This is a genomic window from Methanosarcina spelaei, assembly GCF_002287235.1.
Classification (GTDB): Archaea; Halobacteriota; Methanosarcinia; order Methanosarcinales; family Methanosarcinaceae; genus Methanosarcina; species Methanosarcina spelaei.
This window is the reverse complement of sequence record NZ_LMVP01000179.1, coordinates 1-41,589: the sequence shown is the minus strand read 5'-3', so window position 1 is coordinate 41,589 and position 41,589 is coordinate 1. Positions and strand designations below refer to the sequence as shown.

Sequence of the window (41,589 nt, the reverse complement as noted above, 5' to 3'; positions counted from 1 at the left end):
ATATTATTATATTATATCTAATATATAAATATCAACTATATAATAGTGGAGCACCCACTAATAACCTGACCAAGAATTCCACTAATGATTTTATTAACAAGTGCAGGAAAAATAGGCAAAAATTAACAAGTGAAAAAACCCTGGATTATCCAGTGTAATCAAGGCAGCTCACTCTTTGGGACCCCACTATCCAGATAGTGAAGTGTAATGTCATCTCCATTAAGGTCAACCTGGATAAGTTCGTATACTTCTGCAAACACTACAATATCCCATTCAAAATCGTTATCGCTTATAGGGATATCTTCAGGAACGACTATTCCAGCTTTAGAGAGTTCTTCTACATTATCATATAATTTTATCGTTAAAGTTTTCATTTTTCTCAACATATACATACAAGTAGCTTTCTTCCCTGCAGCTTGTATACTGCAATAATTTATAGGCACCGTTTGTATATAAATCATTGAATTTATTAATTCTCAAAAAATTCAAATAATAATTTACTTGGAAGGTTATGTGTCCGATCTTTCTGATAGGATTCAGTTACTTCAGATTCCTTGTAGATTGGAAGAAACCAGGGTTTTCTAAAGCACATTGCACTATACAAAGCAGGATACAGAATCAGAAAACTGTTATTGTAAAAGAGTGATGAAATTTAATTAAATTTTATATAACAGTAAATTGAACGTGAAGTTATTACCTGTGAACATCTCCTAACAGCCTGGTTTTTCTTCTAAAAGCCTGGATTTAGTTCTCTAAAGACAAATTTCTTACCTTGAAAAACTCATGTTTTGCACGATACACGAAATTAGTCACTTTCGTTTCATCTTTGAAACCATTAGAGCCTTTAAGCCCGGAACTGGCGTCTACACCATATGGCTTTACAAACCGTATAGCCTCTCCAACGTTTTCCGGAGTCAGACCTCCTGCTAAGATAACTGGTCGTGATATCTCTTTAACGATGTTTCTACTAATGTTCCAGTCATGGACTAAACCTGTTGAACCTACTTTACCATTGGCTAAATCAAGAGTATCCAGAATGAAAGCATCCACCACGGATTCGAAGGGTTTCATAGCGTGAATAATTCCTAACCCGGTAACATGAAAGTTTTTGATTATTTTTATATGAGGGAAGATTTTACGCAGCAATATGATACAATCAACTGTACAGTCGGAATGCAACTGGATAGAAGTAACACCTATTTTATGCACCAGATTGGAGATTTCTTTAGCATTATCCAGTTCTGTAACCAGAACTGGCGAAATATAAGGCGGGCATTCTTTCACGATCTTTTGGGCTAAGTGTTTGTCAATAAAATCGTCTGAGTTATGCTTTTGTCCCACTACCAATCCAATTGCATCAGCTCCACAGTATGCAGCCATAATAGCATCTTCGACCCTTTTAATACCACAAACTTTTATTCTCATAATTTTCTCCTGAAAAGTCTTTGATAGTGCTCTGACAAGTCAAGTGCAAATCTATTGATTACTGTGAAAAAGAAAGACTTATTATATGAATCATCTGTGTTCAATACTTTCACCCAGCTCGGTTACTCCTTTTAGCCTATTACTCATAATTCATTTTAAGGTTGGTTGAAATGGATACATCAGAGAAATATATCAGAATGTGCTCACTCGCGAAGGAAATTCAGCAGAAATGGGTGTTCCAATCCGGTGATTTTGTTTATAATCCTGTTTTTGAAAAAGTTGAGGTTTTACTCCACCTCGGAAATAACTCTATTAATTATATATGGCTACCGAGACAGGATCAACTGCAAGAAATCTGTACTGCATTCTTTATGCAGAAGCTGAGAATATCGAAATCCGAAGCATTCTTACGATTTTTGGAATGGTACTCTGGACGCCTTAGATATACTTTTGAACATGGACTTAAGAATGGAAATGGTTTTATTGACTCGGGAGAAGAACTTTTGTTAAACCGTGCAATGATAATGATGCACTGGAAAAAATGGGATGGGGAAAACTGGATAAAAGCTTTAGAAGTGCCTGCCCCGAAGCCGCAGCAGTCTTCACCTGGGAATTATGGAATAAAGGTATAAGGTGTTTTTATGATAGACAAGTATAAGTCGAAAATCGAATCTAGTGTCATGAAAATTTAGTTATTGGTAATCTGATGAACTCAAAATCATTGTATGCTGATGAGAAGCTACCAAAATTATGCACAACAACTAAATTGTCAAGACACTAGTTTATTCATGAACCTGGAGGAGTACCAGGGGCTTTCTGTGGAGATCCATCCAGAAGACGAGGTGTTCTCCTGCCAGATAAGTTCAATTTGTGCTCCCTCTTCCTTAGGGATTGGAAACGCTCGAAAGGATGTTACCATTATATAAATGGATTAAAAACAGTAAATAGAATATTTACTGAGTTTTATAGTTATCGAGCCTATCCCAAAACCTTGAATTTTGAATAATCTTCTAATTTTTAATATGAAAATAGTATGATAGATTTGGGAATGAAATTGGTTTTGGGATGAGTTCATCAAGTATCTTTTTTGTCAATGTCTTTACTATCTCTGCATAATGCTCAAAAGAGTCAACTTCTCCATAGTACCCTTCTGCATTAATAATATTATAATCTCTATTCATATCGATTTCCGAAACTTCTATGGGAACCGGTACACCATCGAAATTTGGCGTTGCTAGTACTGAGCCTATCCCGAAACTCAAAATCTGATTTTTGAATCGTGTTTTGAATAGTCAATCGAATATTCGATCGTGGAAAATGGTCGTGAAAACTTAATGATTTGGAATAGAATATGTTTTGGGATAGGCTCTATTACAATTTAGTTTGATTTAAAGAAGTTTAAATAGTATAAAAGAGACTAATTCTTATGAATTGGCGGCCCATTCCTTTTATAAATTATACAATTAATCATCCTCAGGGCAGTGAAAATTACGAAGTATTTAAAAAAGTACTTTGGTCGATAAACTTTTCTTTACTAAAAACATTTAAAGGACAAATGTACAAAAAATTTGCTATTTTTTTCTCCTTCGTCTACGGAAAAAATGAATCTATGTTTGAAATAATGTGTCACGAAGTAGAATTTGTTGCTAACTTTGCGAATTTTATAGATGGAATTTATTCAGAAGAAGAAATTGTGCCAGTTTTTGAAGGCACAAAGGGTAAATTCTCAAAACTTATTGATGCAATGCCTTTGGGTAAACACATGGCTGCGACTATTGTCTATGATGAACAGGTGGGAGAAATAACATTTGATCTAAAACCTTTAAATCTGGATACTGCAACAACTAGTTGGCTACTATTTTTCTTAGAAGATATGATTAGTCGCAAGTGGATCTTCGACCCTAGTGGAATAATTGTTGATAACTATAACTTGAGAAAATTGGTCTTTTATAATATGGATACAGGAAAACTTGATTTTTCGAAGATACAAATAAATGTTGACAACTATGAAGAATGGGATTATTATTATCCAGAATATGATCGAGAAGTAGAAATATATAAACAAGAGTATAAAGCTAAAATAGAGAAGGAGCTCTCTGAGAATTTACCTGTAATCGAAGAGTTAAAGTTCAATGATACTGAAGAAGAATTTTTAAAAATAATTGACAAAATAATTGCTGATTTTAAAAACCTGGTTGAAAACAGTGCGTATAGGCTTTTATGGGATGAGAATGGAAATCCAAGGGATGAGGAGTTGTGCCAAATACTTTTTGATAGTTATGCCAAAAAATACTGTCAAACTGTGGGCATAGATCTGACAAGAGAAGTAGAAACTGGGAGGGGTCCAGTTGATTTTAGATTTTCTTCCAACGCCCATTTTACTGCACATGTTGAATTTAAGAAAGAGAATAATTCCAAATTGTCTCATGGACTAACTGAACAACTGCCAACATATATGAGAACAGAAGACGTAAAAATTGGATTCTTTGTAATTTTTGACTTTGGTACTAGAGATATATCTAAATTAAAAGTTGATCTGGAGTCACAACGGATAAAATTAGAACAAGATAAGGGGCTAACACTCCGAGTAATTTATATTGATGCAAGACTGAAACTATCAGCTTCAAAGCTATAATCCCCTGTCTACAATGTTCTTGAGTTCAAGATTGAAATTTCTATAAATTCAGCTTTGTAGAAGACCTCTCAAATCATCCCCAATTTAAAGAATGGGTATTCGTGACCCTATGTGCCCCCGTTGTAAAAAAAGTCAGATATTTGTACAAAATTGAAAAATCAATTATAAGTGAGATAGGTGCGATTTAAACGTGCGAATTCCTACAAAACCAGACCCATCTTTTTGCCCTAAAACCTGGTATCTGACTCTTATGTTTTCCTCTCCAAGGCTTTTGATATGTGCAGTATAACTATATTTTTTAACCTCTTCTCTAATATCTGGAAAACCATATCCTCTATCCATACAGATATTCTGAATAACATCATCTTGAGACAGTCTTTTAAAAATAATGGCATCTAAAGTCTCTTGCCTTGGCTGTTCTTACAGCTGCTTAGAAAAAATAAAAATATTGAATAAAAATAAGAGTTGAGGTTTTGCCATTTTTCACATAATCCCTTTATTTCCGCTAATATTTAATAACATAGCTTATTTCTTGAAAAATTTATATAATAATTACTTAAAACTTATTTAATTCCTTATTGTTAGTTAGAGTTGAAATTGGAGTAATAAATAGCTTATTAATTAGGAAATAAACTTCATTTAAGCTTTCAAAACATAATAAATATTTATGTTTTTATGCAAGTTATGGAAATAAATTACAATAAATTCTAATTTTGAAAGTAAATGTAATATTATATCGATTTTTGAACTTAACTCGTATTCAAAGGCATTTTGAAGTATTATTTTAAAGGCTTAAAAAGTAATTTTATGCCAAAATACGTGATTTTAACCGATTTTTTAAATTTTAGAGTATTTTTATCAATTTTGGCAGAGCCTCAGTTATTAAAAATTAGTGCGAGACGTGCGATTCAAACACACGAATTCCTACGAGACCAGGCTCTCTAACTAGCGCTTTTGACCTAATTTTTTGTCTCAACTAGAGTTTAATGCCGGATATATTGTTCTCATGTTGAAAAAGTGAAAAAAGAATCAATTTTCTTCAGGAATATGCACAACAACCGTAAGTTCCTGCCCTTCTAAATCTTTTCCCACGGAAGACAGACGCCCATTATTCCCAAAAACGCCAGTAAACACGCGGTCATCAGGCGTAACCATAAGGTTATTTCGCTCCTTGTGTCCAACTATAATAGTTACTTCTTTATTTGCATATGCTGTTTTTTTAGGCACAGGGTATCCCTTAGAATCCACTTTGAAATATTCTACTTCATCATGTCTATTCGGAATTATCACCATACTACATAATATCTTCATGGGTACTGTATTAGATGGTCTCTTAGGTTCTCCAGTCATATTCTTTAGATAGTAGACTTAAACTTTATAAACTTTATGACACCAAAAGGGGTTAATCAATTTCCTTTCCTCATTTGTCAGGTTGAAGGACTCAAGAATTAAGTAAGCTTCGGATATTGTTGTTGCTCTTTCGAGGTTTTCTGAATCTTCTACCATTTTGTTGCTCTTCCTTTTCTCTGAATCATTCTACTACTCATTTTATCTTATCTGGTCTTTCTTATTCAATACTAAAATTGGGCTTAAAATATATGTAGTTTATAATTTAAAAATGGGTTTAATTCACCATAAATCATATTCTAAATGCTTTATTTGTCTCATATCTATGTTTTAGACCTATGCTCCACTACAAAGAATAAAGTTTATAAAATTTATATACTTTAAGCCCGATTACTTTATTGTAGTAACATAAAAGGAGCGCAACAAATGAGAATTCAAGACCTTAAAATTGGAATGGCTGTTAGATACGAAAACCAGAGGTGGAAAAGGCATAGTAACAGGCATTAGAGCTTCATACAATGAAGCAGTTGTAGTCTTTGAAGGAGACGGAGCAGACGAGTTTATAGAAATCGATTATCTGAGGCCTTTCTAATCAAGTCTTTTGATCCTTTTTATGTTATGCTCGGGAGAAGGTGAGTGAGTGGGAATCTTTGGTTTCAAGTCAAAAATAAAAATGTGTATACTTTTACTGTCAAATGTAAAAACGTAAAATTTTACAGTAAAACAGTAAAACAGTCGTCTTGAATGCAATTACTTACACTTAAAATCTCATCATGAACTCGAAACACAATACCTAAGGATGGAAAATGGGCTAGTTCAATTTTAAGTGTAATTCTTTGCGTAAATAACTAAACTTAAGAAAAAGGCTGTAAAATAATTGTAAAGTATAATTATGTCTACGTCTTTATTGTCTATGTTCGAAAAAAAACTGAATCTCAGTCATAAAAAGATAAGCATAAAAGAACTTCTTTTGAATTAAAACAATAAATTAAAACATGTTATTGTTTATAACTGTTGTTGAGTAGTTTTTTTCTCTAAAAAGATGTCGAAAGCGGCTTCATTTAAATATATATCAGGTTTATTCAGAAGTTCCAATAAACTATCTTCTTCAAGGCTTTTTTCATAAATATCGAGAAGTCCATATTCACGAATTTTCTTGCTCAAATCCTTTTTATATAAGAAGCTGTCTATTTCGTCACTTAATTCATAAAATTCAGATCTTTTACCTATTGTGCTAGTATTACTTTGATTTAGATTTTCGAAATATTTGTTCAACAAATTTAATTCTTCTTCATCTAAACCAACTTCCCCTCGTCCTACTAATATCTGAGTGATAAGTTTTTGTTTACGTCTCAAATTTGAAATTGGTTTTCTATGATGTTCCAAATAGATTAAGATATCCTTAAACTTATCATCTTTTATATTTAAATTATTAAGTGAGGATAATACTGCTGTTCTGACTTTACTATGTGGTGCATTGAGTTTATCCAATATTGATTGAATAACGAAAACATCAGAAGTATAGAATTTAGAGAGAGCTTTTACTGCAAAAACTTGCTGGCGTATATCCCCTTTCGAAAGTGCTTCCAATAATTGGGACCTGTAGCTCTCATTTAATTCGCTATCTATCAGTATTAAATTTTCTAACACACACTCAAAGCAATGATAATATCTCTCTACACTGAAGTATGATTTTATGTTAAAAAGATTAATCAAAATTTTTTCCAAGTCCTTTTGAAAAATAACCAAAATTTCATTAGATGATGCTTCTATAAGTCGTTTTAAAATTTTGCAACTCTCTGCTATTAATTCTAAGTGTCCTTCTTCGTCTATATAATAATGGTAAATATATTCATTCCTTTTTTCAATATCTTTGGGAAAATCTAGAGAAAAATAATTATTTGGAATAAACTCTTGTTTAATTATATCAAATATCTTCTTTGAAACAGTATCATCTAAGGGTTTTGGGTATATACTCAAAATAAGTTTTGCAGTAGCTTTCTTAACATCTAAATCTGAGTCAGTCAATAAATTATTTAAGATTTTTTGATCTACACTTTGATACACATCGAATTTAAAAAACAAAAGATTCAGAGATTCGACTGCAATTAGCCTATCATGTCGATTTGCTGACTGTAGCAATTTAAAAATTTTTGAAGTTAAAAAAATAACTTCGTCACCTTTAACTTGGATTATTTTGTCTGCAATAACGTGCCTGTAAAAGAAGGGACTTTGAGCAAACTTAAATAGATATGGCACAATTCTTGGGTCTAATGATTTAAGTCTTAATTCTGAATTGCTGTGAATCCTAATCAAAAACACTTGTTCAATAATTTCGCTTTTTATTTTCTGATTTGTAACTTTTACTGATTCATCAAGACACTGAACAGCAAGCTGTAGGTTCTGCTGAAGGATATCATTTTCTGAATAGTTATAAAGTGTCTCAATTATTTTAGATGGGTCTCTTATTAAAAGACAATAGAGCAAAACTACCTCACGCCACCATCCATTTAATGCATCTGTTGAGTTCTCTGTTTCCTCTAATACTACTCGAAAAACGTCCAATTTATTTACAAATATATATTTTGCTGAAAAAAATTCTTGAAACGTTAGATGACTAAACGAGTATCTTTTTGCATACTCATCAGTTATGATGATTACTCCACTTCTTTCAATTAATTTCTGAAATAAAGACTCTGCTTGTTTTGGATCCATCTCAAATTCTTTTAGTTTTCTTTCTACTATTGGTATTATTTCATCGCTATTTGCCTCTTTTCTGCCAAAAGCTTCCCCAATCTTTCCGGTATGAAAAGAAAACGCAATTTCTTGTATAATCTCTTCTTTACGTGCTGATGTTAATTTAGTGTCATCAACCACTAAGCCTTTCTCTTGATCCCATTGAACAAGAAGTAAATTGCTACAATCTTCATAAAGTCTGAGCCTTTCTTTTGGTAACGTTTTATTATAATGTACAAAGCAGACTATTGATAGTAGTAAAGGATTTTCTGCAATTTGTCTTATACTTTTAGTGTCAGACAAAGCTTGCTTAAGTTTACTGGCTTTTTCAGATGCCTCGTCTTTCCAGAATTTCTTCTCTCCCTCACTCTTATTCCCTAGAAATCCTGCCCTATTTTCTTCGATAGCATTATACCATTTATCAATAAACCTAAATATTTCTTTATCATTTAAATCTTCGATTTCAAAAACACTGAAATGTGAACCAATTCCGCCTCTCCAACCTGAATGTCGTGAAGTTACTATAACCTTATTTTCAGGAAAACGTGATATTAGTCCATTAATTTCTTCAATAATCGTACTAAACTCTTTGCCATCTTGTACTTCATCTAAACCGTCTAACAAAAAAAGACATTCTTTATTTTTTAACATATAATAGATATATGAATCCGTTAGAACATTTTGTATATATGAGGGCAGAACATTTCGACGAAAAGCTTCAATAATTAAGTTGTCATATTTTTTACTATCAGTTTCTACAAGGAATTTAGAAATGTCCTTTAGTGGTATGAAAATCGGAAGGTACCACTTATTTATACCTAAACGATCTTTTGAGCATCCCTTTCGTTTAATTTTTGGATCCCCAGCTTTTTCTTTTGCAAAAGTTAGAGCCAAAAACTGTGATAATGTGCTTTTTCCAGATCCAGGCTTCCCCAAAATAGCAATATAATTATTTGATGATAATATATCTCCAATCCCTTTTGCATAAATTTTTTCAGACTCGTGACGATTAAATAATTTACTGATTTTAGAATGAATTATCGAGATAACTAACAATATAGCTGACAATGAAATTCCATCTACTATTCCTTGCTTTAATGAGGATAGTGATTGTAAATTGCTATTTGTGTTATTTTGAGTGATGACAATAAATATTGGGATAATTGGGACTATGATAATGACTAAAAGTAGTAAGATAAGAACAATAGTTTGCCGCTGAAATTTTGATTCTTCTTCATAGTATATAAGGCATAAAAAAATGATCGAAACTATTGTGAAAAAAGACCATAAAAATGATCCAATATGAACTGCGACTTGAGGTATTATTAAATTTAAAAATTTAAAATTTGTAAAAATAAAAAAAGGAAAAAGATATAGAAGTCCAAGAAAAATTAAAAGAATGATAATAACATCAAATCCTTCTCGATGATAGATGCTATTTATCTTCCATAAAAAATTAGGTTTGAATAACTTGTTTTTTATTATTATATTTTCCTTATATTGAGAATATGATTGATAAGTTTTCTTTGAAGTGCTAAAAAAAAATAGGTCAAAATACTCATTAAATATCGCAGACAATGTTTTAACAAATGATTTTTTTTCCACCGTATCTATATTATTTTCATTCTTAGAAAGCTTATCACGCTCTCTAACAACCCTCAATGATATAAAAATCTGCTCTAATTTTGGTTTTTCTTCTGTTCCAATGACTCCTGTAAGATTTAAATCCTGCTTTTTATATACTAGCCAGTTAAGATATGTTTCTCTTATATTCTTGTGAGCAAGTCTACCTCCTATCTTTTTGCCGATTAGTGAAAAAAGGAGTGAAAAGCGAGAGCATATAGTAGGCAGTAATTTCTCAAGAGACAATGTCGCTAAACCCGTGAAAAGTATTAGCATTACCTCTTTATAATTGGTATACAAGTCTTTAAGCAGTTGAATTAGGCTTTCCAAGATTATAATCCCTTATTTTGCTATCTTTTATGAAAGTAGAAGGGTTCTATTTAATTCTTATTAATTAAAGCCAATTTATCGAGGCAAAGGACTTTTTATCACATAGGGTGGATAAATAAAGGGACACTGGTAAATAAGTGTATAAAAACGAACTCATTTTTTAATTTATGAATTACTTTCTTTTCGAAAACTATAACCAATCTAAAAATATTTATGCTTAAAAAAATATAAAAAAGGAAAAACTAGATTTTTTTAGATCTTTGAGTAAAAATGGCTTTACTCAACTTTTATATGGAGTATAAAATCAATTTTTTATTTATTTGGCACTATAAAATAAGGTAATTTTTACTTAGGGCAACTTTATATAAAAACTGTTGTGCATAAACCTCACAAAACAGCGTACAAAAAATTTGAGATAACTATATCCCAAAGAACTAGTGCGAGAGGTGCGATTCGAACGCACGAATTCCTACGAAACTGGACTCTGAATCCAGCGCCTTTGACCTGGCTGGGCAACTCTCGCACGATGTAGCTTATGTTGCAGGAGCAATAGTAGTGCTCTTTGTTCTTATACTTTTTCCTTGAAAGCCTGCTCGGAGGGCGAAATTTGCCTGAACTTTTTTAATAATTTCTTCTTTAGGGAAAGAGTTCAAACAGATTTAACTGAAATTCCGAATACAGGACTCAAAAGAAGTTCTGGCACTTATAAAGTATATAAAGTAGGTTGGAATTGATGAAATTTTCATCTCATCAATTTCAGGATAAGGGCTTTTTGTGCATGCAGACGGTTTTCAGCCTCTTCAAAAATTACGGAATTCGGGCCGTCCATAACTTCATCCGTAATCTCAAGGCCTCTACGGGCTGGCAGGCAATGCATAACTATTACATCCGGTTTTGCAACTCCAAGGAGTTCGGTATTGACCTGGAAAATAGCAAAGTCCTTCAGGCGTTTCTCCTGTTCGGCTTCGTCGCCCATAGAGACCCAGACATCAGTATAAATGATATCCGCATCTTTTACGGCAGCTTTCGGGTCACCCGTAACTGTAAACTTGCCTCCGAGGGCTTTTGCTTTTTCAAGGAATTCGGCTTTCGGCTCGTATCCTTTAGGACAGGCAACAGCAAACTCCATTCCCATAATTGCCGAGCCTAGCAGGGCTGAATTACAGACGTTGTTTCCGTCTCCTACCCAGGCGAATTTCAGGCCTTCGAATTTGTCCTTGTACTCCAGTATGGTCATGAAATCGCCAAGGATCTGGCAGGGGTGCTCCCTGTCCGAAAGCGCATTGATCACGGGTATGGTTGAATATTCGGCCAGTTTTTTCACAGTCTCGTGGCTCATAACTCTGGCCATGATTCCGTGAAGGTAGCCTGAAAGAGTTCGCGCAGTATCCTCAATGGTCTCGCCTCTTCCTACCTGGATATCTCTGGAATTCAGGTAAAGGGCATGTCCTCCGAAATCAGTCATTGCAACTTCAAAAGACACCCTGGTTCTTGTAGAAGATTTCTCAAAAATCATTCCCAGGCTTTTGTTTTTCAGGTACTCGGTAGGTTCTCCAGCTTTGCGTTTTTCTTTAAGATCCATGGCAGATTCGAGAAGTTCATAAATCTCTTCTCTGGATAGGTCAGTTATCGAAAGTACATCCTTCTTCATCACTTCAACCCCGACTTACTCTAGCTGAATTTACTCAGTTCAGGCTGAATTTGATCTATTCAAGCCGAACTTACTTCATTCAAGCTGAATTTGATCTATTCAAACTGAATTTGATCTATTCAAGCCGAACTTACTTCATTCAAGCTGAGTTTCTCTTTTTTAACTGAACTTACTTCTTTCTGGTTGAACTTTAATTTATATTACTGCATAGTACTTATTTGCACGCCGTACTTTTGCAATGACAGATCAGGCAATAGCCTTATTTTCAGCAGTTAACCTTTCATCAATTAGCCTCTAAGTTCCTTCATATGGTCAATTCTCTTCTGGATAAGAGCAGCAGTCCCAATGTCTTTCCGGAAAAATAGCTTGCCGTGGAGATTTTCAAGGGCATTCTGGGCAATTTTTTCGGCTGCAGCTATGGTTTCAGCAATCCCGACAACTGCAATGGCGCGGGAGCTGGTTGTGTAAACTTTTCCTTCTTTTTCGTAGACACTGGCATAATAAATGGAAGCTTTCCCTATATCTCCTACTGTTACCTCGCTGTCTTTTTCAGGATTTTCAGGGTAGCCGGCAGGAACAGCATACTTACAGACAGTTGCTTTTTTACTGAAGCTTACAGGCAAATTTCCCAGTGTCCCTTTAACTACAGCAGACATAATTTCCACGAAGTCGGTTTCAAGGAGGGGGATCACATTCATGGCTTCGGGGTCACCGAACCGAGCATTGAATTCCACTACTTTGGGGCCGCTGGCTGTAAGGATAAACTGTCCGTAAAGAATACCCTGATACCCGGTACCGGTTTCCTCGGAAAGTGCATTTACGGTATCCTGCATGATCTTCTTTGCCTTCTCAAGATCTTCAGGGAGCATAAAAGGCAGGATTTCCCCTGCATCAGTATATGAACCCATACCGCCTGTATTCGGTCCGAGATCTCCTTCATAGGCTCTTTTGTGATCCTGCACTGCAGGGAAGAAAACAAGGCTTTTTCCATCTACAAAGGCTTGAAGTGTAAACTCCTCTCCGATAAAACGTTCCTCTATGACCACAGCTCCTTTCTCAAGCAGCTCACTTGTGTAGGCTTTGGCAGCCTCAAGGTCAGGGAGCTGGTCTCCCATAACTTTTACGCCTTTGCCTCCTGTCAGACCTGAGGGTTTAACTGCTACGTCGCCCAGTTTTTCTATGAAAGCATGTGCAGGTTTTACCTCTGTGAAAACTTCATAGGCAGGGCAGCCTTCTATTCCGTATTTCTTCATGAAATTTCTTGCCCAGGCCTTGTCAAACTCTATAATTGCACAGGCTTTTTTAGGCCCTACGACCGGAATTCCAGCTTCCCAGAGGGCGTCTGCTACTCCTGCTGCAAGAGGGGCTTCAGGGCCTACAAAAGCTATTTCGACATTTCTGGCTTTTGCATACTCAACTACTTTTTCAACTTCGGTTTCCTTCTCAAGGAGAAAATCCTCACAGAGAGCAGCAATTCCGGGATTTTTTTTCGCCATTAATGCATAAAGAGAGGGATTATACTTGCTTTTCTTAATTCCTTCGGCGACTGCATGTTCCCTTCCGCCTCCGCCGATAAGCAAAATTTTCATTTTTATTCTCCTGTTTTAAAAAGATTCCTTTTACATTCAAGTATAAGTATGGTTTCAATATATACTGATATAAGGTGAAATAGATGAGATAAGAAAAAGGTAATGAATTTCAGTCCTCAAAACCTTTCAATGCTGCTTTACACAGCTGTCTCTTTTTATTGATAATTTGTTGGCAATTTAACCAAATACATTTAATAGGAATATACTGAAGGACTTCCTAATTCTCTATTTCTTCTAATAAATATCTTGTCATTGTCAGGCTTTAAATCCAACTAATAATTTTCCTTTTTGAGATCGATTTCATATTTTTACTTCAGTTTTTCCAATAATAGAAATTCATTTTCTCCGAACCGAATACCCGGTTTTTCTTAGCAAGATGAAAACACGTACTTTCAGATAAAAAACCTAATTTTTATAAAGTAATAATGATTAGATTCTTTCAGGAGATGAAAGTACGAACCAAAATCCATATGAAGTCTTCCAAAAAGAATGTCCGGAAGTAGCAGCACGTTTTAATGGCCTTATTGAAGCCCAGAAAGCATTAAAGGGCCTTGATACCAAAACAAAGCAGTTGATCAACATAGCTATCCAGACTGCGAATCGAAATCCAAGAGGCGTACAGATGCATGCAATGATGGCAAAAAGCGAGGGTGCAGCTCGTGAAGAAGTTATTGCTGCAGTGGTACTGAACCTTCATCACTCGGGTTTTGCTAACGTTCTTGAGTGCCTTCCTGCAGCAATTGATGGATTTGATGGTAAAATCTGAAATTTCCATGCAGGAATGTGCTCTTGCACTTTCCTTACTTTAAAAGATCGCTTGCACTCACAAGAGGAACAAGTTCCACATCTACCTCTTTTAAGTTTTCGGCTGCTCCTTCTTCTCTGTCCACGACACTAATTACGTATTTGACACTTGCTCCGGTTTCCCTGACAACCTCAATTGCGTTCCTGACCGAACCTCCGCTTGTAGTTACGTCTTCTAGCATTACAAGTCTGTCTTCCGGTTCAATGTCACCTACAAACCTGCTCTTAGTACCGTAGTCCTTTATAGCTTTCCTGACTATAAGCAGGGGAAGTTCGGTTTCTATGGAAGCTGCAGTCGCAAGAGGCACACCTCCAAGTTCTACCCCTGCTACTATATTCACATCCATCTGTTTTATCCTGAATGCTGCCTGTCGTGCTATAAGTTTCAGGGTTTTAGGGTCAGTACTTGCTTTTTTGATATCTATGTAATACTTACTCTTTTTTCCCGAAGCAAGCGTGAAATCTCCGTAGCGGATAGCTCCGCAAGCCTTGAGGGCTGCGATCAATTCCTGTTTTTGTGTCTCTAACTCATTTATGGTTTCCGATTTATTCATGGTCTCACCGGTTTGCAGCCTTATTAGCTATTCTCGATTAAATGTTACCTGATAAAATATTAAATATATTATTAAGTGTACAAATTCAATAAGACTGTATAAGTTTTATATGTTCGCAAGTTTACCACGGTTCTTTCTTTATACCTGTAACGTATCCGATTATGTTTGTTGTAAGATGCAGCAGAGGTGTCGCTATAAGGATGATTATCATTATCGAGGGCGTAAAATTGCTCACAAACCATTCCGGCGCTGTAAGGTATACAAAAACCCAGGCTCCGATTACGAAGTCCAGCTGATCTACAAGTGGAAGCGGAGCTCCCCTTTTCATACCCATCCTGCGCTTGAAGAAGCTCTTGAACATGTCCCCGAAAAGCGAGCCGCAGGCAAGGGCAAGAACAACTTTGAAAGCCTCAGTATAATTTGGGCCGAAGGCTGGCATCTTGACTCCCAGAATCTCGAAGCCTTTTGAACTCAGCCAGATCTGGATACTACCTGCAAGCACTCCGAAAAAAATGCCTGAAAAAAGTCCTCTGTAGGTTTTTCCATCTCCTATAATCCTTCTTCCGTCCTTTAAAGTCCTGCCTCCGTCAATTGGTTTTCCGCCGCCGAAAACAGCTGCAAAAGGATTGGGAAGGTATGCCGGAAGCATCAGCCAGAAGGCTTTAATTATCAGCTCGATCGTGGTATCAACTCTTTATATAAGTTTTGTTTTTTATTGAGGCGAGCTCAACTTTCTGGACATCACTGTACTCTATTTCTATATTAATTACTCGCGGAGCATACCAGTAACTTGTACTCGCTGTCTTACCTGCTTGTTAACCATTCAGTTACAGTTTAAGATATTGACTTAAAAATGGAATAATCAATTGACTTAAGTAATGGATCTTAAACAAGGACTTAACGTACTCAATTGATGAGGTTATGTAACTATTGACTCTATTTAATTTTATTTCATTTTAAGTTTTAGTCTTAATTAGCGCTTCCCAACGCCTTTATAATATGTTATATTGAATAGTTTTTTGAAAAATAATCAAAACTGTGAAATGATGAGAAAAGTCCATGAAACAAAGAAAAACAAGTGACAATAAAATCTCGTAATAAGTAAAGATTTTGAGATGTAAAGATTTTTGGATGTAAAAATTTTGGGATGTAACGATTTTGAGATGTAACGATTTTAAGATGTAACGATTTTAAGATAAGTAACGTAATTTCATAGCACTTTTTGTACAATCTTGAAAAAAATTGGTGTTGATCGGGGTGAATAGTCCCCGGATCTTCTCACACGCTATATAGAAAAGAAACACTTCATAATGAATTATAGAAAAAATTATTTTTTCTTCTTTTCTTTTGCAAGCTTCTTCTTGGCGTCCTTGCTGCCTGCAGAAGCCTGTTTTTCGAGCTCCTCAAGCTTTTCTCTCTTAGCGCTTCTCTTCTTATCCAGATCTTTTTTAGACATTGCCATAATAAGTACCTTCATAGATTTTGATGAAGTTGCGATATCTGTAAAAGCATTATTTCTATAAGATGCCTCAATAGATGTCGCATAATCTACCTTTTTCAATTTTAAAAGTATTTATCAGTTTCCCACCGGATAAATTTTGTTGGCAGAGTGTCAGGTTAGATTAAAGGTTTGAAATTCTCCTATACGGTTTAATCTTCATGAAAAAGGGAGTTAAAAAGGAGTTAAAAGTGATGAATCTCCCTAGAATAACCTCTGCCTGCTTTATCATCCTTCTCTTTTCCTGTACTTTACCGTCCTTCTCTTTCCTTTCTGTATTTGCACATTGCCGCGACGAGACCATTGAACGGAGGAGACGGTCTTCCAGGCCTTGACCTGAATTCAGGATGGAACTGGGAACCAAAGAAGAAACGCTTGCCAGGAATTTCGGCAATTTCCATCCTGTTCTTATTTTTACCGGAAAAAACAATGCCATAAGACTCGAGTCTGTCAACAAACTCCGGGTTAACCTCATACCTGTGGCGATGGCGCTCGATAATGTAATTAGTCCTGTAGATTTTAGCGGCAATAGAGCCCTCTTTAAGGATGGCTTCATAGTCCCCAAGACGCATGGTTCCGCCCATGTCTGCAACACTGGTTTGCTCAGGCAGGAGATCAATTACAGGGTAAGGGGTATCTTCGTCAAATTCCGTACTGTTTGCCCCTTTGAGTTTAGCCACATTTCTGGCAAACTCAATGACTGCAAGCTGCATACCCAGGCAGATCCCAAGGAAAGGAATATCGTTTTCCCTGGCAAACTTAATTGCCATCATTTTGCCTTCTGTACCGCGCCCGCCAAAGCCTCCCGGAATAAGAATTCCATCATACTGTATCAGCTTCTCAATCTCGGCTGAATTTTCTTCCAGAATTTCGGCTTCGACCATATTGACTTCAACACGGCATCCGTTATCAATTCCTCCGTGTTTCACAGCCTCAAGGATGCTGAGGTAAGAGTCCTCAAGATTAGTATATTTTCCGACAATTGCCAGTTTGACCGTGTCAGTTGTAGATTTCATCCTTGCAACCATATCTTTCCACGCACCGTTTTCGACACTGGATTCCAGTTGCAGGTGTTTCATGAGCTGGGTGGTCAATCCTTGCTCTTCTATCTCGAGAGGTACTTCATAAATATCATTGGCGTCGTGAGCGCTGATAACCAGATCCTGTGGCACGTCACAAAAGAGGGCAATTTTTTCTTTGGCACTTTCCTGAAGAGGAGACTTTGATCTTACAACGATTACTTCAGGACTGAGCCCAAGGGCACGAAGTTCCTTTACGGAATGCTGTGAAGGCTTGGTTTTTTGCTCTCCCTGAAGGTCTTCCATAGCCAGGGTCACGTGTATAAATACAATATTTTCGGAGGGCTCTTCTCTATGCATCTGGCGTACAGCCTCAAGGAAAGGCATGCTCTCAATGTCCCCAACAGTCCCTCCGATTTCAATAAGACAGACATCAGCGCCACTCCGGGCTGCAACCTTTCTGATCCTGCTTTTTATCTCGTTTGTGACATGGGGAATAATCTGAACGGTCTTTCCAAGGTAGTCTCCTCTCCTCTCTTTGGAAATTACTTCTAAGTAAATCTTGCCTGTGGTAAGGTTATGGTCCCTTGTAAGCTCAGTATCAAGGAACCGCTCGTAATTCCCAAGATCCAGGTCAACTTCACCTCCGTCCTTGAGCACAAAAACTTCCCCATGCTGGTAAGGGCTCATGGTGCCTGCATCAATATTGATGTAAGGGTCGATCTTGATAGCCGTAACTTTATAACCTTTGTTTTTAAGGTTTCTGCCAATGGATGCGATGGTAATGCCTTTTCCAAGCCCGCTCATCACCCCACCGGTAACTATGATATACTTCATGGATAAGCTTCCTCACTAGTTTTTCCTAATAGTGATTTCAGACTACTAAAGAATATTACGTGGAGTTAGACAGGAAATAATCAAATTAGCAATGTATAAGAAATCTGTCATTAATCCTCTTGTACGAACACAATACCAATATCTTCATGATATAAAAATTACTCCCAACTTCTAAAAATGAACAGGCTCAAATAAGAAGTGAAAGTAAAAGAATAGACCTGAATGAGTAGATTTCATAAATAAATTCGTAAAGTGGACGTAGACTTAAAAATCTGGAGTGAGGGAGAATCAGATGCAGAAAAGCACATTTTTCCTACTCTTCAGATGATTCCGTAATTACGAATATTCGGTATGTACTTTTCCGTGCACTTCTCAGCTCCAAACCAGATGAAACCTTACTTACGCACCTGAAGCCAATTCTCATAGGGTTCAGAAGTTAATTCTAAGATCTGAATCTGCTGAATTGAGGATTATCAGATCCAAAATAAATCTCAGGTTCAAAGTGAATCTAAAACGTCAGGTCCAAAATAAATCTAAATATCAGGTGACTCAGTACCAAAATCTAGTGATGGATGTAAAATTCAAAATCACTAGATTTTGTAAATGGTCACCATCCGTGTAATACAACTTAATGATTCAAGTCTTTAGATAGCGAATATTGATTTTGATAAAAACTGGATTCTTCTTGCTAATTCAGATTTTCTATCAAAAATGCAAAAATCACTGGATTTTGGAACAGAGTCTATCAGGTCCAAAATAAATATAAATATCAGGTTCAAAATGAATCTAAACTAAATCTCAGGTTTAAAAGTGTAGTTCTCGTGACTACTCTCCGCACCGAATTGAGAGGTATTTTCCGATTTTATGGTCACACTGTAGCCTTAACTGAGTATTATTAATAGAAGCGTTAAGATCAATGATCAATAGATAAGCCACAGAAAGGACAATTATGTGTTCTTTCTGATAGTCTTCACCTACCAGAATACAATAATTTGAACACATTTTTGAAGAGTATTAATTGACAGAGATTAGCCCTTAATTGCTGCTAAAAGATTTAGCTCTCTTCTGCAATTTTTAGCAGAATATATATCATACAGGTCACAAATATTATTGAAAACAAAAGCGACTGGGCAAAGCTGACTTTGAACTGAAGGCTCGATGGCAGTATAAAGTAGAGGAAGAATAAACATACAAGTAGCAAAAAGCCTCCAAAAACAATATTCAGAGGAAATTTTTCGTTTTCACTTAGATTTTTGGGAATCCTTCTTTCTGTAGCTGAAAAACTTCCTGTAAAGCTTCTACGGATAAAAGATGAAAATTCGCCAAATCCTCTTTCTGATCTCGAGTGAGAAAGCTTCTTTACAGGTAGTAAAACTGAGGATCTTTGAGAAATCAATTTTTCTTCCTGATTCCCTATATGAGACTCATCTTCGGAGTGCTCCTGCGGCTTTGAATCAATTTTTCCAAGCTGGACAGGAAAACCTTTCTTTCTTGAGCCGTAACCTGCTGTGATATAGATCTGCCCTTTTGTAAGCACCCTGCCTTCTTGCGGGATTCTTGCAACTACAGAAATATATTCTTTCTGAAGCACATATGGATTGTCCCTCAGAAAAACGATCTGACCTTTTAGTTCATCACTTACCGAGAAATGAATATGCGTAGGTGACCCGTAGTTTGTAATCAGAATTTCAAAGGTTTCTTCTCCGCCTGGAGAAAGAGAAATCTCAACGCTTTCTTTTTCAAACTCAATTGAGTTTATTTCCTGTCTGTTGATAATAACATTCTGGAATGTCTGCTGCAAGTTTAACCCTCATATCAGTTTCTAAGGTCAGGAGGAAGCAAGTTTGGGATTCCCTCATCGATGGGATAGTGCTCTTTGCATACAGGGCAGTAGAGAGTTCCGGATATGACCTCTTCTTCATTTTCTTCTACGACGTTCAAAATCAGATCGCCCTTACATATAGGGCAGGCCAGAATATCCATAAGATTTTTTTTCATTAGAATTCACCATTAAAGTCTCTTTTCCGATGGGAGAAGACAGAGTTTCACACCAGTAAAGATAGCTGATTGTTTCCAATCCTTACTTTTTCATTCTGCAGATGTAAACTTTATTCCGTTATTTAACCGTATTCAATTCATCTTCTATTTTAATGTAATCTATATATTTACAGGCACTTACGGTTTGAAGCTTATCCGTTCTGTCGAGTGTTGTTCTTTATATAAGCTAATATCAAAACTAATATTCTATTGGTGTTATAAGTACGAGAGTATAATATTTCTACTTAGGGTACAGTATTCAAAAAAGCACTTCAAAGTTTATAATATATTATGAGAATTTCAATAGAGAGTTACAAGTTGCAATTCATTATCTTTTTGAAATATCTCTACGAAATTCTATCCATTTATTATTAGGGTTTACGCATTTAAGTACAAAACCAAGTACTTTTGACGTATATACAATTTAGTATTTTAAGTAATTGAAGGTTTAACGTTAATGACTTCTCGGTTCAACCGTATAAGTCCCAAATATGAAAATATTTTGAAACAAATTTGTATGTTAGATTTTTAATTTAAACTGCTCATATAAATAAATTTAGAGAAATTTTCATATAACTCTTAGTTTAGAATCAGGAAAGCTACTCTTTGTACCAGATGGATCTTTTATCCAATTTGTTACCCTTTTTCAAAAATTATTTATATTATTACTAGGAAGTAAGATTCCGTATTACTATAGAAGGAATAAAACTTAGAACAGAGAAAAACCAATTGACTGATAAAACAACGGACCAAAGCTGTCAAAATAAACTTCGGAAAAACATTTTCAAGGAGTATTATATTTTTAATTTCTGATAAATTTACTGGAGATGTTGAGGTCTTATATTCAACACTAATCTAAACTTGGAAATAAATTGGAAAAAAAACACATAAAAAGTGAACTAGCCTCTAAGTAGTTTACAGATATATCAATTAAAGAGTGAACTAGCCTCAGTGTTCTTTTCCTGCCATATTAGTATATACATATGGGTTTATAGACATATCAATTAAAGAGTGAACTAGCCTCTAAGTAGTTTACAGACATATCAATTAAAGAGTGAACTAGCCTCTAAGTAATTTACAAATATATCAATGAGCTCATCCCAAAACCAATTTCTTTCCCAATATATTATACTATTTTCATGTTAGAAATTAGAGCAATTATTCAAAATTCAAGGTTTTGGGATAGGCTCAATTAGATTCAAAAATTTCCAAGGAATTAAAAGAATGTTTAAACTTATCCTAAAACTCGGTTCATAATTCGAAATTCGAGTCGAAGAACCCAATTTTGAAATTTAGTATGAAAGATCTGAACTTAACCGCGTTTTTTTTAAAAAAGTTTATAAAATAATAAAATTTGATAATTTTGAAGAATTTATCGAGATTTGCCAGTTTTAAGATTAGACAGGGCTGGAAATCAGAACTAAAAATCAGCCAGATAAAATTTCCTCAGAATCACGGATTTCACGACCAATTCTTCAAATAATAGAGTTTAGACCAGGATTTTGGATAGTTCTGGAAGGAATTAAAAAATTGTGGGATATGAAATGAAACCGGAAATATATGAGAAAAGCATTGACCTTGCAAGCCAGAAAATACTCAAAAAGGCCGAAGAAGAAGGCATTGAAACTGCCTGGGATAGATATGAGAAACAACTACCTCAATGCAGTTTCGGTCAGCTAGGAGTTTGCTGTCGGAATTGCAATATGGGTCCGTGCAGGATAGATCCTTTCGGAGAAGGAGCTCAAAAGGGAATTTGCGGTGCTACCGCGGATATTATAGTTGCAAGGAATCTTCTGAGAACAATTGCCGCAGGTGCAGCAGCTCATTCCGACCATGCAAGAGATGCTGTGCTGACCTTTAAGAAAATGAGTGAAGGAGAGGCTGGAAGTTACAGGATAAAAGATGAAGCAAAACTATTATCTCTTGCTTCGGAATATGGGATCGTCTCTGAGGGTAAAAGCCCGAAAGAAGTTGCATCCAGACTCGCAGACACACTCCTTCAGGAGTTTGGAAAACAGGATGGACACCTCCTATGTACCAGAAGAGTGCCTGAATCAAGGCTCAAACTCTGGGCCGAGCTTGGAATAGAGCCAAGGGGAATTGACCGGGAAATCGTGGAATGCATGCATAGGACTCATATAGGTGTGGACAATGATGCTGTTCATATCCTGCTGCAAGGCCTGCGCACAGGTCTTTCCGATGGTTGGGGAGGCTCGATGATCGCTACCGATGTCCAGGACATACTCTTTGGAATCCCGCAACCCAGAAGAAGTACTGTTAATCTGGGAGTGCTATCTAAAGATAAAGTAAACGTAATTGTCCATGGGCACGAACCTATTCTTTCAGAAATGATTGTAGAAGCTGCAGAAGATCCCGAGCTCCTTAAACTTGCAGAGGAAATGGGTGCGGCAGGCATCAATGTTGCCGGGATATGCTGTACTGGCAATGAGACCCTAATGAGGCACGGAACTCCCATAGCAGGAAATTTCCTTCAACAAGAGCTGGCAGTAATTACAGGTGCTATTGAGGCTATGGTTGTGGACGTTCAGTGTGTCATGCCTTCTCTTGGGGAACTTACAGGCTGTTACCATACGAAGTTCATATCCACATCCCCAAAGGCTGATTTTCCCAATACCATAAGGATGGAGTTCCATGAGGGCAGAGCTTATGAAACTGCAAAAGAAATTGTAAGGACTGCCGTCGAAAACTTCCCTAATAGGGTTCTTGAAAAAGTTACCATACCTGAAGAGAAACAGGAATGTATGGTCGGCTTCAGTGCCGAGGCTATCCTCAGTGCCCTTGGAGGAAGCCCCGACCCTCTTATTGAGGCAATAAAAGGTGGAGCTGTTTGGGGAATAGGGGCTGTTGTCGGCTGCAATAACGTTAAAGTTACGCACAACTATGGCCATGTCAACCTCGTTAAAGAATTGATCAAAAACAATGTGCTTGTGGTCACAACCGGCTGTAATGCGATTGCATGTGCCGAAGCAGGACTGCTTTTGCCGGAAGCCTCCGAACTTGCAGGCGATGGGTTAAAAGCCGTCTGTAGAGCTCTGGGCATACCACCGGTCCTGCACATGGGTTCCTGTGTTGATATCAGCCGTATCCTTGTGCTTTCATCCGTGCTTGCAAATTACCTGGGTGTGGACATAAGTGATCTTCCAGCAGCAGGAGCAGCTCCCGAATGGATGAGCGAAAAGGCAGTTAGTATCGGGACTTATGTAGTTTCATCCGGCGTATTTACTGTGCTCGGGACCATTCCGGCTGTTCTCGGAAGTCAGGCTGTTACGTCCCTTCTGACAGGAGGCTTGAACAGCGTGGTCGGAGCAAGCTTTGCGGTTGAGCCTGACCCCCTTAAAGCCGCAGAACTGATGCTTGAGCACATAGATGCAAAAAGAAAGGCGCTAGGTTTGGATTCTCAGAGATGATTTATATGAAAGACGTAATGATTCGGCCCGAACGCTGCCTGAGCTGTCGCTCCTGTGAGATCGCATGTGCCGTTGCACATTCCGAGAGCAAGAACCTCTTTTCGGCTGTAGGAGAAAAACCAGCTCCGAAAAAACGCATCTGCCTGGAGTATGTCCCTGACCTTGGAGTTTCTCTTCCCATCACCTGTCGCCACTGTAAGGATGCACCTTGTGTTTCGGTTTGTCCTACAAAAGCTCTCCATCAGGACGAAAACGCCAGTATTGTCAGCTATGACCAGAACCGTTGTGTAGACTGCTGGAACTGTTCTAAGGTATGTTCCCGTTTCAGTACTCTATATCAATTGATTCTTGTTATGGGCTGCTGGAGCAGTTCCATGAATTACAATCGAGGGTTAATCAACAGGCAAGCCGAAGCAGGAATAAAATGCGACCTCTGCGAGGGTAGGGATATGCCTGCCTGCGTCGAAGCCTGCCCTACTCATGCCCTTATTTTTACAGAGGCAAACGAGGTTTAAAAGAAAAACGTACGTAAGTTACTGCGAAACTTACAGGATAAACAGAATCGTGATGGCGCATTTAGTTTCAAGCAACAGGTCCATCTGCGCCATCGCTTCCTTCTTGAATGATACTTTATAAAGGATTATTTCCATATTAGCAAATATAATTTCAGAAGAAAATGGGGAGTCAGGTATGAATAACAGTTTTTACAGGAAGATAATGGTAGCAACCGACGGTTCGGAATCTGTCCAAAGAGCAGTCGAAACAGCAGTTGAAATTGCAAAAATAAGCGGTGCAAAACTATATGCTGTCTACGTGATTGCTTCTGAAGGGTTTTCGATAATTTATCCAAAGAATGTTGGATGGGAAAGAGCCATTCTCGAATACTTCAGGGCTGAAGGTAAAGAGGCTACAGATTATGTCGAAAACTTAGGAAAAGTTGCAGATGTTGAGGTTGAACCCGTAATCCTGCAAGGCACTCCTGCAAATGAGCTTGTCGACTTTGCAGAAAGAAGCGATATTGACCTTATTGTTATGGGTACACTTGGAAGGACTGGAATTCAGAGGTTCTTACTCGGGAGTGTGGCCGAGAACGTGGTAAGACACTCAAAAAGACCGGTACTTGTTGTAAGGGGAGAAACTGCTTAAATGGGTAGATAAAAAAGAGCAGTTAAAATACAAATATTAAAAATCTTCAGGGGCGGAGTCCCAGACCTTTTTTGAAGATATTTGAGGACTTCGATAAACCTCACTTTTTGGCTACCTTCTTAAGGATATATAAGTATTTGTTGGATTCAGAGGTTTATCGAAATTCTCACTTATCATTTTTCTATGCAAATATGTATCAATGATAGGCCTTTTTATAAATTAATTGATTTTGCGCCTTCCTGCACTTTCAATGATTTTTGTGGGGCTTGTGAGTATAAGCATACTTGTAGAATTCGGTCTGATTCATAAGTTTTCCAGGACTGTAAGCCCAATCTTTGCCTGCACAAATTTGCCCGATACCTGTGCTTTAACCTACCTGGTGTCAATAGGGTCTCTAGTAGCTACAAACAGATGCTTTTCCAGGCAAAAAGGAAAATTGCCTGGAGAATAGAGAGGTCTTACTCTGTGCGATAATGAACACGACACATGCATATTATAGAGTATATTAGTGAATGAATCGTCTGGAAGGAATTTATCTAAAAACAAGCATTCAAAAAATTGAAACGGATGTCATGGCAGCAAAGAGATTAAAAAAGAGTAACTAAAAATTACTTGTATAAACTTAAGAAAGATATAAAAAATATGTTCGTGAACGGGGGTTTTTGGAGGAGGTTAAAATATGTTGGATATAATTATTGTCAATAATATTTGATTTGAGCTTACCCGTTCACCAATCCCCTCTGAGGATTAAGCAATATATAAGTGTTCTGGTGCGCAAAAAAAGAGTACCTTTTTGTGTCATAATTACCGTGAATTTATTCTATTTTAAAGACTTTTTGTCCGTATACAGACAATAAACTGGATTAAAGCAATAAAATAATATTAAAAACGGTATTAAAACAACATTATTATATCTATTTTATTTAAGGGTCGATGTAATCTTATATCTGCAATCAATAATATTTGATAACTAAAACTTAGCGAAAAAATAATTTATATAATGGTTATATATCAATAATGGAAAATTTATTTCCTGACAAGTGTAAACAAATATAGAAATGCCTGTAAAGAATAAAGTTTCAAGAATATAAAAGAAAGCTCCCAAATAAGAATGTACTATATTATTTAAAAATTGGAATGTAAAATTATAACGTAAGAACTGTAATGTAAAAACTGCAACGTGAAACTGTAATGTAAAAATGTGATGCAAAATTGTGATGTAAAACTGTAATGTAAAAACTGTAATGTAAAGATTGTAATGTAATAATTGATAGTGTTAAAATTGGGGGATTTAAATTTGGAAGGCAAAAGTTACGACAAGATAATGATTGCAACCGATGGTTCGAAACAGGTAGAAAAGGCAGTTAAGGCAGCAGTTGAGCTTGCTAGGCTTACTGGAGCAAGACTCTACGCCGTGTACGTAACCGCCTCAACAGGCTATACTCCAAGAAATTTCGGGTGGGAGGAGTCGCTAAGAGAAATTCTCGAGGCTGAAGCGAAAAGAGCCGTTACTTTTGTTGAAGAGGCGGGAAAAGCCTCAGGTATTGAAGTAGAGTCTGTGATTCTTGACGGGCACCCTGCAGACAGAATTATGGGATTTGCAGAACAGGAAGACATGGACCTTATAGTTATGGGCACACTTGGAAAAACCGGGCTTGATAGGTTTCTGTTGGGGAGCGTAGCTGAAAAGATAGTAAGGCATTCAAAGACACCGGTGATGGTCGTAAAAGGCGAGACAGCAAATGAAGAACCAGTATTTTAAAGCAAATTCTTCTTCTAAAAACAGAAATATTAAACCTTAAGAATTATTATCTATTGTAACAAGAAAGTATCAAATATCTAGAAATGAGGAATACTGAAGATCTGAAATAAGGAATACAAAATATCTATTATAATAAGAGAGTATTAAAATTATTAATTAGTAAATATTACTTATTAAGAAAGAAGGCTCGTAAAGAGCCTTAACCTATAACACTCATATCCGAAACCCGGATAGAAGGTGTAATTATTCCTCCAACTTTCCTGACATCAAAGCCTGCTCCTGTAATCTGTTTTAAGATCTCGAAAGCATTGCCTGAAATCATGAGGGATTTTATAGGCTTATCAAGTGCTCCGTCTTTAATTGTGAAGGCATTTCTAGCTTCTACTGAGAAGTCCCCAGAAATCGAGTTTGCCGTGTGAGCACCGATTATCGTGTTTACGAAGATCCCGGACTGAGTATCAGCAATAACATCCGTCTGAGGATAATCAACTATAACGTTCCTGAGCCCGACTGCAGGAGGACTTGTATAAGAAGACCTTGAGCTGTTTCCGGTACTCATGACGCCTGATTTTCCTGCGGTATAACTGTCATAGAGGTAAGTTTCAAGTACGCCTTTTCCAATCAAGGTAGTACGCTGCGAAGGAACTCCCTCATCATCCGAAGTAGATGTCTCGATTCCTGCCTCAATGAGCCCGTCATCATAGATGCTGAGTTCCGGCACTGCCAGTTCCTCGCCAAGTTTGTCTATCAGACCTGACCTTCCCTTCTGGACATTGTCCGCATCAAACGAAGGAGCAAGCGCTTCCTCAATAATGTCTGAAAAGGCAAACGGATGGAAAATCACATCAGTTTTTTGCGGTTCGATCTTTATTCCGTCACTGGATTTCAGTGCAAGATCGGCTGCATTCTTTCCAAGGGCGAAGAAATCAATATCCAGAGAACGGGAAATTCCAAAGTCATAAGCTGTTGAAGTCTGCCCGTTTACAGTAATGACATCAACAAAACCGGAAACTGCTGTTGATTCCTCTTCTATTTCTATGCCATTTGTGTTCAGGATAAGTTGCTTGCTCTTTGCCCGGGTAAAGCCTCCTGATGTTGGAAGTGTGCCTGGGACTTCTTTTGTGCCTTCAATAAGTGTCAGGGCATGCTCAATACAGGCTTCAAGTTCCAGAGTCTCGACTTTTTTATCGAAGATGCCCGAGACCGTGGGATATTTTTCGTTCGAAGGAAGACCAACCCAATCAGGGTCACTTTCTCTTATCCTGGCTTCGGAAACCGCAACCTCAACAGCATCATCTATTTGTGCTGCCGAATTCGTGCTGGCAAAGCCCACGGCTCCGTTTACTATAGCCCTGATTCCTATACCTTCCGAGAAACGGTCTTTAGCATTCTCAAGTGCATCTTTTCTAAAATTCACACTTGTTGAGTGGTTTGCAGCATAATAGATTTCAGCTTCTTCAGCTCCTGCCTTCTCTGCAAGCCTTAGGGCTTTTCTTGCAAGCTCGTACATCTTCAGGCACCTCCCACAAGAGCTTTTGAGATAGACAGGTGAGGAGAACCATCTGATACGGGTACAAGCTGTCCGGCTTTTCCGCATCTGCCTGCAGTCATTTTAAGGTCGTTGCCCACAAGGACCACATGGTTGAGAATCTCAAGAGTTTTGCCTGAGAGAGAAACATCCCGTACAAGTTCGGTGAGTTCTCCGTTCTTTATCAGGTATCCTTTTTCGGCATTGAACTGGAAAATTCCTTCTCCGGTATTTACCTGTCCTCCTCTAGAGCCTATAAGATACATCCCATCTTTTATCTCTTCAAGCATTTCTTCAAGTCTGGCATCCCCGTTATCTATGAAGGTGTTGCTCATCCTTACAACAGGCATTGAGTAACCCTGAGCCCTGCAGTTCCCTGGAGTTCCCCCAAGTTTCGCTGCAGTTTCCCGGGAATGGAGATAGGAATTAAAAACCCCGTTCTTGATTATTTCTGTTCTTTTTGATTTTGCCCCTTCGGCATCAAAAGGATAGTATCCGAACTCGTGTAGGGTAGGGTCATCGATGATTGTAATGAGAGGAGAGGCAATCTGTTCTCCAATCCGGTTTTCAAGGATGGAGTCCCCTTCAAGAACAAGATCGGCTTCAGATGCGTGTCCAACGGCTTCGTGGGCAAAGACACCAGCCAGTTCCTGGTCAAGAATTACAGGCATTTCTCCGCCTTTAGGAGTTTTCGCTTTGAGAAGCTCTATTGCAGTATTTCCTGCCTTTCCGGCGAGTTCCAGCACGTTTTCTTTTTTGAAAAGCTCATATCCGTACCCAAACCGACTTTCTCTGCCTGCCTGGTATACTCCGTTTTCCGAAGCAACTGCCGAAACCGCAAAACCGACGTTCATAAGCTCATAAGCACATTCAATACCATCGGAACTCCTGTATTCGACTTTAAACTCAGATTCCAGGTACATAACTTTGGTACTGTTAATGCCCTTTACTTTCGCATTGGTTTCTATGTTTTTTAAAAGATCAACTTTTTCCTCAATAGAAATATCCCTTGGGTCGATTCTGACCTCTGGAAGATTCTTTACTTCCGGAGGGTTCACAGCTGCAAGCTCCACGTCTTCCTTTGGGGTACTGGCATTCATAGAAAAAGCAAGTTTTGAGGCCGCCTCAACACCCTGTTTGAGGTCAATTTCCCCTTCCACAGATGTATATCCCCAGGAACCTCCACAAAGAGCCCTTACTCCAGCCCCCCGTGTAAAGTTTCTGGATATCTCTTCGATCTTTCCGTTATCCAGAATAATTGAGGTGGAACTGCCCTCAATTACCCTGCAGTCATAAAATTTAATATCCTGCATAATGGTCATGATCAGTTCCTGCATCCAAAAAGATTCTTAGCCTGTACGGAAGCGGGTGAAACCTCAGGAATATCGAAGTTGATCTTTGTAATGTTTCGAAGTTTTTCGATAATTGAGTTCTTTTTCGGACCTACAAGGCTGTGTTCCATTACCTCCGCAATAGAGGAAACAGGGATGATCTGGATTTTTTCCTTATACGCCTTTTCGATGAGAACATCTGCCTCGTTTGATTTCGGGATAATGACTTTCTTCATGCCGGCCTGAGCTGCAGCTTCAATCTTATATGTAACTCCGCCTACAGGCAGGACATCTCCCCTGACTGAAAGGGAACCTGTCATAGCTACAGTCTGGTCGACGGGGATCTTTTCGATGGCAGATATGACAGCTGTTGCAATAGAAACCGATGCACTGTCTCCTTCCACACCTTCGTAAGTTCCTACAAACTGGATATGGATATCATGTCTGGATATATCCATACCAGTCATGTTTTTAATTACAGCAGAGACGTTTTGCACCGCTTCCTTTGCAATAGTCTTGAGTTTTCCTGTTGCAATAATTCGCCCTTCGGCTCCGGAAATTGCAGGTGTGACTTCGGACACGATGGGAAGCACAATTCCGGAATCTCCACCCATGACTGCAAGCCCGTTAACCCTGCCCACCGCAGAACCTTTTCTGAGGAAAGATTCGTATTCTTTGCGGTGTTCCAGATAGCTATCTGCAAGCTGCTGCTCAATTGATCTTGCAATTCTTTTTGCTGCAAGTACGTGCTCTGCAGTTGTTAATGGAGCGCCTTCAGAATGGGCAACGTCTCCTGCTACGCGTACAAGTCCGCCAAGATCACGGAGCTTAAGGGTAAGGTGCCCTTTCCTACCTGCCCGTCTTCTGGCTTCTCTTATTACTTCTTCCACTGCACCTTCATTGAAGTGAGGAATATGTCCATCCCTAACGACTTCCTGAGCAACGAAACGAACCATTTTCTTCCGGTTTTCAGGAGTGTCTTCCATGGAATCCTGCATGTAGACTTCGTAACCGTAACCTTTTATTCTTGACCTGAGCGCAGGATGCATTTTCTGTACAGCATCAAGGTTTCCTGCAGATACCATAATAAAGTCACAGGGTACAGGCTCGGTCTTGACAAGAGCGCCCGAACTTCTTTCGGACTGCCCGGTAATCGGGTATTCCTTTTCCTGGAGTGCAGTCAGGAGACTCTGCTGGGATTCCAGCCTGAGAGTGTTGATTTCGTCAATAAAAAGCACACCTTTGTGGGCCTTGTGGATATCTCCGGCCTCTACTCTGTCGTGAGCAGGGGTTTCAAGCCCACCGGACTGGAATGGGTCGTGCCTTACATCACCAAGCAGAGCTCCTGCGTGAGCTCCGGTTGCATCGATATAAGGTGCGTGCTCTTTGTCATAATTTGAAACCGCCAGTTTGGGGATCATCATTTCTTCTTTAGGCAAGAACTGGCGGGTTAGCATGAGAATCATAATGCCTGCAATAATGCCCCATATCAATTCGTAAACAAAGTAAGAATAGATGATAATACCCACAACAAAGAGCATCATAAGCATATTTCTGGCCTGGGCTTTCTTTCTAGCCTCCATTTTATGAGCCATGACGATTTCTCTGCCCTTTCCGGCGGGAACCTCCCTTATTTTAGGGTTGTTAAGGTCTTCCATGTTAGGATATACAAGGATATCCTTAAGTTCTTCTTTAGGAAGAAGCTCTGCCATTGCTTTTGCAAGCAGGGATTTCCCTGTTCCTGGGGTTCCTATCATCATAATATGCCGTCTCTGGCCAGCCGCTTTTTTTACGACTTCTACGGCATGTTCCTGACCCAGTACCTGGTCGATAAGAAGTTTGGGTACATCTATATTAGAAGTATTTTCAAAAGAAAAGCCGATGTCAACGTCTTCATAATTATCCTGATCGGACTCAGACTCGGCCTTAACTTGATTGGATTCAGGTCCGGTCATACCCCCACCGGACTCCTCCGTCTTCTGATCGGCCGCAGACGTGTCTACATCCTGAACGGGCTCGCCGATATTTTGAGCGAGCTCGTCCATATTTTCTGAAGACTCGTCTATGTTCTGATTTTTATTATACACCATGGTTAGCTCACATATTTGAACGTTATTCAATAGACGTTACTGATCAATATATATACTTGACGTTATATACTTGACGTTATCGAAAAAATAATATTTTTAGTGATAAAATGATTGGCAAAAAGAGGATGCCACAATAACGATTTCCTCAAGTTACTGTGACCCCATCCATACATCTGCTAATTATATCAACTTACTGTATATATAATTAACCTGCCAATGTATATAATTTATAGAAATATTCTACTATATATGATCTATAGAAACTTTTTGTTATTATACTATTTGCTAGATTGCACATTTGGTCCCCAAATGCAATAGAAAATGAATTTTCAAATCGTTTAGATAATTTCAACTCTTTTATGCTATCTCCCCTATATATACATTGAGCATTATTCACGAATTTATACAAGAGCTGATTAAGAGCTGATTAAGAGCTGATTAAGAGCTGATTAAGAGCTGATTAAGACCAGAACTGCTTAAAAGCTGATTCAGAATTAGCTCAAACCAGTTTGGACTAGTTTAAGGTCAATACAGATACACTAAGATTTATTCAGATCTTTTCAGACCAGTTTAGACTAATTTAGACTATTTTAACTCAATTTAGGCCACATTAAATCGGTTAAAATTAGTTCAAACCAATTAAAATCAGCTCAAACCAGTTCAGAGCTAACTTAAAGATACTCAGGGATCTAACTTTAAGCCATATCTTGCCAGCTGCCTATAAACCGACATCGACAGCTATTTAAAAAAACAAGAGGCATTTTTCTTTTATGTCCAGAAGCAAGGTAAGAAATATTCTCCTTCTGAAGCAAATTCACAGTGCTGTAGCCCAGATCCGAAAAGGTAATCTTGATAAAGCCCTAGAAACTCTTGATAAAGCCGAAGACTCGGCAAGGAAAGCAAAAGCCACTGACGCAGTATATTATATCCTTTTTATGCGTGGAGGCATATATTATAGTGAGTCAAAATATAACGAAGCCCTCGAAACCTACGAAAAGGCGATTGATGCAGGTTCAGAACTCCTTAAAAACGATCCTGAAAATACTAATTACCGTCACTACATGGGTACAACCCTGAGCAATACCGGAAACCTTCTAAAAAATAAAGGTGAAAAGCCGCAAGCTGCCGAATATTATATCCGCGCCCGTGAGACCTATGTAAATCTCCTGGCAAAAGAGCCTGAAAATGCAGTCTTCCGGTCTGCTGCCGGCGAGAACCTGAACAATTATGCAGCTCTCCTTACGGATATGGGTTCTTTTGAGGAAGCATGTGAAATCCTCAGCCAGTCGATTGAGCTCTATGAAAAGCTTCTTGAAGAAAAGCCCGACAACCCCGGCTATCAGGCCGAACTTGCAGTTGCGCTCAGCCAGCTTGGAAACTGCCAAATCCGGCAGGATCCGGAAAAATGCGATGCTGCAAAACAAAGCCTTGAAAAAGCTCTTGAAATACAGCAAAACCTGCTCAACCAGCAGCCTGAAAACGAAAAAAATCAAAGGTGACTTCGAACTAACGCAAAAAACTGGAAAGCCCCTAGAAAACTTAGAGTTTGTCTGAAAATGATCTGATTCTAGGCAAAATGATTATTCTCCAATGTCAGAATAAAACAAAAGAATTTCTGATATTATAACATATTTTTAAATTTATAGTATTCAACGCAACTTAGAACCTATCCGAAAAGTCCCGTTACTCCGAAATTTATCTGAACATACGAAATGAAGCATAACAAGGTAATTCTCAATTTTCTTTTCCCATTAAATAAGCAGTCTTCTGAATCTATTCAGCTAGGAATGCGTTCTTTCTACGACCCACCTTCTTGGCTTTGTAACTTTGTTTTTTTCTATTTTTCTTCTCCACGTCTCCGTATATGGGCAGTATAACCGTATTCTTCTACCAATTCTTCGATATCAGGATAATTATATCCTTTATCCATACACATATTCTGAATTACGTCCTCTATAGAATGTCTTTCAACAATTATGGCATCAAGAATCCCTTTTACAAGCATTTTATCGTGGCGATTGTCTCCGTCCACAGCAATATAAAGTGGTATGCCCTTTCCTTCCATTAATACACTCCTTTTCGTTCCTTTTTTGCCACGGTCAGTAGGATTAGCTTCGGTCCCATCTCCGCCCAATGGTGCTTTTGTCATAGCTCCATCCATTGCGTGTTCCAGACTTCTTCTTCGGCTTTGGGAAGTGGTATTAAAGATTTGATGATATTCCAGAATTTGTCTGGGATCTCAATCATGTCCTGGTTTTTGTCTTGTCACTACAAAACATTACCATGCATCGTAGTTCTTCTACTTTTCGGGTAGGCTCTTAGTGGAGCCATTACCTGATCAAACGAATAAATAAGAAAAAGAAGGAATAAAATTCGGTTTGATGATAAATTAGTGAAATGCTATATTAAATAAAAAAATACATATTATTATTTATATGTTGGTATAATAAATAAAAATGTGCATTTAATTCAAAAGTTAAGAATATTTAAAGATAATTATTAGTATTTATAAATATATTTTCATATATTTCATAGAAAATTAATAAAAAAAGACCTTTATCTGCACATATACATATATTTTTGTTATAAAAACTTAAATTATCATTTTAATATATATACTTATTATAAATATATGTTATATTTTCTATTATATCTACTATCTGGACAAAAAATATATATATGTGTTTTTTAAATTTGTTTATGGAGTGCGAATTAACTTTTCAGGCTTTATTTAAACCATACCTAATAGAAGCATCATCAAGTCAGAATAAATATTACTTAAAGCTTGCCTGATGTTGCCTCCTGAAAAACTAAATAAAAGGTGATAAATACGACAACAAAGATGAAACCTAGAGCAGGAATTTTGATTTTGGCAATATTCCTAGTAAGCACAGCTTTCATGCCGACAGCAAGTGCATACGTAAGTAGGGAAGATAGTGGGTCCGATTCAGATAGTATGTATCTTGGGGCTTCACCCATGACATTAAATAGTTATTTCCATGGAATTCGAACCGATTATGTAACGCATCAAGTGTTTGTTGGAGATGGTACTACTCAAGCCACATGGTATAGCTCAAGTCCTTACTATGCAAATAGAGTTACCCTAAACTCCCAAGTTAGTTTTTCTGGGGTTACTATCAGTTTAAGTCTCCCTTCTGGTGCAGGTTTTAGTTCCTCTGGAAGCACAGCAACATATACTGGAATATGGAATAATGTACATGGGGCAGTAACTCATACTTATCAGAACTTACAGGCGGATGGACTTGGCATTTTTGACGAAGATCAATCCGATTCTGCAACATTTAGATTCGGTAGTACAGATTATACAGTTAATACCCACATTGATTTAGACGCATAAAAACGTAGGTATTGACAATCTTGGCTCTTCGTCATTTTGAATGGATGAAATCCCCCTTGAAAACGTCGAAGAGCAACAATTTTTATTTTTCAATTAATATTTATAGGAGTAAGAGAGATGTCTCCAAAAAAACACATTCAGGCTCTTTTTTTGATAGCAATAATAGGAAGTGGATGTATTATGCATGAACTTCCAACAGAAAGATTAAACGATTCTTGGAGAAGTAATACAATAGATAGAATATGGAATTCACAAGGTATTGACGGAGGTTACTCTGACTTTCCTCCAGGAGAGCCTACACTGTATTCCACTTATTACTTTTTGGAATCTTTAGAATTATTAGATAAAGAGCCTAAGTATAAACAGGCCACAGTAGATTGGTTACTATCACAGGAACAGGAAATAGTTAAGCAGGGTAACAGTTCTAGTATAAGAAATATATATTTCTTGACTATGAGTCTGGATATGCTTGGGGTTAAACCAGCCAATAGTTCAAACCTAATATCAAAAGTAATTGAATTACAAAGACCTGATGGATCATTTTCTGAAGAAGAAGGAGATGAAGAAGGAGCACTTCTCGATACGTTCAGAGCTATTACTACATTACATACTCTTGGTGTAGATTTAAATCAGATGCCCTTGACAAGAAATTGGTTAATTGAAAAATGGAATGAATCTGGAGAAAATAATGATCTATTGAACTCAACAAGTGAAACTTCGATGTTATTATCAGCATTAGAACTTTACAGTATTAGTATTTCTTCTCAGTATCAATCTCCAAGAATGGAAGAAATAATGGAGCAAAAAAGTATTATTGAAGATCAATTGAAATTATTGCCTGATACTGATATGGACTTGTTTACCTTGAGTTCATTTACTGATTTTTTGTTGATAAACGGCAACATTTCCTCTGAAATTCGATCTAACATTGGAATGTATCTGCAAAAAAAACAATTGCAGGATGGAGGTTTTAATCCTTTGTTAGATAATTATGGGGAACCACAAGGTACATATTTAGCTCTAAAAACTGCCTCAAAAATAGGGCTCAATTTGAATGATAATGTTTCCACATTCATTTACAATCACGAACCCTTGGATGGAAGGGGAGGTTTTCGATCAGCCTATCGTCTTTTATCATCGCCTGAAAACACGTATCTGGCAGTGAAATCTCTCAAAATATTGGGTTCAGAACCTGATAATAGAGAAGAACTTATAAAATATGTTACATATAAATGGAGGGAAGAGTCAAAAGATGCAAAAAGTGCATACTATTCACTGATGGTATACAAGCTCCTTAATTATCCATATCCTCAGGACGTCCAATTTGAAAAGTGGGTTAAAAAAAGTTTTGATGAATGTGTTAATCAATCCATTGAATCCATGAACTTTGAAGAAGCTTTGTACTTAGCAAAATTAGCTAATCTTCTTGGAATTGAATTGAGCAACAGTGATACGTTGGTTGCCAAAATACAGAGTCTTCAGCAAAGCGATGGAGGTTTCGGAATCGAAGCTTCAGACACATCTATGACATTTTATTCTGTGAACATTCTGGAAGAACTTGGTAGTTCTCCTTTGGACAAACAAGGTTGTATTTCCTGGATACAGGAAGGCCAAATTGCTGACGGTGGTTTCATAATCCGAAGAGGTCCAATTCACACCAACAGTTCAGATATTCATTCTACGTATATATCCGTAGTTACTTTGAACACTCTTGATTCAAAACCAAAAGATTCTGATAAATTATTAAAGTGGCTAAAAGATTGTCAGGATATATATGGAGGGTTTAAACTTGCACCAGAATATGCAGATTTGGAAGCTTCACCAGACAGTTTTGACGCAAGCTTGGAATATACCAGTTGGGGACTCATCACATGGGAAACCTTATGTTAAAATAACGTCCAAATTTGAGAATAAATCGAGAATCTGACTCTGAAAAAATCTCCCAATTCGGTTTTACCAATAATATAAGAAAAAGCTCTGTAGAAAGTAGTACTATTTTGCACCACAGCAAATCATAAAGGAGATTGTAAAAATGCTCCTTGTTTTTTTGTCCCACAAAAAACAAGGAGCAATCCCCATTTCATCCAATTAAAGATTTCTACATGCAAATTATAGTAATATATAACCTTAATTTGACAGATTTTGCAAATTAATACAGTGTTTTCTTACAAAAAATGTATTACTTAGGCATAATACATTTGTATTCGGTTAAGGATTTTGAGCTGCTGATCTCGATTTCGACGGAAAAACTCAAACCCAAATGTTTAGTGTTTAAATTGAAATCGATATCAGATTCCAGTTTTGCATTTGATGAATAATTTAACAAATTTTATGAAAATCAATGCAATTGATAACGATTTTTCCTTAACCGATGACCAATGAGGCATAATATAGTCAACAAAATGAAAATATTCCAAATCAATAAATAGATGATAAAATTTGAATTTATGAAGAAAACAGAAGCATAAAACCCATTTATACACTAAAAAATATACGCTTCTGTCAAATTAGGGATAAAGCACTTTGGGGTCTTTTTGGACATGTTCAAAAGAAGCTCAAAGACTATATTGAGGAGCCTTTCAGCCCTAATCTTTTTTATAACAACTGGAAGCTTAGAATCACATTTGATGCCGAAAAGATAAAAGGCAAATTGACCGTAAAAACAGCAAATACGATTCTTTTCGACCATGTGCTGAGTAAGGAAGAGATCAAAGACAATGAAATTGAAATTGATTTTCTGGAAAGAAGGTATATTCCCAGTGGTGAAGATAGAATTATCTTTGAAACTCCAACTCAGAAACCAGTAATAAGAGATATTGACTACTCAGAAACGATAAGCAAAAATAAAAAAGCTCGCATCTTCTTGCATGATTGCTGCAACGGTATCTGTACGGCTGGGGATTTGAAAGTTGCAGCTGTGCAGTTAAAATATGATGTTTATGGTGAAGACTACGCAGTAAAAGTTCTGGAAAGTGAAGCCTATAAAAGAAAGGTAATGGCAATACTTGAGGCTGTGAAAGGAAAAGCTGATATTGTTGTATTTCCTGAATTTTCAATACCGTTTGACTATCTAGAAGATATACAGGAATATGCAAACGAAACCGGAACAATTGTTTTTGCGGGTACACACTACGTTACGGAAGAAAATCTTGAAAAATACGAGAAGTATTTTACTTCTGACTTTGGAGAAGAAGATTTCCGAAAGAATATCTGTCCTATTGTAATTCCAAATTCAAAAATCATACACAACGAAAAGATGTTTGGAGCAAAGGAAGAACGTGACCTGTTTTTCCATAAAGGCATGAAACAGGGAAAACTGAATCATATTTTCAAGTTGAGGGATAATCTTAACCTTGGAGTTCTTGTCTGCTTTGAATACCTCAATGATGAACTGAGACACCGCTTGATTTCTGCCTGTGATGTAATTCTTGTACCACAGACGAATCCTAATCCTTCAAGATTTTATGGCGTTGCAAAGAATGATCTGAATAGCCCTCTTTGTGCCGGAAATAAGGCATGTATAATGGCTAACGGCATTTTCAGGATAGGAAAAATCAAAAATGGCCAGTTTGAACCGGAGAAAGAAGAAATTGAGGGTGGATCATCCGGCATTTTACTAACTCTCGACAAAGATTCATATAAAATGCAGGATGAGGGAATAATTTCCCATTTTAAAGACCAGAAGGAGCAGTTTATTCTGCTGGCTACCATAAATACTCAATTTTCCGCTTCAAGAGACGTGCAACCCGGGCATGAGCCAATAAAAACATCATTTATACACATCTTTGAAGAAAAAGAAATACGCCTTATCAAAAAGGGAGATATTACCAAAGAGAGTACAGAAGAATTTTTGGCTCTAATAGAGAGTATTAATGCTTCTACAGACCGAAAAGAACTTAAAAATTTAATAGAAAAAAGCAGCTCTCTAATTGGGAAATACTCACCGCTTATGCATGAAAATACCAAGAACCTGAATAATCTGGATTTTGAGGAAATAAAGGGAAAATGCCAGTGCATCCTTATCCCGGCTATCTAAAGTATACAAAAATTCTCAAAAATTCTATTTTGGTTCATTTCAATTCTCATTCTGTGATTTTAAATATTCACTTTTGTATAGGCCGCTCTCCTTCGTCGAGCGTGAAAAGCTCCCGTAAAGACGCTACTCTCCAGTACTGGCTAATAAGAAACCAAAAAACGAAAAGCTCCCGTAAAGACGCTACTTTCCAATACTGGCTAATAAGCAATCAAAAAAGCGAAAAAGCCGACTTTCATCGAATAAGTCTACATTAATTCTGGATAATATAGATTTCAAAGAAGTAATGGAAAAATAATGGAAAAATGCCGGTCAATTCTTATTCCGGCAGATCAAATTCGGCTCATAAGAAAAAAACTAAAAATCTATGGATCTGAGACTAAAATTGATTTTGGAATATTTCTTATAGTAAATGCATTAGGGTCATAGGATCGTTTAGAGCCATATCAAAGCTTTTTAGCTTTTTTACGTTCAGTAATGTCCTGAACTGTTCCGCTTAGTCGAATTGGAACATTCTCATTATTACAAATAACCTTGATATCCTCGTGCAGTATACGTTCTACTCCATCAGTTCGAATTATTCTATATTCAGCGTCAAAGAACTTTTTATTTAAAGCTTGTTTGACTACTTCAACTAAATAATCACGCTCATCCGGATGTACACGGCTCAAAAACTTGTCGTATGTGACGCCAAATTCCTGAGGCTCAAATCCAAAAATACGATAAACCTCATCAGACCAGTGTACTTCCCCGGTTTCAATATTGCGGCACCAATTTCCAATGTGGGAAATTTCTTGAGCTTCATTAAGACTTCTTTCCCTTTCCTCGGCATCCTTTAAGCGTACTCTCAGACTCTCTATCTCGTCTTTTAAGGCTCGATTTTCATCTGCTAATGCCTGATAGGGTATGGACTCTTGAACAATAGTACCTTTGGAACTCATACATATATTTATAGTGTAAAAAAATAAATACTTTTCTAACAAATTCTTAAGATGCTGATGCAAAAAATAAACATTTTATTATATATAGACTAATTTAAAAATTAATATTAATATTAATTATAATATTAATATGTGCTTAATAGAAATAAGGAAATAAAGAGTAAATTTGTACATAATCTGTTATAAAAAAATAAATTCTTCACTTAAATAAGAAGAAAAAACCAATCCGGTTTTGAAGTGGAATACAAACTCTAATGCAAACTCTAAGTTACTCTATATTCAACGAATTGATGTAGGGCTGTTGATATGCCTGATTTTCTTTTTCTTTTACTGAGAAACTCAATTTGAAATTAGTACCATTGTCCCTTTTCAGTTGAAATTCTCCTTCTAACTGGTCAACAAGAGTGCTTACTAACTGTAGGCCAAGTGACTCTATATTTTCTAAATCCAGATCTTCAGGAATTCCTTTTCCGTTATCCGAAATTGTCAGACAGAATATTAAATTGTGCATTTTATCACTCTTTTCTTCTTCATTCCTGCAAAAACGGACTTGAATTTCCCCTTTTCTCTTTTCAGTAAATGCATGCTTTAAGGAGTTAGAAATGAGTTCATTAACGATTATGCCCAATGGGACGGCAGTATCCATATCAAGAAATGTGTTTTCTTCCAGATCCATTTTAAGACAGATATTTTTGCTGCTAGTGCTGTAAGTTTTGAGCAGATTTTCAGCTAACCTTTCGAGATAGGAAGAAAAGTCCAGTGTATAGGCTTCACTTCCTTTGTAAAGTTCTTCATGGATAAGGGACATTGAGAATACACGGTTCTGGCTTTCATTGAAAGCTTGTCCATTGGTCATCGGTTAAGCACTAAATTCCTTCTCTTGAAGATGTTTTTATATGACAATACCTTAACACATGTATCTCTATGTCTCCTCGTCCCCCACCTACTCTTGAAGACTCTCTTCGGGAAATGTTTCCCGAAGAGTGGTTAAGGCAAACTGCCAAAGAAACTGGTCTTATAAAACGTGAGCGCAAAATTGACCCTGTCATCATCTTTTGGGTTTTAACTCTTAGTTTTGGCGTACGCTTGCAGCGTACACTTTCCAGTTTGAAACGAGAATATGAAACTGAGTCCCATAAAACCATAAGCGATAGCAGCTGGTACTATCGTTTTACTCCAGAACTAGTTGAGTTCCTGCATCAGTGCGTAATTCACGGCATAGAAGAACTTGCAAAAGAACCTGGTAGAAAACTTAGCAAGAAGCTCGAAAACTTCCAGGATATTGTCATTCAGGACAGCACAATTGTTCGTCTTCACTCTTCTTTATCAGATAAATTTCCAGCAGCAAGAGCAAGAACAGTAGCTGCTGGAGTAAAAGTCGGAGTTATGGTAAGTGCGGTTGCTAACGGCCCTAAAACCGTTGCTCTGTACTCCGAAAAATCAGCTGAGATAAAAACATTGAAAATCGGTCCCTGGATCAAAGACCGTATTCTCCTTGTTGATCTTGGTTTCTACAAAACTCAGATGTTTGCAAGGGTTGAAGAAAATGGGGGGTATTTCGTTTCAAGAATTAAAAAGAATATGGATCCTGTTGTTGTTTCAATAGAGGAAGGAATGCCTAAAACAAAGTGCAAAGATTTCATAGGGAAACCTATTAGTGAGTGCATTAAGCAACTTTCTGGAAAAGATATTGATGCAGTTGTAAAAATAGCATTCAAAAGAAGAGAATATAAAGGCAAGCAAAAACAGGATGAGATGAATGTACGTCTTGTTGCAGTATATAATGACGAGGATGAAAAGCACCACATTTATATCACAAATATTCAGAAAGAGATTTTGAATGCAAAAGATATTGCAAACTTATATGGAGCAAGATGGGACATAGAA

General features: G+C 37.2%; 33 protein-coding genes, 1 tRNA gene and 2 pseudogenes. 14 read left to right on the top strand and 22 right to left on the bottom strand.

The genetic code is table 11. The features are described 5' to 3' along the window. Positions 1-158: 158 nt before the first annotated feature. On the bottom strand, positions 159-374 hold the full coding sequence (locus ASJ81_RS10250; RefSeq protein ID WP_141241662.1) for a hypothetical protein: 216 nt from the start codon (positions 372-374) through the stop codon (positions 159-161). 370 nt (positions 375-744) lie between these two features. Beyond that, positions 745-1,425 (bottom strand): phosphoribosylanthranilate isomerase, encoded by a 681-nt coding sequence (locus ASJ81_RS10245; RefSeq protein ID WP_245860027.1) that lies wholly within the window; start codon positions 1,423-1,425, stop codon positions 745-747. Positions 1,426-1,595: 170 nt separating this feature from the next. Between ASJ81_RS10245 and ASJ81_RS10240 the strand changes: the two genes are divergently transcribed. Then, complete coding sequence (locus tag ASJ81_RS10240; protein WP_095644375.1) at positions 1,596-2,057, top strand: hypothetical protein; 462 nt, start codon at positions 1,596-1,598, stop codon at positions 2,055-2,057. Between the two features lie 378 nt (positions 2,058-2,435). Here ASJ81_RS10240 and ASJ81_RS10235 read toward each other — a convergent pair whose 3' ends face one another. Beyond that, positions 2,436-2,687 carry a hypothetical protein gene (locus ASJ81_RS10235; protein WP_095644374.1) on the bottom strand — a complete coding sequence of 84 codons (252 nt, stop codon included), beginning with the start codon at positions 2,685-2,687 and terminating at the stop codon, positions 2,436-2,438. A 347-nt stretch (positions 2,688-3,034) separates the two neighbouring features. On the opposite strand from ASJ81_RS10235, the gene ASJ81_RS10230 reads away from it, so the two are divergent. Continuing rightward, positions 3,035-4,060 (top strand): hypothetical protein, encoded by a 1,026-nt coding sequence (locus tag ASJ81_RS10230; RefSeq protein ID WP_141241661.1) that lies wholly within the window; start codon positions 3,035-3,037, stop codon positions 4,058-4,060. Between the two features lie 211 nt (positions 4,061-4,271). Here the strand turns inward: ASJ81_RS10230 and ASJ81_RS10225 are convergent. The 3 genes and pseudogenes from ASJ81_RS10225 to ASJ81_RS22770 form a co-directional block, all read right to left on the bottom strand. Then, positions 4,272-4,462 (bottom strand): annotated as a pseudogene (locus ASJ81_RS10225) (IS5/IS1182 family transposase); the annotation flags it as partial. 627 nt (positions 4,463-5,089) lie between these two features. Continuing rightward, positions 5,090-5,287 (bottom strand): hypothetical protein, encoded by a 198-nt coding sequence (locus ASJ81_RS22775; protein WP_170943273.1) that lies wholly within the window; start codon positions 5,285-5,287, stop codon positions 5,090-5,092. 141 nt (positions 5,288-5,428) lie between these two features. Then, a complete protein-coding gene (locus ASJ81_RS22770; protein ID WP_170943272.1) occupies positions 5,429-5,566 on the bottom strand; it encodes a hypothetical protein in 138 nt (45 codons plus the stop codon). A gap of 289 nt (positions 5,567-5,855) precedes the next feature. Between ASJ81_RS22770 and ASJ81_RS22765 the strand changes: the two genes are divergently transcribed. Beyond that, positions 5,856-5,999 carry a hypothetical protein gene (locus ASJ81_RS22765; protein ID WP_170943271.1) on the top strand — a complete coding sequence of 48 codons (144 nt, stop codon included), beginning with the start codon at positions 5,856-5,858 and terminating at the stop codon, positions 5,997-5,999. Between the two features lie 413 nt (positions 6,000-6,412). Here ASJ81_RS22765 and ASJ81_RS10215 read toward each other — a convergent pair whose 3' ends face one another. From ASJ81_RS10215 to purD, 4 genes are all read right to left on the bottom strand, one after another. Further along, a complete protein-coding gene (locus ASJ81_RS10215; protein WP_095644371.1) occupies positions 6,413-10,096 on the bottom strand; it encodes an NACHT domain-containing protein in 3,684 nt (1,227 codons plus the stop codon). 438 nt (positions 10,097-10,534) lie between these two features. Then, positions 10,535-10,619: transfer RNA gene (locus ASJ81_RS10210), tRNA-Leu, on the bottom strand. A 219-nt stretch (positions 10,620-10,838) separates the two neighbouring features. After that, positions 10,839-11,747: an ornithine carbamoyltransferase gene (gene argF / locus ASJ81_RS10205; protein ID WP_095644370.1), complete on the bottom strand. Its 909-nt coding sequence runs from the start codon at positions 11,745-11,747 to the stop codon at positions 10,839-10,841. Positions 11,748-12,034: 287 nt separating this feature from the next. Continuing rightward, entirely contained in the window at positions 12,035-13,336 is a 1,302-nt protein-coding gene (purD, locus tag ASJ81_RS10200) for a phosphoribosylamine--glycine ligase (protein WP_095644369.1), read from the bottom strand. A gap of 433 nt (positions 13,337-13,769) precedes the next feature. Between purD and ASJ81_RS10195 the strand changes: the two genes are divergently transcribed. Next, entirely contained in the window at positions 13,770-14,102 is a 333-nt protein-coding gene (locus tag ASJ81_RS10195) for a carboxymuconolactone decarboxylase family protein (RefSeq protein ID WP_095644368.1), read from the top strand. A 34-nt stretch (positions 14,103-14,136) separates the two neighbouring features. Here ASJ81_RS10195 and pyrE read toward each other — a convergent pair whose 3' ends face one another. The 6 genes from pyrE to ASJ81_RS10165 form a co-directional block, all read right to left on the bottom strand. Further along, positions 14,137-14,694 carry an orotate phosphoribosyltransferase gene (gene pyrE, locus ASJ81_RS10190; RefSeq protein ID WP_095644367.1) on the bottom strand — a complete coding sequence of 186 codons (558 nt, stop codon included), beginning with the start codon at positions 14,692-14,694 and terminating at the stop codon, positions 14,137-14,139. 121 nt (positions 14,695-14,815) lie between these two features. Further along, positions 14,816-15,343: a CDP-2,3-bis-(O-geranylgeranyl)-sn-glycerol synthase gene (locus tag ASJ81_RS10185; RefSeq protein WP_245860025.1), complete on the bottom strand. Its 528-nt coding sequence runs from the start codon at positions 15,341-15,343 to the stop codon at positions 14,816-14,818. A 678-nt stretch (positions 15,344-16,021) separates the two neighbouring features. After that, positions 16,022-16,156, bottom strand: a complete 135-nt coding sequence (locus ASJ81_RS24210; RefSeq protein ID WP_275112552.1) for a hypothetical protein — start codon at positions 16,154-16,156, stop codon at positions 16,022-16,024. A 287-nt stretch (positions 16,157-16,443) separates the two neighbouring features. Next, positions 16,444-18,048 carry a glutamine hydrolyzing CTP synthase gene (gene pyrG, locus ASJ81_RS10175; protein ID WP_095644364.1) on the bottom strand — a complete coding sequence of 535 codons (1,605 nt, stop codon included), beginning with the start codon at positions 18,046-18,048 and terminating at the stop codon, positions 16,444-16,446. 1,054 nt (positions 18,049-19,102) lie between these two features. Next, positions 19,103-19,849: a DUF7524 family protein gene (locus tag ASJ81_RS10170; protein WP_095644363.1), complete on the bottom strand. Its 747-nt coding sequence runs from the start codon at positions 19,847-19,849 to the stop codon at positions 19,103-19,105. A 14-nt stretch (positions 19,850-19,863) separates the two neighbouring features. Then, positions 19,864-20,046, bottom strand: coding sequence for a methytransferase partner Trm112 (locus ASJ81_RS10165; RefSeq protein WP_048105713.1), 183 nt, complete (start codon positions 20,044-20,046; stop codon positions 19,864-19,866). A 1,583-nt stretch (positions 20,047-21,629) separates the two neighbouring features. On the opposite strand from ASJ81_RS10165, the gene cooS reads away from it, so the two are divergent. The 5 genes from cooS (at position 21,630) to ASJ81_RS10140 (ending at position 26,421) form a co-directional block, all read left to right on the top strand. Then, a complete protein-coding gene (gene cooS, locus ASJ81_RS10160) occupies positions 21,630-23,513 on the top strand; it encodes an anaerobic carbon-monoxide dehydrogenase catalytic subunit (RefSeq protein WP_095644362.1) in 1,884 nt (627 codons plus the stop codon). 5 nt (positions 23,514-23,518) lie between these two features. Next, entirely contained in the window at positions 23,519-24,028 is a 510-nt protein-coding gene (locus tag ASJ81_RS10155; RefSeq protein WP_095644361.1) for a 4Fe-4S dicluster domain-containing protein, read from the top strand. Positions 24,029-24,203: 175 nt separating this feature from the next. Next, positions 24,204-24,659: a universal stress protein gene (locus tag ASJ81_RS10150; protein ID WP_095644360.1), complete on the top strand. Its 456-nt coding sequence runs from the start codon at positions 24,204-24,206 to the stop codon at positions 24,657-24,659. 268 nt (positions 24,660-24,927) lie between these two features. Beyond that, a complete protein-coding gene (locus ASJ81_RS10145) occupies positions 24,928-25,110 on the top strand; it encodes a hypothetical protein (RefSeq protein ID WP_170943270.1) in 183 nt (60 codons plus the stop codon). 846 nt (positions 25,111-25,956) lie between these two features. After that, on the top strand, positions 25,957-26,421 hold the full coding sequence (locus ASJ81_RS10140; protein ID WP_095644358.1) for a universal stress protein: 465 nt from the start codon (positions 25,957-25,959) through the stop codon (positions 26,419-26,421). 199 nt (positions 26,422-26,620) lie between these two features. Here the strand turns inward: ASJ81_RS10140 and ASJ81_RS10135 are convergent, their stop codons facing one another. The 3 genes from ASJ81_RS10135 to lonB are packed head-to-tail and all read right to left on the bottom strand — an operon-like array spanning position 26,621 to position 31,370. Then, positions 26,621-27,931 (bottom strand): TldD/PmbA family protein, encoded by a 1,311-nt coding sequence (locus ASJ81_RS10135; protein WP_095644357.1) that lies wholly within the window; start codon positions 27,929-27,931, stop codon positions 26,621-26,623. Positions 27,932-27,933: 2 nt separating this feature from the next. Further along, the gene (locus ASJ81_RS10130; protein ID WP_245860029.1) at positions 27,934-29,262 is read right to left on the bottom strand and encodes a TldD/PmbA family protein; all 1,329 of its coding nucleotides are present in this window, start codon (positions 29,260-29,262) and stop codon (positions 27,934-27,936) included. An 11-nt stretch (positions 29,263-29,273) separates the two neighbouring features. Continuing rightward, positions 29,274-31,370: an ATP-dependent protease LonB gene (lonB, locus tag ASJ81_RS10125; RefSeq protein WP_170943269.1), complete on the bottom strand. Its 2,097-nt coding sequence runs from the start codon at positions 31,368-31,370 to the stop codon at positions 29,274-29,276. Positions 31,371-32,140: 770 nt separating this feature from the next. On the opposite strand from lonB, the gene ASJ81_RS10120 reads away from it, so the two are divergent. Beyond that, positions 32,141-32,869 (top strand): tetratricopeptide repeat protein, encoded by a 729-nt coding sequence (locus tag ASJ81_RS10120; protein WP_095644355.1) that lies wholly within the window; start codon positions 32,141-32,143, stop codon positions 32,867-32,869. A gap of 167 nt (positions 32,870-33,036) precedes the next feature. Here the strand turns inward: ASJ81_RS10120 and ASJ81_RS10115 are convergent. Next, a pseudogene (locus ASJ81_RS10115) lies at positions 33,037-33,534 on the bottom strand (IS5 family transposase); the annotation flags it as partial. 705 nt (positions 33,535-34,239) lie between these two features. On the opposite strand from ASJ81_RS10115, the gene ASJ81_RS10110 reads away from it, so the two are divergent. The 3 genes from ASJ81_RS10110 to ASJ81_RS10100 all read left to right on the top strand — a co-directional run bounded on the left by ASJ81_RS10110 (position 34,240) and on the right by ASJ81_RS10100 (position 38,764). After that, a complete protein-coding gene (locus ASJ81_RS10110) occupies positions 34,240-34,728 on the top strand; it encodes a hypothetical protein (RefSeq protein ID WP_095644354.1) in 489 nt (162 codons plus the stop codon). A 117-nt stretch (positions 34,729-34,845) separates the two neighbouring features. Continuing rightward, entirely contained in the window at positions 34,846-36,618 is a 1,773-nt protein-coding gene (locus ASJ81_RS10105; protein WP_095644353.1) for a prenyltransferase/squalene oxidase repeat-containing protein, read from the top strand. A gap of 760 nt (positions 36,619-37,378) precedes the next feature. Then, entirely contained in the window at positions 37,379-38,764 is a 1,386-nt protein-coding gene (locus ASJ81_RS10100) for a carbon-nitrogen hydrolase family protein (RefSeq protein WP_095644352.1), read from the top strand. A 443-nt stretch (positions 38,765-39,207) separates the two neighbouring features. On the opposite strand, the gene ASJ81_RS10095 is transcribed toward ASJ81_RS10100, so the two are convergent. Both ASJ81_RS10095 and ASJ81_RS10090 read right to left on the bottom strand, forming a co-directional pair. Beyond that, a complete protein-coding gene (locus ASJ81_RS10095; RefSeq protein WP_095644351.1) occupies positions 39,208-39,702 on the bottom strand; it encodes a PAS domain-containing protein in 495 nt (164 codons plus the stop codon). Between the two features lie 268 nt (positions 39,703-39,970). Beyond that, positions 39,971-40,558 (bottom strand): sensor histidine kinase, encoded by a 588-nt coding sequence (locus tag ASJ81_RS10090; RefSeq protein ID WP_095644350.1) that lies wholly within the window; start codon positions 40,556-40,558, stop codon positions 39,971-39,973. A 68-nt stretch (positions 40,559-40,626) separates the two neighbouring features. On the opposite strand from ASJ81_RS10090, the gene ASJ81_RS10085 reads away from it, so the two are divergent. Next, the coding region (locus ASJ81_RS10085) for an IS4 family transposase (protein ID WP_095643260.1) at positions 40,627-41,589 on the top strand (963 nt) is incomplete at its 3' end.

Coding starts and splice junctions, on each gene's coding strand:
- ASJ81_RS24210 (WP_275112552.1), bottom strand. CDS start 16,156: ATGGCAATGTCTAAAAAAGATCTGGATAAGAAGAGAAGCGCTAAGAGA.
- ASJ81_RS10250 (WP_141241662.1), bottom strand. CDS start 374: ATGAAAACTTTAACGATAAAATTATATGATAATGTAGAAGAACTCTCT.
- ASJ81_RS10185 (WP_245860025.1), bottom strand. CDS start 15,343: ATGCTTCCGGCATACCTTCCCAATCCTTTTGCAGCTGTTTTCGGCGGC.
- pyrE (WP_095644367.1), bottom strand. CDS start 14,694: ATGAATAAATCGGAAACCATAAATGAGTTAGAGACACAAAAACAGGAA.
- ASJ81_RS10090 (WP_095644350.1), bottom strand. CDS start 40,558: ATGACCAATGGACAAGCTTTCAATGAAAGCCAGAACCGTGTATTCTCA.
- ASJ81_RS22770 (WP_170943272.1), bottom strand. CDS start 5,566: ATGGTAGAAGATTCAGAAAACCTCGAAAGAGCAACAACAATATCCGAA.
- ASJ81_RS10105 (WP_095644353.1), top strand. CDS start 34,846: ATGTCTCCAAAAAAACACATTCAGGCTCTTTTTTTGATAGCAATAATA.
- ASJ81_RS10130 (WP_245860029.1), bottom strand. CDS start 29,262: ATGCAGGATATTAAATTTTATGACTGCAGGGTAATTGAGGGCAGTTCC.
- ASJ81_RS10135 (WP_095644357.1), bottom strand. CDS start 27,931: ATGTACGAGCTTGCAAGAAAAGCCCTAAGGCTTGCAGAGAAGGCAGGA.
- ASJ81_RS10240 (WP_095644375.1), top strand. CDS start 1,596: ATGGATACATCAGAGAAATATATCAGAATGTGCTCACTCGCGAAGGAA.
- ASJ81_RS10120 (WP_095644355.1), top strand. CDS start 32,141: ATGTCCAGAAGCAAGGTAAGAAATATTCTCCTTCTGAAGCAAATTCAC.
- pyrG (WP_095644364.1), bottom strand. CDS start 18,048: ATGAAGTATATCATAGTTACCGGTGGGGTGATGAGCGGGCTTGGAAAA.
- argF (WP_095644370.1), bottom strand. CDS start 11,747: ATGAAGAAGGATGTACTTTCGATAACTGACCTATCCAGAGAAGAGATT.
- ASJ81_RS10095 (WP_095644351.1), bottom strand. CDS start 39,702: ATGAGTTCCAAAGGTACTATTGTTCAAGAGTCCATACCCTATCAGGCA.
- purD (WP_095644369.1), bottom strand. CDS start 13,336: ATGAAAATTTTGCTTATCGGCGGAGGCGGAAGGGAACATGCAGTCGCC.
- lonB (WP_170943269.1), bottom strand. CDS start 31,370: ATGGTGTATAATAAAAATCAGAACATAGACGAGTCTTCAGAAAATATG.
- cooS (WP_095644362.1), top strand. CDS start 21,630: ATGAAACCGGAAATATATGAGAAAAGCATTGACCTTGCAAGCCAGAAA.
- ASJ81_RS10230 (WP_141241661.1), top strand. CDS start 3,035: ATGTTTGAAATAATGTGTCACGAAGTAGAATTTGTTGCTAACTTTGCG.
- ASJ81_RS10155 (WP_095644361.1), top strand. CDS start 23,519: ATGAAAGACGTAATGATTCGGCCCGAACGCTGCCTGAGCTGTCGCTCC.
- ASJ81_RS10165 (WP_048105713.1), bottom strand. CDS start 20,046: ATGAAAAAAAATCTTATGGATATTCTGGCCTGCCCTATATGTAAGGGC.
- ASJ81_RS10245 (WP_245860027.1), bottom strand. CDS start 1,425: ATGAGAATAAAAGTTTGTGGTATTAAAAGGGTCGAAGATGCTATTATG.
- ASJ81_RS10150 (WP_095644360.1), top strand. CDS start 24,204: ATGAATAACAGTTTTTACAGGAAGATAATGGTAGCAACCGACGGTTCG.